Raw genomic sequence first — 56,823 nt, forward strand, 5'->3', positions numbered from 1 at the left:
CGAGCCCCACTCCCCTGGCCCACTTGCGGGCCGCCTTGCGCGCCGACAGCGTGGTGAGCATCCGCACGTCCGTGTCGTTGATCAACCCGGTCTGCTGGTACGCCGGCAGGTAGTACCCCATCCTGGCGACGAGCTGGCGGCGCTCGACGACGGTCACCACGATGATCAGGATCAGCGCCGCCATGATGACCAGGTACGCCGCACCCAGCCACTCCAGCGAGCCGGTGGTCGCGGCGCCGTTCCAGAGCCCGTGCAGGAAGACCGCGGCCACGTAGCCGAGCGGCACGGCGGCGTACCTGGCGACGTTGCCGCGGGTGAGCGCGTAGGCCACGCCCAGCCCGAACATGGAGGTGTAGATCGGGTGGCCCAGCGGGTCGATCAGGCCACGCAGGACGAAGAGCTGCACCGCCGCCCCGGCGCCGTCCTCGCCGAACGCCAGCAGGTAGTAGCCGACGTTCTCCACGGCGGCGAAGCCCAGGCCGGCCATGGACGCGTACACGATGCCGTCGGTCAGCCCGTCGATCTCGGCGCGCCGGCGCAGGAGCAGCAGCAGCGCGGAGCCCTTGAGCGCCTCCTCCACGACCGGCGCGATCACGACGGTGCCGATGTTCTCCACGGCGGTGGAGGTGTAGCCGGCCCTGGCGAAGAACTCCTGGCCGACGAGCGTCAGCGCGATGCCCGCCACGATCGCCACGCCCGCGCCCCACGCGAAGGCGAACGCGAGGTTCAGCTTCGGCTCGGGCTCCAGCCGGTCGAGCGAGAGCACCGCCGCCAGCAGCACCGGCAGCGGCGCCACGGCCAGCAACGCCGACAGGCCGAACCCGATGGGACCACCTGACAGCAGCATGACGACCAGCACGATCAGCGCGAGGACGCCCGAGACGACCAGCCCGATGAGCAGGGCCTTGCTGGGGCGCTGGGCGAGCGGGGGAGCAGTCATGGTGATGCCTCTCTTCCCGTTGGGTTCGCCCACTATGCGCGCCGCGCATCTACAGGCGCTTAACGGTCACTTGATTCGCGGTAGTACGGATCCGCCACGACGGGCTCACCGTCCGTGTACGAATACACCTCCCGGCCCGAGATGAACACCCTCAGGGCCCGGCTCATGACGTCCAGCGGGTCTCCCGACCAGATGACGACGTCGCCGTCGAGGCCAGGGCGCAGCGCACCGACCCGGTCGTCGAGGCCCATGATGCGGGCCGGGTTGACGGTGATCGAGCGCAGCGCGGCGGCCGGGTCGAGCCCTTCCTTGACCGCCAGAGTGGCCTGGTGCACCAGGAAGTGGATGGGCACCACCGGGTGGTCGGTGGTGATCGCCAGCTCGACGCCCGCGCGGTCGAGGATGCCGGGGTTGCGCAGCGAGCGGTGGCGCAGCTCGACCTTCGAGCGGCTGGTGAACAGCGGGCCGATGATGACCGGCACGTTCCGCTCGGCCAGGGTGTCGGCCAGCAGGTGGCCCTCGGTGCCGTGGTTGATCACCAGGCGGTAGCCGAACTCGCCGGCCAGCCGCAGCGCGGTGGCGATGTCATCGGCCCGGTGGGTGTGCTGGCACCAGGGCAGCTCGCCGTCCAGCACCCGCACCAGGATCTCCAGCGTGCCGTCACGGTCGAACGGCTTGCCCTCCTGCTCGGCGGCGGCCCGGCGCGCCTTGTAGTCCTGGGCCTTCATGAAGGCGTCCCTGATCACCGCGGCCACGCCCTGCCTCGTGCTGGGCAGCTTCTTCTGATCGCCGTAGACGCGCTTGGGGTTCTCGCCGAGCGCGCTCTTCACGCTCACCGGCTCCTTGAGCAGCATCTCGTCCACCGACCGGCCCCAGCACTTGATCGCGACGGTCTGGCCGCCGATCGGGTTGCCGGAGCCCGGCTTGATCACCGCCGTCGTGACACCGCCGGACAGCGCGTCACCGAAGGCCAGGTCGGCCGGGTTGATGGCGTCCAGCGCGCGCAGGCGGGCGCCGTTCGGGTCGGTCATCTCGTTGGTGTCCTGCCCGGCCCAGCCCTCCGCCTCCTCGTGCACGCCCAGGTGGCCGTGGGCCTCCACGAAGCCCGGCAGCACCCACGCGCCGGCGGCGTCCACGACCCGGGTGCCCTCCGGCACGGCCACGTCCCGCCCGACCGCGGCGATCTTCCCGTCCTGGATGAGCACGGTTCCGCCGTCGATGGGGTCGCCGTCGACGGGCACGACATATCCGCTGGTAATCGCAAGATTCATGGCTTGTAACCTATCGCGGGTGGGTAGTGGGGCCGGATGATCTCAGATCTCTACCGCCGTTGGTTGCTGGAGCTCTGGAACGGCGACTTCGCGCTGGCGTACGAGCTGGTCACCCCCGACTTCGCCGGGCACTGGCCGGGCATGGAGGTGTCGGGGCCCGAGGGGCTGGCCGAGGCCCTGCGGCAGGGGCACGCACCCTTCGACGACGTGAAGATCACGCTCGACGTGGGGCCGATCGTGGACGGGGACCTGGTGTCGGCCCGGTGGACGTTCGCGGGCGCGTACCGGGGCGGGCTGCCCGGCGCGACGGCCGCTCCTGGCACCAGGATCGCGTTCAGCGGGCACGACATCCTGCGGGTCCGGGAGGGGAGGTTCGCCGAGTACTGGGTGATCTCGGACGTCCAGACGCTCAACCGCCAGCTCGGTATAGGGTGATATTTCCCGATTTAGAGGCTGGTGCATGGCGGAGAACTACGGCGCGGAGCCGGCCCCTCAGTCGCTCAGCGACGAGGAGCTGTCCGGCCTGCTGGCCGAGCAGCGCTTCGGCGCGCTCGCCACGGTCAAGGACAACGGCCGCCCCCACCTGTCCACCGTCCGATACGCCTGGGACGCGCGCCATCGCGTGGCCCGCATCTCCACCATCGCCGGCCGGCTCAAGGTCCGCCAGCTCCAGAAGGATCCCCGGTGCTCGCTGTACGTGGCGGGCGACGACTTCCGCGCCTTCGCCATCGCCGAGGGCGAGGCCGAGCTGTCGCCCGTCAGCCTGGAGGCTGGGGATGAGGTGGGACTGGAACTGCTCGCCATGCAACCGCCGTTCGCGGGGGCGGAGGAGGAGCTGGCGTTCTTGCGGCAGGTGGTGGAGGACCGGCGCCTGGTGATCCGGCTCCGCGTCTCCCGCCTATCCGGAACGTCCCTACCCGTCACCTGACAACCACCCCCGCACGGCGCACCGCCCGCCGCCCGCACGCCTGCTCCGCCCACCCGGCGGCTCCCGTGGCGCCTGGCTCCGCCCCGGCCCGCCATCGACCGCACCTTCCTCCGGCCGGCCTGCCGCCATCGACCGCACGCCTGCTCCGGCGGCCTGACCGACACCGCCCCTCGCCCCCCGCGCCGCCGCCGGTCGGGCCCTCCCCGGCGCCCGGCTTCGGGCCTCAGGTGCGTGCCGCTGCTGTCGGGGCCGCGCGCCGTCGTCCGCGCGCAGGCCCTTGTCAGGTGGGCGGCGCGGGCTTACGATCCGGCTAATTATTAGGAAACTTTCTTTAATGAAAGGTCTCCGACGTGCGCCGATTAGCCACCCCCCTGATCGCCGTCCTCGTGATCACCGCCCTGTGCGGCCTCCCCGCCCAGGCAGCCAGCCGCCTCGTCGCCACGTTCTCGCTGTCCGGCACCACCGGCACGTTCGTGGTGAGCAACCCGGGCACGACCGCCGTGACCGGCTGGTCGATCGTGTTCGAGCTCCCCGCCGGCGTCACCGCGTCCAGCCCGCAGCACGCCACCATCAGGCAGAGCGGCACGAAAGTGACCCTCACCCCGGCCTACTACATCGCCACCCTGCAGCCGGGCAGGACCACCGACCCGTACAGCCCCAAGGTCACGCTCAGCTCCCCCGCCCAGCCGGTGAGCTGCCTCATCGACGGGGCCAACTGCGACGGCAGCGGCGGCGACCCGCCCGCCAAGCCCCCGGTCACCGCCACGTACGAGGTGAGCGGCAGCGCGGCGAAGTTCGTGGTGGCCAACAACGGCACGACCGCGCTCAGCGGTTGGACGATCGTGTTCGACCTGCCGGCCGGGGTCACCGCGAGCAATGCCCAGCACGCCTCGCTCAGCCAGAGCGGCCGTACGGTGACGCTGACCCCCGCGCACTACAACACGACCGTGAACGCGGGCGCGACCACCGAGCCGTACAGCCCGTCCTTCACGGTCAGCACCGCGGGCGCCGAGCCGACGAGCTGCCGGATCAACGACGTGAACTGCGACGGCAGCCCCGACGCGCCGCCGGGCGCGCCCGGGAACCTGCGCTCGCCCGCCAGGACGACGAGGACGGTCACGCTGGCCTGGGACGCCGCCACCCCGGGCAGCCTGCCGATCACCGGGTACGAGGTCTACCAGGGCTCCTCGCTCGCCGCCTCCGTCACCGGCACCACGGCGATCGTCTCGGGCCTGTCGCCCTCGACCGCGTACACGTTCACGGTGAAGGCCAGGGATCGCAAGGGCACGCTGTCACCGGCGTCCGCGCCGCTGGCGGTCACCACCCGCGATCCGGCCGATGACACGCAGCCGCCGACCGCGCCCGGTGACGTGCGCAGCACGGCACGGACGTCGTCCAGCATCACGCTGACCTGGTCGGCTTCCTCCGACAATTCCGGCATCGCCAGCTATGACGTCTCCATCGGCTCTTGGGTGGCGATGACCGTCTCCGGCACCACGGCCGTCGTCTCGGGGCTCGCGCCCTCGACCGAGTACGCGTTCACCGTGCGGGCCCGCGACCTGTACGACAACCTCTCGCCGGCCAGTGCCGTGGTGAAGGCGTCCACGGCCGACATCGTCGAGACCGGCTACGCCCGCGTCGGATATTTCGTGCAATGGGGCATCTACGGCCGCCAGTACTTCGTCCGCGACCTCGACACCACCGGCGCGGCGGCCAAGCTGACCCACATCAACTACGCGTTCGCCAACATCGACCCGCAGAACCTCACCTGCCTGCAAGGCGTCACGAAGGGCACCACCACCGACCCTCAGGACCCGAACCAGGGCGACGGCGCGGGTGACGCGGAGGCCGACTACGGCCGGCCGTTCAGCGCCGCGCAGTCGGTGGACGGCGTGGCCGACACCGGCTGGGAGAAGCTGCGCGGCAACTTCAACCAGCTCAGGAAGCTCAAGGCCAAGCACCCGCACCTCAAGGTGCTGATCTCGCTCGGCGGCTGGACGTACTCCAAGTACTTCTCGGACGTGGCGGCCACGGACGCCTCCCGCAAGAAGTTCGTGGCGTCGTGCATCGACCTCTACATCAAGGGCGACCTGCCCGCCTACAACGGCGCGGGCGGCCCCGGCACGGCGGCGGGCATCTTCGACGGCATCGACCTCGACTGGGAGTGGCCGGGCGCCGAGGGGCACGCGGGCAACCACGTCAGCCCGGCCGACAAGGCGAACAACACGCTGCTGATCGCCGAGTTCCGCCGCCAGCTCGACGCGCTGACGGCGACGACAGGCAAGCGGTACCAGCTCACGGCGTTCACGCCGGCCGATCCGGCCAAGATCGCCGCCGGCTGGGACCTCCCCGAAGTCAAGAAATATCTCGATATCTTTAATGTCCAGGGGTACGACTTCCACGGCGCCGGCAGCGACAACTCCTGGGAGCCCAACCGCACCGGCCACCAGGGCAACCTCCACCTCGACACCGACAGCCCGTACACCCCGGACTTCAGCGTCGAACGCGCCGTGGACGTCTACCTCCAGGCCGGCGTCCACCCCCGCAAGATCACGATCGGCCTGGCGTACTACGGCCGCGGCTGGCAGCGGGTCGCCGACGGCGGCAGGTACGGCGAATGGCAGGCCGCCGGCGGGGCCGCCCCCGGCCAGTTCCAGGAGGAGGCCGGCACCCGCGGCTACACGAACCTGCTGGCCATGGTGCCCGGCTGCACGGTCAGGCACGACGAGCAGGCAGTGGCCACCTACTGCTTCACCGGGGACGGCGGGCAGTGGTGGACGTTCGACGACGCCTGGTCGATCGGCAAGAAGACGGCCTGGCTGCGCAGCAAGGGGCTGCTCGGGGCGATGATCTGGGAGATGTCCGGCGATTCGGGCACGCTGACCAGCGCCCTCGACGCGGGCCTGCGCTGACCCTCGGACGCGCCGGGGCGGACCTCTTCCGCACGCGACCCTCCGCCCCGGCCACTTCCCCACGCAACCCCGCCCCAGCCACCTCCTCACGGACCCATGGGATCCAGGCGACCCACGCGACCCAGCGCCCTCGCACCGGCCGCCTCCGCACGCAACTCACACCCACCCGCCCGGTCCCGTTCCGGCGCGTCCGCGTGTCGAATGCTCATCCGCGCGGCACCCCAGGGTTACGCTGCTCTCAACTCCCAGTCATGCGATCTTGTCACCGTCGAGTCGCAGTGCCTCCCCACTTCGAGGAGACCCATGTTCAGGCGACTCGCCGTCCTCATCGCGACCTCCCTCACCTTCCTCCCCCTGGCCACCGCCACCCCCGCCGACGCCGCGACCGTCATCAACGTCGCGCACCGGGGCGCCTCCGCCTACGCCCCCGAGAACACGATCGCCGCCTTCGACCTGGCCGCCGAGCAGGGCGCCGACCTGTTCGAGCTCGACGTCCAGGAGACCAAGGACCACGAGCTGGTCCTGATGCACGACACCACCCTGTCCCGCACCACGAACGCCGAGCAGGTCTTCCCCGGCATGTCCCCCTGGAACGTCGGCGACCTCACGCTCGACCAGATCCGCGAGCTGGACGCCGGCTCGTGGGTGTCGGACAAGTACGAGGGCGAGCGCGTCCCCACTCTCGGCGAGGTGCTGCGCGAGATGAGCGGCTCGGGCATGGGCCTGCTGCTGGAGGTCAAGTCGCCGGAGCTGTACGCGGGCATCGAGTCCCGCATCGCCGCCGAGCTGCGCCGCCACCCGTCGTGGCTGGCGCCCGGCAGGCTCGTGGTGCAGTCGTTCGACTGGGAGTCGATGCGCAGGTTCGACCGGTTGCTGCCCGAGGTGCCGATCGGCCTGCTCGGCATGCCCTCGACGGGGGAGCTGCCGGGGCTGGCGAGGTTCGCCGACCAGATCAACCCGCCGTACACGACGCTCACGGCCTCGTACGTCCGCCGCGTCCACGCCCTCGGCATGAAGCTCCTCACGTGGACCGTGGACAGCTCGTCCAGCATGCGCCGCATGATCGGCTACAGGGTGGACGGCATCATCACCAACCGCCCCGACGTGCTGAGCGGCCTGCTCAGCTCCTGACCTCCCGGACGGCCGCCCCGCTCCGGTCCGCTAGGACGAGGGAGCAACCGGAGCCGGGACGGCCGTGGCCCGGTCCCACGCCGCCCGCACCCCCAGCCAGAAGATCAGGGCATACCCGGCGAACAACCCCAGCATCGCCGCCATCAACGCCATCTCCGGCAATCCGGTGGCGTCCATCAGGTAGTCGATCACCGCGACGTAGTCCCGCTCCGCCCAGTGCCACACGGCGTACACGATGAGCTGCAGCAACGGGCTGATCACGAAGGCGGTGCCGGCCAGCGTGGCCAGCACGCGCGGCGGCCCGCCGCGCCGCGCCGCCAGCAGCCCGATCGCCACCCACGCCACCACCTGCGTGGCGACCACCCCGGACACGGCGACCAGCACGTTCCCCCACGGGTCGGGAGCGTCGCGGTGGTAGTCGATGCAGCAGTCCAGCCCGACGATCATGTCCTGGTTGCCGATCAGCCGCGCGACGGCCACCATGGCCAGCCTGTGCACCCCGTACAGCAACGCCCCGAACACCACGGCGAGCACCGCGATCCGCCTCATACCCGGCAGCATGACCGACGGGCCCGCGCCCGATCCATCCCGCTGTCCGCTACTGGACACCCTTGCGCAGGTGCCGGGCGGTCTGCTCGTCGGCCGGGAAGTACGCCTCCACCGCGATCTCCTCCAGCGTGACGTCGAACGCCGCGCCGAACGTCGTGATCGTGCTGAAGAAGCACAACTCCCGCCCCCGGTGCTCGATCCGGATCGGCAGGGCGATGTCGGTGGGCGCGTCCGCCACGGGGCCGGCCTCCCCGCCGTACTGGCGTACCTCCTCCAGCAGCGCGCTCAGCTCCGGATCGCCGGTACGCGCCACCTGCCGGGCCAGCCGCGGCACCAGGAAGCCGCGCACCTGCGCCAGGTTCCGCAGCCGCGGCGCGAACCCGCCCGGATGCAACCCCAGCCGCATCATGTTCACCGGCGGCTCCAGCAACGCCGCGTCCACCCCGTCCAGGAACACCTCGGCCGCCGCGTTCGCGAGCAGCAGGTTCCACCGGCTGTCCACCGCCAGCGCGGGGAACGGCTCGTGGCCCCGCAGCACCTGCTCCACCGCCTCGCGCGCCGCCGCCAGATCCGGATCGGCCAGCGGCCGTTCCCGGTAGACGGGGGCGTGCCCGGCGGCGACGAGCAGCCGGTTGCGCTCGCGCAGCGGCACCCCGAGGTGCTCGGCCAGGTGGATCACCATCGACCGGCTGGGGATCGTCCGGCCCGTCTCCACGAAGCTGACGTGCCGGGCGGACACGTCCGCCTGTATGGCCAGGTCGAGCTGGCTGAGCTTGCGCCGGTGCCGCCACTCGCGCAGCAGCTCCCCGACCGGACGGTCCTGTCGCATGGGCTCGGTTGTAGCCGATCGCGGGCGCCCGCCGCCATTACATGTCATGTAATCGACGACACGGGACGCCACCTGCGACGGTTCCCTTCATGAACGACAACAAGGACATCGTGCTGCACGGCTTCAAGGAGTTCGCCGCCGGCAACCTCGGCATCCTCCGCACGCTCCTGCACGAGGACTTCGTCGAGCACGGCCCCGGCAACCCGTCCGGGCGGGACGCGTGGATCGAGTACACCGCCGCCTCGCCCGTGGCCGGCGCCCGCCTCGACCTCAAGCGGATCATCGCCGAAGGCGACCTCGTCATGGTCCATTACCACATGATCCCGGCGGGCGACGAGCGCGGCATGGCCGTCGTGGACATCTGGCGGCTGGTGGACGGCCGGATCGCCGAGCACTGGGACGTCGTCCAGCCGGTGCCGGAGCCAGGCTTGATCCCGAACGGCATGCTCTAGCCCGCTTCGCGGGACGGCAGGACGGCGACCAGAAGCGTCACCCCCACGGCGATGCCCAGGACGTGCTCGGCGACCACGACCCCCGCGTACTCGGCGCTGACGAACCCACCCGGCCGCAACAGCACCATGGGCAGCTTCCAGCAACTCCACGCGAACAACGACCCCGACGCCGCGAAGCCGATCACCACGGGAACCCACCGCCGCAGCCACGGGGGCCGGCGGCGCGTGAGCGTCCAGCCGCTCCAGGCCCCGAGCAACGCCCACAGACCCGAGCTGACGTTGAGCAGCCGCTCATGACCATGCAGGAAAGCCCGATCCAACCCCAACGTCCCACCCATCCCCCAGTACACCCAGAGCGCCCCCAGCCCAACGGCCACCACCGCGCCCATCGTGATCACCGAGGACGGACGGGCTGGGCCATCCCCTGCGAAGGCCCGCGGCCACCTCTCCCACAGATAGATCGGCACCGCCACGGCCAGCCCCACCCCCATCCCGCCGAACCCGACACCGATGAGAGCCTCCTCCGCCCGCACGACCTCCTCGCCCTCCAGCAGACTGCTGACCAGGACGTAAGGCAGCATCGGCACCAGAAACCCCGCCCCGACCCAGCAGACCAGGACCACCGGCACGCCCGGCAACCGCCGCCCCCACGGCTGGGCGAGCGCCAGCCCGAGCGCGATCCCCGCCGCCGCCATCACGACGGTGACGGCGTTCAACACCACCCAGCCGGCGCTCCCGAACCCCTCCGGCGGATGCCCGAGCAGCCCCGCGACGACCCACCCGACCTTGACGACCAGATAGAGCGCCATGCTTCCCGCCGCCCCGTAACCCGCACCCCTGCGCACCCGGCTCCACCACACGGCATCCCCCGACCTCCACCGATCACGACAGCGTCGAGCATCGCGAAGCCGAACGACGGCGGGACTCCCCCGCCGGCGTGACGCCGCTCCCCCGCGCGAGGGAGAGGAGTCACACCGAGAGAGGCCCGGAGACAGAAGAGGGGGCCCGGAACGATGTCCGGACCCCCTTCTCAAGCAGACCCTACGGGCCTACCTGCCGTTTCCCTCGTCTCAGCTGCAGCCGCTGGTCGAGCCGCAGCCCTCGCACACGTAGCAGCTACCCGCAGGACGCATCTTGGTGCCGCAGGTCATGCACAGCGGCGCGTCGGCGGTGAAGCGCTGGTGGCTCTCCAGCGTCAGCTCCTGGGCCGGCTGCGCGGACTCCTCCTTCGGCTGGGCCGCGGCGGCCTCGATCGGCGCCGACTGGGCCAGCGCCTCCCGGTCGACCGTCTCCTGGAGGGCCGCCGGGTCCTCGCCGCGCTGCTGCGCCGCGCGCTCGGCCGCCGAGAAGATGCCCAGCGCCGCCCGCTCCTCATAGGGCAGGTGGTCGAGGGCCAGGCGGCGGAAGATGTAGTCCATCACCGAGGTGGCCATGCGGATGTCGGGGTCGTCCGTCATACCGGCCGGCTCGAAGCGCATGTTGACGAACTTGCTCATGTACGTCTCCAGCGGCACGCCGTACTGGAGCCCGATGGAGATCGCCACCGAGAAGGCGTCCATGACGCCCGCCAGCGTCGAGCCCTGCTTGGACATCTTGAGGAAGACCTCGCCGAGCCCGTCGTCGGGGTAGGACGAGGCGGTCATGTAGCCCTTGGCGCCGCCCACCGTGAAGCGGGTGGTCGTGCTCGGCCGCTGGTTCGGCATGCGCCGCCGGGTCGGCCGGTTGACCTCGATGACCTTGACCTCGGGCTCCTTCGGCTGCTCCTGCTGCTTCTTGGAGCCGTCGCCGGCCGACAGCGGCTGGCCGACCTTGCAGTTGTCGCGGTAGACGGCCAGGGCCTTGAGGCCGAGCTTCCAGCCCTCCATGTAGACCTGCTCGATGTCGTCGATCGTGGCCGACTCGGGCAGGTTGACCGTCTTGGAGATGGCGCCGGACAGGAACGGCTGCGTGGCCGCCATCATCCGGACGTGGCCCATGGGCGCGATCGCCCGCTCGCCCATCGCGCAGTCGAACACCTCGTAGTGCTCGGGGCGCAGGCCGGGGGCGTCGACGACGTGGCTGTGCTCGCCGATGTACTCGACGATGGCCTCGATCTGCTCCTGCTGGTAGCCGAGCTGCTTGAGCGCCCGCGGGATCGTCTGGTTGACGATCTGCATGGAGCCGCCGCCCACGAGCTTCTTGAACTTGACCAGCGCCAGGTCCGGCTCGATGCCGGTCGTGTCGCAGTCCATCATGAGGCCGATCGTGCCGGTGGGCGCGAGGAGGCTGGCCTGGGCGTTGCGGTAGCCGTTCTTCTCGCCCAGCTTGAGGCACTCCGCCCACTGGCGCGACGCCTCGGAGTGGATCTTCGCGTCCATCGTGCCGATGGTGCGCAGGTCGTCGTTGGCCGCGGCGTGCTTGCGCATGACGCGCTTGTGCGGCTCGGCGTTCCTGGCATAGCCGTCGTACGGGCCGACGACCCCGGCCAGCTCGGCGCTGCGCCGGTAGGACACACCGGTCATCAGGGACGTGATCGCGGCCGCCACCGCGCGCCCGCCGTCGGAGTCGTAGGCGTGGCCCGTCGCCATGAGCAGCGCGCCGAGGTTGGCGTAGCCGATGCCGAGCTGCCGGTAGGCGCGCGTCGTCTCGCCGATCTTCTCCGTCGGGAAGTCGGCGAACGTGATCGAGATGTCCATCGCGGTGATGATCAGCTCGGTCAGCTTGACGAAGTCGGCGACGTTGAAGGAGTTGTCGTCCTTCAGGAACTTCAGCAGGTTGATGCTGGCCAGGTTGCAGGAGGAGTTGTCGAGGTGGACGTACTCGCTGCACGGGTTGCTGGCCGTGATGCGGCCCGTCTCGGGCGTGGTGTGCCAGTCGTTGATCGTGTCGTCGTACTGCACGCCGGGGTCGGCGCACTCCCACGCCGCCTTCGCCATCTTGCGGAACAGGTCTCTCGCATCGACCTTCTCGATGACCTCGCCGGTCAGGCGGGCCCGCAGGCCGAAGTCCGCGCCCTTCTCCACCGCGCGCATGAACTCGTCGGAGACGCGCACGGAGTTGTTGGCGTTCTGGTACTGGACGGAGACGATGTCCTTGCCGCCGAGGTCCATGTCGAAGCCGGCGTCACGCAGCGCGCGGACCTTGTCCTCCTCGCGCGCCTTCGTCTCGATGAACTCCTCGATGTCGGGGTGGTCGACGTCGAGCACGACCATCTTGGCCGCCCGGCGCGTCGCGCCGCCCGACTTGATGGTGCCGGCGCTCGCGTCGGCGCCCCGCATGAAGCTGACGGGACCGCTGGCGGTGCCGCCGCTCGACAGCAGCTCCTTGGACGAACGGATCCTCGACAGGTTGACCCCCGACCCGGAGCCGCCCTTGAAGATCACACCCTCTTCCTTGTACCAGTCGAGGATCGACTCCATCGTGTCGTCCACGGACAGGATGAAACACGCGCTCACCTGCTGCGGCGACTGCGTGCCCACGTTGAACCACACCGGCGAGTTGAACGCGAACACCTGGTGCGCCAGGGCGTGCTTCAGCTCGTGGTCGAAGATCTCGGCGTCCTCTTCGCTGGCGAAGTAGCCGTGCTCGAGCCCCGTCCGGGTGTAGACGCCGACGACCCGGTCGATCAACTGCTTCAGGCTCCACTCGCGCTGCGGGGTGCCCACGGCGCCGCGGAAGTACTTGGTCGTCACGATGTTGGCCGCGTTCACCGACCAGAAGTCGGGGAACTCGACGCCCCGCTGTTCAAAGTTGATGGATCCGTCGCGCCAGTTGGTCATGACGACATCGCGGCGCTCCCACTGGATCTCGTCATACGGGTGCACGCCGGGCTTGGTGAAGATCCGCTTCATCTTCAGCCCCTTACGCGGACGCTTACCCCCGCGCGCCACTGAACCGCTCGCCGTCTCCGTCATGACTCCCCCTTCTCCGCCTTCAACTGTCTGATCTCGGCCTCGAAGTCCGCCAGGCTCTCGAAACCGCGATATACCGATGCGAACCGCAGGTACGCCACCTCGTCCAGCTCCCGCAGCGGGCCCAGGATGGCCAGGCCCACCTCGTTGGAGGGGATCTCGGCCGCGCCCTTCGCCCTGATGGCCTCCTCCACCCGCTGCCCGAGCTGCGCCAGCGAGTCCTCGCTGACCGGCCTGCCCTGGCACGCCCGCCGCACGCCCGCGACGACCTTGTCCCGCGAGAACGGCTCCGTCACTCCGCTGCGCTTGCTCACCATCAGCAGGACGGTCTCCTGCGTGGTGAACCTGCGCCCGCACTCGGGACAGGTGCGGCGGCGCCTGATGGCCGCGCCGTCATCCGTGGAGCGACTGTCGATGACCCTGGTGTCAGGGTGGCGACAGAACGGACAGTGCACGCTTTCGCCTCCAAGAACCTGCGGCCACCACACGCGCCCTCACCCGCCATGACGGGACGCTCGCGCACGCTCCATGGCGGGCCATGGAGCGGTCACGGAAACACAAGGTGTGGTGAACTACATCGGTGTAACTACTAGATGTTGTGGTCCAACCGTAGAAGCGCGCGACCATGAACGCAAGTTGAGCGCACCCATCCGGCCGAAGTCGCTGATCAGCACACCATCATCATCCGCCCCGGGCGTGTCGGCCCCCGTTTTGCGATCTTCCCGCAGGTCGGAGCGTCACATCGGTTGCTTTCGACCTCGGTCGTGAACAAGCCTCACAAAGGTACCCGAGGACACAACTTCCATTCCCACCCCTTCCATCCCGCTCCCCCGGAGCCCGGCTGCGGCGCCCCTCTTGACACCGCCTCCCACGACCCAGCGCCGACCTGGCCCTGCCGTGCGCCGCCGGGGAGCGGATAGCGGCACCCCACCGCGCGCCTCTGGCGAGAGGCTGTGTGACGGCCCTCCTGGCACAGGCCTCCAGCACCCGCGTACACGAGGAGGAGGAGGAGGAGGGCGTGGCGCTCAGGAGCCCAGCCCGCCGTCGCGCACCTCTCGGCCCCAGGCTCTCGGCCCACCCGGGCTGGGCGCGCACGCCACATGCGACGCCATGCCACCGCCCTGGACGGCGGCGGGCGGTGTCGCGCTTCCGTCCGCGGCCGTCGCGCGGCGCCGCGGTGCAGTCGGCGCACAATGCGTGCTCGACGACGACAGTGACGTCATGGCACGTTCCAGCACGGGCGGGGCCGGATCCGTGCAGGCACGTTCCCAGCACCCTGCTGCTGCGGGTGTGACACGGCGGCAGTCTCCCGCACTCACGACGCGAGCGGCCGCATCCACGGCCCCATCACCACGCGAGCCCCACAACCACGGCCCCATCACCACGCGAGCCCCACAACCACGGCCCCATCACCACGGGAGCGCCGCATCCACCGCCCCATCACCCGCTCATGACGCCGTCAAGACCACCGAGAGGGGAGGCACGCCGGCGCAGAGATGGGCCGGCGGTCAGCGTAAGGCGGCGGTGTCCCTAGGGACGTAGATGCGGGCGCCCGGCCGGATGAGCGAGTCGGACAGCCGATTCAGCCGCTTGATCTCCTCCACCAGAGCCCCCGGATCATCCCCCTCGGAGAGCGCGTCGGCGATCTCCCACAATGTGTCTCCCTTGTGCACCTCAACCCAGGGCAGCCCGGCATGACCGGCCACCACGACGCGCACTTCGGCGTGCCCGGCGGCCCGCGTACCGAGCCAGAACCCGCCCAGCGACAGCAACGCCACCGCCATCACCAGCACGACCCGCCCCCGCCGGGTCAGCCGCACCGGAGCGGTCTCCCTCCCCGAACCCCGCCGACGCCTCGACCCCCCGACACCCCCAGCAGCATCCGGCCGCCTCTCGCCATCCGGAGGCCGGAAGGCCCGCCGCCCGAACAATCCCCCTCGCCCGAACGCCCTCCGCCGCCCCGAGCCGCCCCGCCGCTCCAGGCCGCCCCGTCGCTCGAAGCGACCTCGCTGCCCCAAGCCATCTCGCCGCCCGAGAAAACGCCGCCACCGAGACGCCGTGCCCCGCCAGCCCGCGCCGCCGGCCTGGAGAGCCAGGACAGCGCCCTCAGGAGCAGCCGAGCTACGGCGGCCCTGCCGAGCAGGATCAACGACGCCCGTACGGCCGCCACCAGCACCCCGCGAGGCGGAGGCAGGCCCTCCGGGCACGAAACGCCCCTCCCGAGCAGACCTGCGGCCCTGCCGAACGGGATCCACGACGCCCGTACGGCCGCCACCGCCGTCCCGCGAGGCGGAGGCAGGCCCCCTCGGCACCGAACGGCCCTCCCGAGCGGAGGCAGCACCCTTCCGCACGGAACCCCCGCCTCGCCGTACCGAAGCATCGCCTCTCCCCATGAAGCCGCCAGCCTCCCGAGCAGAGGCAGTCTCCTTGCCCGCGAAGCCACCGCCTTCCTGCCCGGAAGACGTGCCCTTGCGGAGGAATGTGCCACCCTGCGCAGAGGCGGCACCGCGCTTGCGCAGCGACCCGCCGACCCGCCGAGCGGAGGCGCCGCCCTGACGCGGGGACCCGCCGTCCTCGCCGGAGGAGGTGCCGCCGTCGGGAGCGGGAGCACCGCGCCTGCCGGCCGAAGCGCCACGCTGACGGGCGGAGGCACCGCCCCTGCGCACGAAGCCACCGCCCTCCGAAGCGGAGGTAGCACCCATGCGCCCAGAACCGCGCCCCTCCGAAGCGATGACGGCCCCCATACGCGCGGCACCGCCGCTCCTCCGAGCGGAAGCCGGCTCCCCTCGCCCCCCAGCCTTGACATCCGACCCTCCGGCAGCCGGCTCCTTGGCGCCTGACCTCCGGCCCCTTACGGTGTCATCGCCGTCACCCCGCACCCGCCGCCCCTTGCCCCTTCCTGGAGGCGGCGGGACGGTGGGGTCCGGCTCGTCGCCTGCGCGCGGTGACGGGACGAGTCGCAAATGGGATCTTCCCCCACCACTCGAACGGGGCCCCAACCTCTTGCTGGAATTCCCCGGGACAGTGGCCCCCACCCGCGTATTGTCAGCCCGTCGATCCTTACTCTGCGTGGCATCGGCGATCAGTGTGAGCCGATTGACGTCTTCGCTGGTCGTGTCCGTATTTGTGGGCGTTCGCATGGATGACCTCCTGCCGTGTGGCCTGAGGAAAAGGCCAAATAAGATCAGCAAATCGAACACGGTGTCGATCGAACTCCCGTACGATGTTGTACACCACGCTGGCGACAATTTCGAGGAAGACTCGAACAATTGTTTGAAGATGATCTTCAACAGCGATACGGTCGCTGTGTGCGACATCAGGACCACGGACCGGGAGGTTCGCCGGTGAGGCGGGCCGCCAGGCGAGGAGGAAGAGCATGACCGAGCGGGATGACGCAAACGGGGTCAGCGACCTCGCGGTGCGCCGGCGAGACTCCCTGGGGTTGACCCCCAGGCAGCGCAAGATCCTCGAAGTGATCCGCGACTCGGTACAACAGCGCGGATACCCACCGTCCATGCGCGAGATCGGCGAGGCGGTACAGCTGACCAGCACGTCCAGCGTGTCGCACCAGCTGACGGCCCTACAGCGCAAGGGTTACCTGCGCCGTGACCCGCACCGTCCGCGCGCGCTCGAGGTCCGCCTTCCGGGTGAGCCCGTGCTCTGGGTCGACCCCGACGCCACCGACGAGGAGCCCACGGTCAACCGTCCGACGGCCGCCTACGTCCCGCTCGTGGGCCGCATCGCCGCCGGTGGCCCGATCCTCGCCGAGGAGAGCGTCGAAGACGTCTTCGCCCTGCCCAAGCAGCTCGTCGGTGAGGGCACGCTGTTCCTCCTGCAAGTCGCCGGTGACTCGATGATCGAGGCCGCCATCGCCGACGGCGACTGGGTGGTCGTACGTCAGCAGCCCGTGGCGGAGAGTGGCGACATCGTGGCCGCCATGATCGAGGGTGAAGCCACGGTCAAGACCTTCAAGCGCAAGGACGGCCACGTCTGGCTTGTCCCCCACAACCCCAACTACGAACCCATCCCTGGTGACGAGGCCAGCGTCCTGGGCAAGGTCGTAGCGGTCCTGCGCCGCCTCTAGCCGAGCCGGGCTCCGGGGCACAGGGTCCCCGTGCCCTCTCACGCTCGCACTCAGGCGGAGCCGCGACCCTGGCGAGGCACCTCAAGACAGGAGAGGCCAAGCCAGGTCACGGCTCACATCAGCGTGCCACCGGGCGAGAGCACGCTGAGCGCGAGTGCCCGCTGCCGGCGAACGGCCGCTCGGGTGAAGGCACGGCCCGGTCAAGGACAGGCTCCGGGAAAGAAGGCGCCGTAGGGCGGGGAGGCGCTGCGGGTGCGAGCGCGCTCCGAATGAGGAAGCGTTCGGAGCGAAGGTTCTGGGTGAGGGCGCACGGCGGAGGCGAGAGTGCGGCCTGGATGGTGACGCGACCGGCCCGCAGGCGTGGTGGGCGTGAGGGCACAGCGCAGGGCTGGGGGTGGACCACGCCTTGCGCGGGCTGGGCGGTAAGGCACTGACAGGCGGAGTCGTGGACATGCCCGGGCGGGCGTGGGAAAAGCCTGATCGTCGCATGAGGGATGTCGCCGTGGCAGGTCCTGGAGAGGTTGGATCGTTCCTGCTCTTGGCGTTGTTGGATCGTTCTGTGCCGTCTCGTACGGGCAGTCGGCTGGGGTGGATTCGTGGTGCACCCTCCGACCGGCGTGTGGGTTTGTGACGGGTGGCCGGATGTGACAGATCCGCGTCATGGCGGTCATGGGTGAATGTTGGCGACAATAGGTGCATGCCCGCTTCACACCGTGTCATAGTCGCCGTGTTCCCCGACGTTGATCTTCTTGATGTCACCGGGCCTGCGGAGGTGTTCGCGGTCGCGAATCGGGAGATGGACGGTCGCGTGCCGTACGAGGTGCTCCTGGCGGGGCCTGATGGCGGGCAGGTTCGCACCAGTGCCGGGGTTCGGCTGGCTGCTGACCTGACCTTCGACGAGGTCGGTGATCGGGTCGATACGTTGGTGGTGCCTGGGGCGGTGGATGCCGCCGGAGTGCCGGTGATCGATCCCCGGTTGGTGGGGTGGATCGCTGAGACCTCGAAGCATGCGCGGCGGGTTGCCTCCGTGTGTGTGGGGGCTCATCTGCTGGCCGCCGCTGGGCTCCTGGCGGGGCGGACGGCCACCACGCACTGGGCGACGGCTGAGCGGTTGGCTGCCGATCATCCCGATGTCACCGTCGATCCTGATCCGATCTACATACGGTCGGGGAAAGTGTGGACGGGGGCGGGGATCAGCTCCTGCATGGATCTCGCGCTCGCCCTCGTCGCCGAGGACCATGGTGAGCGGCTCGCTCTGGCGGTCGCGCGGCAACTGGTGATGTACCTCAAGCGGCAGGGTGGGCAGAGCCAGTTCAGCGTGCCGCTGTGGCAGGCGCCCACCGAGCGGCGCGACATCGACGAGTTGCGGGTGTGGATCACCGCCAACCTCACCGCCCACCTGTCCGCGGCGGCGCTGGCCGAGCGGGTGTGCCTGAGCGAGCGGCACTTCGCCCGGGTCTTTCGCAAAGAGACCGGGGCCACTCCGGCCGCGTACGTCGAAGCAGCTCGGGTCGAGGCGGCGCGGCGGTTGCTGGAAGGCACCGATGAGCCGCTTGATCGGGTTGCCGCCGCGTGCGGGCTGGGGTCGGCGGAGACCCTGCACCGCGCCTTTCGGCGACGGCTCGGCACCACTCCTGCCACCTATCGGCGACGTTTCCGCACCGCCGCCTGACCTGCCGCCTTCCCCGCCATCGCCCGACCCGCCATCATCCGCGCCGCCGCCTGACCCACCGCCTTCCGCGCCATCGCCTGACGTCACTTGTGGTGGCGGGCTGGAAGTGACGCCCCGTTCTGCCGTCCAACGCGCCATCGCCTCCGGGGTGGACCACATCTCGCCAAGCGGCGCGATCCCTCGGCCGCTCAGCCCTGCTCGCCCAGGTGGGCGGCACACGACGAGATCGTCGGCCGTCCACTCGGAGGGACCCTGTGGGGTTCGTGCGGTGGGGAGCCAAGCGTCTCTGCGGGGACGGCGGTCGGGTGGCGGTGGCGGTGCGGTGGCGTGGTCGCGCGGACGCCGGACAGGCGGCGGCCTGGCCGCGCGAACGCCGGACGGGCGGCGGCCTGGCCATGCGAATTGCCGATGGGCGGTGGCGTGGTCCGTCGCCACCCGGGTGGCAGAGCAGGCGGCGGCGCTTCCGGACCGCCACCGGATGGCGGGCCAGGTGGCGGCGCTTCCGATCCGCTTGTGATGGATCTCCGTTTCAAAGCTCCGGCCCGCACGGGCCGGTAGTTCTCAAAATCCAAGGAGGACAAGATGAGTGTTTCGACGACCCTGCGCGACGTGATCGGTCTCGACCGCGAGCTGCCGCGCCTCTCCACCGCCACCCTGGTCCTGATCGACTTCCAGAACACCTACTGCAAGGGCGTCATGGCCCTTCCCGGCGCCGATCAGGCTCTGGACGCGGCCGCCCGGCTCCTGGAGCGGGCCCGTGCCGCCGGGACGCCGGTGGTGCACGTCATCAATGACGGCGGCGAGGGGACCCCGTACGACATTCGCGCTGAGATCGGGCAGATCGAGCCGCGGGTCGCGGCCCGGGAGGGTGAGGCGGTGGTGGTGAAGGGGTTCCCGAACTCCTTCCATGAGACCGACCTGCTGGAGACGCTGCGCAAGCTGGATGCCGGGCCTGATCTGGTGCTGGCGGGGTTCATGACCCACATGTGCGTGCAGTTCACCGCTCAGGGGGCGTTCAACCTGGGTTACCGGCCCACCGTCGTGGCCGAGGCGTGTGCGACGAGGCCGCTGGCGGCGCCTGGTGGGGAGCCGATCTCGGCGGAGCAGCTGCACGCCGCTGCCCTGACCACGATCGGTGACCTGTTCGGGCTGGTCGCCGCCCGGGTGGACGATCTCCCCGCATAAGATCGCCGCCCGCATAAGACCCCGCCCGCAAGACCCCCGCCCGCGCGGACAGATCTCCCCGCACGCAAACGCGTCAGCGGGTGCGGTACAGCTCGTGTGCCGCCGTGATCGCCTCGTCGGCGAAGCCGAGGACGTCTCTCCTGCGTTCGAACGGCGAGCCGTACAGGGAGCGGCGGGGTGTGCCGAAGTGGTCGCCGAGGCCGGCGATGACGCCGGCCGTCGACGGCACGGCGGTGTCCTCCTCGCGCAGCCGCAGTGCCTCGTCGATGACGCGGTGCCAGCGCTCGGGGAACGTTTGCCTGGCGTGCCGGCCGGCGCCGGACTTGGAGGTGATCTCGCCGGTGGCCAGCGTGTAGTGGAGGCGGGCGACGCCGGTGACGACCCAGACGGTGCCGTACGGGCCGAGGCAGGTCAGCCCCCAGGGGGTGAGAGGGCGGGAGGCGCGGATGACGAGGCGGCGCCAGTAGAGGTCGAGGTTGCGGTCGGTCCAGGCGGCGAGGGCTTCGGGATCGTTCCAGATCTTGAGGTCTTCGGTTTTGGGTCCGCGGCAGGTCAGGCCGTGGCGGGCGAGGGTGTGCCAGGTGACGGGATTGACGGTGCCGCGCCGGTTGAGGCGGCCGGCGTGGGCTTGCGGGCGCTCGCCCAGGGCGGTGGGGTCGTGGCCGAGGTCGTCCCAGGTGAGGTAGACGCCGTCGAAGGGGTGGGCGCCGAGTTTGGTGTGGATGCGCTCCAGCACGCCCGCGGGCGGGAGGGCGGAGGTGACGGCGACGAAGTCGACGTCGCTGGTGCCCGGCCGGTAGTCGCCGAGCGCGGCGGAGCCTTCCAGGTAGAGCCCCTCGACGAGCCCGGGTGCCTCCGCGTCGGCCAAGCTGAGGTAGGTCTCGACGATCGCGGCGATCTTCGGGTGGGGCGTCATGGCCGCCCAGCTTGCCATACTCCGCGCCACCGCCTCATCACATTACAGAATCCTAGAATGGCCGAGTGAATGACGCATATACCCCTTTAACCCTTAAATCCACGCATGATGGGCTCAAGTGGGCGGCGGTCGAGCCGGGGGTGATCCCGGCCTGGGTGGCCGACATGGACCTGCCCACCGCCCCCGCCGTCGCCGACGTCCTGCGCCGCCGCGCCGACGGCGACCTGGGTTACCCCGTCTGGCTGCTCGACCGCAACGCCGGCCCGCTGGCCGAGGCGTTCGCCGAGCGGATGGCGGGCCGGTTCGGCTGGGAGGCCGATCCGGGGCTGGTGCGTCCGTTCAACGACCTCAACCAGGCGCTCCAGGTGCTCCTCCACCTCTGGACGAAGCCGGGCGACGGCGTGGCCGTGCACGTCCCGGCGTATCACCCGTTCCTGGACACGCTGGACGTCATGGAGCGCCCGCTGCGCCCCATCCGGATGGAGCCGGACGGCGACACGTGGCGTTTCGAGGTGCCCGACCTGTCGGGCTGCCGGGTGCTCCTGCTGGTCAACCCGCACAACCCGACCGGCCGCGCGTTCACCGAGCGGGAGCTGACCGAGCTGGCCGAGCACGCCGAGCGGCACGACCTGCTGGTCATCGCCGACGAGATCCACGCCGACCTCGTGTACGAGCCGCACCGGCACATCCCGTTCGCCACGATCGCGCCCGAGCGCACGGTCACGCTGACGTCGGCGACGAAGGCGTTCAACCTGGGCGGCATCCGCTGCTCGGTCGCCCATTTCGGGCACGAGGGCGCGCGCAAGGCCCTGGAGGCGCAGCCGCCGTTCGTGTACGGCTCGCCCAGCGTGTTCGGCGTCGAGGCGACGGTGGCGGCCTGGCGGCACGGTGACGCCTGGCTGGCGGAGACCGTGGCGCTGCTCGACCGCAACCGCCGCACGATCGCCGACCGCCTGCCCGCCGCGTTCGGCTACCGCGTGCCGGAGGCGACGTACCTGGCCTGGCTGAACGTGGGCAGGCCGGGCATGGCGGAGGTGTTCGAGCGCGAGGCGAGAGTGCGGCTGAACGACGGCGCGGCCTTCGGCCCCGGTGGTGAGAGCTGCGTGCGGCTCAACTTCGCCACCACCGAGGCCATCCTGGCGGAGATCCTCGACCGGCTACTGCGCCAGCGGTGGTAGGTCGGGCGGGGCGGCGGCGGGCCGCTCGTCCAAGGCGGCCAGGGCGAGCTCGATGGCCTTGTCGAGCTGCGGATCCCGGCCCACCACCCGATCCTGCGGCGTGATGACGACCTCGACGTCGGGGTCGACGCCGTGGTTCTCCACGCCCCAGCCCGGCCCGTCGAGCCAGAAGGAGTAGCGCGGCTGGGTGACGCGGGTGCCGTCGACGAGCGAGTACCGCGAGTCGATCCCGATGACCCCGCCCCACGTGCGCGTGCCGACCAGCGGCCCGATGCCCCGCGCCTTGATGCCCGCGCTGACGATGTCGCCGTCGGAGCCGGCGAACTCGTCGGCGACCGTCACCACCGGCCCGCGCGGCGAGTCGTCGGGGTAGCGCATCGGCTGGTACCAGCGGGCCCGCGCCCATCCGGTCACCTTGCGCGACAGCTTTTCGAGGATCAGCTCCGACAGGTGGCCGCCGCTGTTCTCGCGCACGTCCACGACCAGCCCGTCATGGTCCATCTCGGTACGCAGGTCGCGGTGGAACTGCGCCCACCCTGAGGCCACCATGTCGGGCACGTGCAGGTAGCCCAGCCGGCCGCCGGACGCCTGCCTGACGTAGGCGCGGCGGTCGTCCACCCAGTCGTGGTAGCGCAGCTGCGTCTCGTCGGCGACCGGGATGACGACGACGCGGCGCACGTCGCCGCCGGAGGAGTGGCGGACGGTCAGCTCGATGGGCTGGTTCGCGGTGCCGGCCAGCAGCGGCAGCGGCCCGCGTACCGGATCGACGGGGCGGCCGCCGACGGCGAGGATGGCGTCGCCCTCGCGGACGGCGACGCCGGGCGCGAGCAGCGGCGAGCGGGCGGCGTGGTCGGAGGACTCGCCGGGCAGGATGCGCCCGACCCGCCACACCCCGTCGTCGTCGCGCACCAGGTCGGCGCCGAGCAGGCCCTGGCGGCGCCGGGGGTCGGTGCCGGAGCCGTTGGCCACGGCGTAGGCGTGGGAGGTGCCAAGCTCGCCCTGCGTCTCCCAGAGCAGGTCGATCAGCTCGGAGTGGGCGCCGATGCGGGAGATCAGCGGCTCGTAGCGGTCGAGCACGCCCTGCCAGTCGACGCCGTTCATGTCCTCGCGCCAGAAGTGGTCGCGCATGAGGCGGCCGGCCTCGCGGAAGCCCTGCCGCCACTCGGCGACCGGGTCGATGTGCACGGTGATCCGGTCGAGGTCGACGGTGACGATCTCGTCGCCCTCGCTCGCGGCGCGGGTCTGCAGGCCGTTCTTGCCGTTGGTGACGAGCCGGGAGCCGTCGCCGCTGACCTCGAACGCGCGGATCTCCTTGCCCAGCTCGGCCTTGGCGCGCTTCTTGAGGTCGTAGCGTTCGAGCACGGTCTCGGAGCTCTGCTCGCTGCCGTCGCCGAGCACCCCGCTGAGCGGGTGGCGCAGCCAGAGCAGCGCGTCCTTGGCGGTGCGGAGGTTGCCGTAGCTGGCGGCGGGCACCGGCACGGGCACCACGCGGGCGGCGAGCCCGTCGGGGTCCACCTCCGTGCGGGGCGGCATGTCGTCCTTCTTGTCGTCCTTGGACGGCTTGTCGTCCTCGCCGTTGAAGCCGCGCCCCTGCAGCGAGGGGTCGAACGGGGACGGCGTGTCGGCCTTCAGCGGCACGATGTACGGCTTGCAGCCCTGGGGGAACGACAGGTCGAAGACGTGCGCGTCGTACACGGGGTCGAAGGTGCGCACCGACAGGAACGCCAGGTGCTTGCCGTCCTTGGTGAAGGCGGGGTCGTAGTCGACGAAGCGCGGCGGCGTGACCTCGATGACGGACGTGCCGTCGACGCGGCCCATCTTGATCTGGGTCAGCCGCCGGTGGTGCGGGTGCTCCCAGGCCAGCCAGGTGGAGTCGGGCGAGAAGGCCAGCCCGCTCACGTCGCCCTGGTCGGTGTGCTCCAGCTCGCGCACGTTCTCGCTGTCGAGGTCGATGACGAGGAGCCGGCCGTCGTGCGTGGCGACGGCGACGTGCTTGCCGTCGGGCGCGGCGACCAGCTCCAGCACCCGGCCGAGCCGGCCTGCGGCGAGGGTCCTGACCTCGCCGCCGGGGGTGCCGATCTCCAGGCCGTCCTCCCCGCTGGCGTCGGAGACCCACACGGCCTTGCCGTCGGCGTCGAGGACCTGCGGCAGGCGGACGCGCACGCCCGGCTCGGCGCGCAGCACGCCGGCGGGCCCGTCGCGGTGGGTCACCCAGTGCGCGGTGCCTCGGATCTCGACGGCGCTGGCCCGCCCGGTGGCGTCGGGCGAGAACCCGCCGGCGCGCAGCGGTGCCGGGCGTCTGGCGCGCCCGGGTCGCGGCCCGCCCAGCCGCACGTCCAGCCGGTACGGCTCGGCGTCCAGGCTCTCCATCAGCCACAGGTCACCGGCGTGGCTGTAGATCACCCGCTGCCCGTCGCTGGTGGCGTGGCGGGCGTAGAACTCGTCGTGGGAGCTGTGCTTGCGCAGGTCGGAGCCGTCGGGCAGGGCGGAGTAGACGTTGCCGACCCCGTCGGTGTCGGACAGGAACACGAGCCGGTCGCCCACCCAGCTCACCGCCCAGTGCTGCGCGGGGTCGTCGGCGAACAGCCTGGTGAACTCGCCGCTGCCGTCGGCGTCCACCCAGATCTTGGCGGCGGTGCCGCCGCGGTACCGCTTCCAGTGGGAGGGCTCGGTCCAGATGACCGACACGGTGGCGACCCTGCCGTTGCTGACGGCGGCGTCGCCGACCCAGCCGTACGGCAGCCGGGTGGACGGCCCGCCGTCGAGGGGGACGGCGTGTGCCCAGCGCCGGTTGTCGGAGCTCTGCCCGGCGGCGGTGACGGCGAGGACCTCGCCGTCGCCGAGCCACCCGCGCACGGAGGTGGCCCGGTCGCCCCAGTGCGTCAGCCGCTCGCCTTCGGGGCCGTCGAGCTCGGCCGTGAACGCCTCAGGGGCGCCCTCCTTCGTGCTGGTCCACGCGATGCGGCCGCCGTCGGGCGAGAACCGCGGGTTGGACACGGGCACCCGGTCGGCGGTGAACCGCCAGGCTCTGCCGCCGGTCACGGGAGCGAGCCAGACATCGTCGTCGGCGACGAAGGTGACCAGGTCACCGTGCAGGTGCGGGTATCTCAGGTATGCGCCATATGCCACCCCTGAACACTAAACCGCGTCACCAAGAGCGGCCCAAGAATTCCTCTCCCAGTGGACGGCCCGCATGCGTGGGGGCAGGGGGGTGGGGTCCGTCCCGTAGCCCTGTGAGGAAGCATGAAGATCTTCGCCCGCCCGCACCAGCTCCCGCCCCGCGTGAGCGCCGCGGCCATCATCCTGAACTCCGGCCTGGAGCTGATCCACGCCGACGAGCAGCGGGCCGCGGCCACGCACGGCATGGCGGCGGGCGCGTACCCGTTCCTGCGCCGCATGGATCCGGCGCTGTTCACGCGGCTGCTGGCGCGCAGCCAGGTGGCGCTGGGCGCGGCCCTGCTGGCGCCGTTCGTGCCGTCGCTGGTGGCGGGGGCGGCGCTGACGGGGTTCGCGGCGGGGCTGATCGGGCTGTACCTGCGTACGCCGGGCATGCGGGAGGAGGGCAGCCTGCGGCCGACCCCGCAGGGCCTCGGCGTGGCCAAGGACGTCTGGCTGCTGGGCATCGGGCTGGGCCTGGTGGCCGAGGAGCTGCGAGACCGACAGTTGCCCGGCCGCCAACATTGATCTCCGGTCTGTGACCGCTATTGTGGACAAAGTCGGGTAGCCGGGGCGCATGGTACAAATCGGCTACACCTTGATGTCCGAACAGACCCCGGCCCGCGAGCTGGTCGACTACGCCGCCGCGGCCGAACGGCTCGGCTTCGACTACGCCGTCATCTCCGACCACTACTTCCCGTGGGTGGAGGAAATGGGGCACTCCCCCTACTGCTGGTCGGTGCTCGGCGCCGCGGCCCAGGTCACCGAGCGGCTGCCGCTCATGACGTACGTGACCTGCCCCATCATGCGCTACCACCCGGCGGTCGTGGCACAGAAGGCGGCCACCATGGGCGTGCTCAGCCAGGGCAGGTTCACCCTCGGCCTGGGCGCGGGCGAGAACCTGAACGAGCACGTCATCGGCGAGGGCTGGCCCCCGGTGGACACCAGGCACCGGATGTTCGCCGAGGCCGTCCAGATCATCAGGAAGCTCTTCACCGGCGAGTACGTCACCCACCAGGGCGAGTTCTTCGACGTGGACTCGGCCAAGCTGTACGACCTGCCGGAGCAGCCGGTGCCCATCGGCATCGCCGCCTCCGGGGGCCAGTCGGCCGAGCTGGCCGCCGAGTACGGCGACGTGCTGGTCATCAACGAGCCCATGCCCGAGGTGGTGCAGCAGTTCAACGCCGCGGGCGGCGCGGGCAAGCCGGTCTACGGCCAGCTCGCCCTCTCCTACGACACCGACGCCGAGGCCGCCAAGCAGCGCGCGCACGAGCTGTGGCGCTGGTCGAGCGTCGGCGGCTGGAAGGTCATGGCCGAGCTGCCCGGGCCGGTGAACTTCGCCGCCGCGGCCGGCACCGTCCGCCCCGAGGACGTCGCGCAGAGCGTGCCGTGCGGCAACGACGTGGACGCCGTCGTGCAGGGCGTCAAGAAGTACGTCGACGCCGGGTACACGCACGTCGCGCTCGTCCAGATCGGGCACGACCAGCAGCAGCCCTTCTTCGACTGGGCGGAGAAGGAGCTGCTGCCGGCCCTGCGCGGCCTGTGACTACGGGACGATGTTGACCAGCTTCGGCGCCCGGACGATCACCTTGCGGGGCATGCCCTGCACATAAGGGGCGATCTTCTCCGAGGCCAGCGCCAGCGCGCGCAGCTCGTCCTCGCTGATGTCGGGCGAGACCTCCAGGCGGTCGCGCACCTTGCCCGCCACCTGCACCACGCACGTGACCGACTCCTGCACCAGCAGCGCGGGGTCGGCCACCGGCCAGCCGGCGAACGCGACGGATCCGGTGCGGCCCAGCCGCTCCCAGCCCTCCTCGGCGGTGTACGGGGCGACCAGCGACAGCAGCACGGCCAGCGTCTCGGCGGCCTCGCGCACCGCCGGGTCGGCGGGGCCGGGGCCGGAGTCGATGGCCTTGCGCGTGGCGGAGGTCAGCTCCATCATGCGGGCCACCGCGACGTTGAAGCGCTGCGACTCGATCAGCTTGGTGGCCTCGTCGATCGTGTGGTGCGTCACCTTGCGCAGCTCGGTGTCGCCGCCGTCGAACGCGACGCCGGGCTCGCTGGTCACCTCGGACATCACGCGCAGCGCGCGGGCCAGGAACTTCTGCGAGGCGGCCGGCGAGACGTCGGCCCAGTCGATGTCGTCCTCGGGCGGCCCGGCGAACACCATGGTCAGGCGGACGGCGTCGACCCCGAAGTCGTCGATCTGCTGACCCAGGTCGACGCCGTTGCCCAGCGACTTCGACATGGCCTTGCCGCCGTTGATGACCTGGCCCTGGTTCAGCATGCGCAGGAACGGCTCGGTGAAGTCGACCATGCCCATGTCGTGCAGGACCTTGGTGAAGAAGCGCGAGTACAGCAGGTGCAGCACCGCGTGCTCGATGCCGCCGACGTACTGGTCGATCGGGCCCCACTTGCGCACCTGCTCGGGGTCGAACGGGCCGTCGTTGTAGCCCGGCGAGCAGTAGCGCAGGAAGTACCACGACGAGTCGACGAAGGTGTCCATCGTGTCGGTGTCGCGCTGGGCGGGGCCGGCGCACTTGGGGCACTCGACGTTGACCCACTCGGTGGCGCTGGCCAGCGGCGACACGCCCTTGGGGGCCAGCGCCTCGCCGCGCAGGTCGGGCAGCGTGACGGGCAGCTGCTCGTCGGGGACGGGCACCTCGCCGCAGTCGGGGCAGTGGATGATCGGGATCGGCGTGCCCCAGTAACGCTGGCGGGACAGCAGCCAGTCGCGCAGCCGGAAGTTGACCGCGCCGGAGCCCCGGCCCTGCGTCTCCAGAATCTCGATGATCTTGGCGATGGCCTCGGTCTTGGTCAGGCCGTCGAGCGGGCCGGAGTTGACCAGCGTGCCCTCGCCGGGCGTGGCCTCGCCGGTCTCGCCCGGGTCGGCCAGGCCGGTGTGCACGACGACCTTCACCGGCAGATCGAACTTGCGGGCGAAGTCGAGGTCGCGCTGGTCGTGCGCGGGCACCGCCATGATGGCGCCGTGGCCGTAGTCGGACAGCACGTAGTCGGCCGCCCAGACCGGGATGCGCTCGCCGTTGACCGGGTTGATCGCGTAGCGGCCCAGGAAGACGCCGGTCTTCTCCTTGTCGGTGGCCAGCCGCTCGATGTCGCTCAGCTTCGCGACCTCGGCGCGGTACGCCTCGAACGCCGGGCGCTGCTCGTCGGTGACGATCTCGTCGGCCAGCGCGGCGTCGGCGGCGACGACGAAGAACGTGGCACCGTACAGGGTGTCGGGGCGCGTGGTGTAGACGTGGACCGGCTCGTCGCGGCCCTCGATCTCGAACAGCACGTCGGCGCCCTCGGAGCGGCCGATCCAGTTGCGCTGCATGGTCAGCAGCCGCTCGGGCCAGCCGGTCAGCTGCTCCATGTCGTCCAGCAGGCGCTGCGCGTAGTCAGTGATCTTGAAGTACCACTGCGTCAGCTCCCGCCGGATGACGTCGGCGCCGCAGCGCTCGCACTTGCCCGCCACGACCTGCTCGTTGGCCAGCACCGTCTGGTCGTTGGGGCACCAGTTGACCAGGCCGCCCTTGCGGTAGGCCAGGCCGCGCTCGAAGAAGCGGATGAACAGCCACTGGTTCCAGCGGAAGTAGTCGGGGTCGCTGGTGTGCAGGCGGCGCGACCAGTCGAAGGAGATGCCGTAGCGCCGGAACGAGTTGGCCTGCGTCTCGATGTTGGCGTAGGTCCACTCGGCCGGGTGCGCGTTGCGCTTGATCGCGGCGTTCTCCGCGGGCAGGCCGAAGGAGTCCCAGCCGATCGGGTGCAGGACGTTGTAACCCTTCTGCATCCAGTAACGCGCGACGACGTCGCCCAGAGCGAACACCTCGCCGTGGCCCATGTGCAGGTCGCCGGAAGGGTAGGGGAACATGTCGAGCATGTAGCGGCGCTCGCGCGGGTCTGCCGGGTCCTCGCTCGCCCGGTAGGTCTCTTGCTCCTCCCATCGCTGCTGCCACTTGGCCTGCAGCGCCTGCGGATCGTACTCACTCACGGCTACTGTCCTTCTGGCTTGATTCGGACCCATAAGAAAACCCCTCGTGCACACAACGAGGGGTGGAGCCGCGACGGCGAAGATCTTCTAGGGCCGTCGCGGCCCGCTAAGAAGCAGGGTCGCGGAACGCATGTGTCAAGCCTAGCGCACCTCTTCGGCTGAATGCAGGCTATGGATCGAGGTCCGCAGGCACAATGGACTCTTCAGGTCTGGCGAGACCTGATGGTGATGTATCCGTTGTGACCTCATTCGTCCCACAAGAATAGCCTTGTCGCCGTGGTATACCCAGCTGAGCCTGACCGACCGGAGGGTGACCTGCCGATGCAGGATCCGCCCACCGATCCCCATGGCTTCGCTCGTTTCGCTGCGGAACCACCTGCATCTCCTGGAAAATCCCATGAGATCATGCGTGAGACGTCGAATCCGGATATAACGGGACATCCGGACACAACCTCGGGAGGGCCGGCAGCAATGGCAACGGAGAATTCCGGACCTCATCTGCCCTCCTCCTGGCCGGAGCCGCCCCGCCGCGACACCTCGCCCGCCTGGGCCGACTCCCCCGCCGACGTCCCCACCTCCTGGCCCGAGGCCCCGGGCCGGCCCGACCCGTCGTGGCCGGAGCCCCCGCGCAAGGACCCGTCCTGGCCCGAGCCGCCCCGCAAGGATTCCTCGTGGCCGGACGGCGCCTCCTCCCCTGACGTGCGCACGTCCTGGGCCGAGAACGCCTCCTCGCCGGACGTGCGGAACCCGTGGCCGGAAAACGCTTCCTCGCCGAACGTACGGACCTCCTGGCCGGAGAACGCCTCGTCACCGGACCTGCGGACGTCTTGGTCCGACAACGCCTCCTCGCCCGACGTGCGGGCGTCCTGGCCCGACAACGCCTCCTCGCCCGACGTGCGCGCCTCCTGGCAGGACGCGCCCCCGCCGCCGCAGAGCACCGCCGGGCCCGGGGCGTGGCCCGAGGTGTCCTCGAAGGGCACGCCGCCCCCTGCGCCGCAGCCCGCCGACCCGGTGCCCGCCTGGGCGCAGCCGCCCACGCCGTCGCCCGGCGCCTGGTCCAACCTGTCCAGCCCCGCCCCGTGGCCGCCGGCCGACCGGGCGGCGCCGCCGCCGGCTGAGCGCGCGGCGCCGCCGCAGCCTCCCGCCGACGCGGCGGCCGAGCGCACCGCGATCTACAGCAGCCCGCCCGTCCCGCCGCCGCCCGCGCCGCACCCGGCCGACGAGCGCACGGTCACCTACGCCCAGCACACCGAGAACCTCCTGAACGATCGCGCGGTCCCCTCCAGCCCCATGGATACAGCTCAGCCCCCCATCGAGACGCCCCCCAGCGCCCCTCCTGGCATGCCTCCCGGCGAGGACCAGCCCGGCCGGCCCGGCTCCAACCTGAGCCGCGACCCCTCCGACCCGGAGAACCGCTTCGTCACGGCCGGCCAGATCAGCGGCTCCCGCACCCCGCCGCCGGAGCGCCAGCAGGAGCTGTGGAACACCGTCTTCGGCGACAACTACCAGTCGATGGGCGACCAGGACGCCCTGGAGGACGAGGACTCGGGCAGGCCCATCTGGATCTACGCGCTCGGCGGCTCGGTCGGCATCGCGCTGGTCGCCGCGCTGCTGTGGGCGTTCCTGTGGGGGCCGCTGGCGGGCGAGGACCCGCCGTCGAACGCGAGCCTGGCCGCCGAGCAGTCCGCTACGGCGCCCCCCAAGTCGACCCCCACGAAGTCCTCCACCTCGATCGGCCCGCTGCCCCGCTACACCGGCAAGGCGTCGCCGGTCGTCGGCCGGGTCCCGGACGCCGGGGCCGGGATCAGCGTCCCGCGCCTGGGCGGCACCTGGCAGCTCGACCAGCGGGCCACGGTCAAGGGCACGTACGGGTTCAACACCCGCCAGTATGTGCAGGTGGCCCCCGAGCGGTACGCCACGATCATGTCGGGCCCGCTGTCGCAGCGGCTGGCCTCGTACTACAAGCCGGACGACCTGGAGCCGGTGATCAGGCAGGTCGTGCTGAGCGCGCGGCGCAGCTTCTTCCCCGACGACAACAAGGTCAAGAAGATCGCCCAGCAGCCGATCAAGGTGGGCGACCGGACGGGGCGGCTGATCGCGTACTCGCTGACGTCGGGCACCGAGAAGGCCACGATCGCGACGATGGCCATCAACACCGGCGGCGAGCTGCCGGCCATCGTCTACATCTCGATCCCGTCGGAGAGCAAGCAGCTGCTGCCCGACATCCGTACGGTGATGAACCAGATCCGCCTGGCCGGCCAGTAGTGCCCTAGAAGGTGCACTCCATGTGCTTGATCCCGTTGATGAAGCTGGAGTGCAGCCGGTCGGGCTTGCCCGCCTCGATGCCCGGGACGCGCCGCAGCAGCTCGCGGAACATCACCGTGATCTCCCGCCGGGCCAGGTGGGCGCCGAGGCAGAAGTGCGGGCCGGGGCCGCCGTAGCCGACGTGCGGGTTGGGGTGGCGGGTGATGTCGAAGCGCAGCGGGTCGTCGAACACGGACGCGTCGCGGTTGGCGGCCCAGTAGAACAGCACGACCTTCTGCCCCTTGCGGTAGAGGTGGCCGTTCATCTCGAAGTCCCTGGTGGTCTTGCGGCGCATGAAGTTCACCGGGGAGGCCAGCCGGACGATCTCCTCGACGGCGCCGGGCGCGCGGCCGTCGATGTCCTCCAGCCAGAGGGCGCGCTGGTCGGGGTTCTTGGTGAGCAGGCGCATGCCGTACGAGATGGCGTTGCGCGTGGTCTCGTTGCCCGCCACGACCAGCAGGATGAAGAACGAGCCGAGCTCCTGCATGGTGAGCCGCTCGCCGTCGATGTTGGCGTTCACCAGTGACGAGGTGAGGTCGCCGGTGGGGTGGTCGGCGCGGTGGGCGGCGAGGTCCTGGACGAGTTGCTGCAGCTCCATGCCGGCGTTGAGCAGCCGCTCGGCGAGCTGGTCGAGGTCGCCGCCGGTGTACTCGGGGTCGAAGCCGCCCAGGATGATGTTGGAGCGGTCGAAGACGAACTGGTAGTCGCGCTCGGGGATGCCCATCATGTCGCAGATGATCTTCAGGGGCAGGCGGGCGGCCACCTCGGTCACGAAGTCGCAGCCGGGTCCCTTGGCGAGCAGGTCGTCCACGATGCCGACGGCGGCCGCCTCGACGTCCGACTCGAACTGCTTGATCATCTTGGGCGTGAACGCGCGGGAGACGATGCGGCGCAGCCGGGCGTGCCGCGGGTCGTCCATGTTGATCATCGACCCGAAGTACTCGGCGAACTCGGCCGGCATGTCGGGGATGTTCGTCGCGCCGCCGTCGCCCGAGCAGAACACCTCCGGATTGCGGCTGGCCTCCAGGATGTCGGCGTGCCTGACCAGCGCGTAGTAGCCCGGCCCCTTGGGCATGTACGCCATCTCCGCTTCCTCGAAGAAAGCCGGGGTGTCGAGCGAGCGCAGCCGCTCGAACGCCTCCTCGCGCTCGCTCATGGGCCTGGCCCAGAAGTCGCGGTCCGACAGGTCGAAGTCCAGGACGCTCATGAGGCCATCATTCGAAAAGCGGGCACTTACGTCAATGGGTTGGACGTACACCGTACGTACGTGGCGTGGAAAAACCTGTGGCTCCTGCGGCGCGGCCGGCCGTAGGGTGCGTCGCGTGTACTGCTTCTTCCGACGTTAGCGATCCGCCGGCGGGTCGCGGACGACCCCACCGCCGGCGATGCGGGACGGCTGAGCGAGCGCCGTCCCGGGTCGCGACGTGGGAGAAGCACAGGTGCATACTTTTGCCGTGGCCAGGGCCGTGCGTGGCATCGAGCCCCTGGTGGCCATGGAGATCCGGCGATCACTTACGGGCGTGGTGCACGGGGTGCGCCACCGCGAGGTGTGGTTCGAGGCCCGGCCGGGGGCCGACCTGCTCGGGCTGCGCACGGCCGACGACGTGCTGCTGGCCGCCGCCGTCGTCGACGGGATCGGGCCCGGCCGCGCCGCGCTGCGCCGGCTGACCCGGGCGGCGCGCGAGGTGGACCCGGCGCTGATGGGCGACCCCGGGAGCGGGGTGGAGGTGTCGGCGTCGTTCGTGGGGCGGCGCAACTACACCCGGTTCGAGATCGAGGACGCGGTGGGGGCCGAGCTGGCCCGGCCGGCGCGGGTGCCGTACCACTCCCGCCGCGACGGCCGCCGGCCGCCGCCCGGCGCGCGGTCGTGGCGGGTCACGATCGACGGCGATCAGGCGGTCATCGCGGTACGGGTGGCGGCGCGGCCGTTGCATCGGCGGGCGTACAAGACGGCCTCGATCCATGGCACGCTGCACCCGCCCGTGGCCGCCGCCATGGCCCACCTCGCCCGGCTCGCCGGGGCCGCGACGGTGCTGGATCCGTGCTGCGGCGCGGGCACCACCCTCATCGAGGCGAGCGCCACCCTCCCGGACGCCACGAGGGCACGGTTGGTCGGGTTCGACCGTGATGCGGCCGCGATCGCCGCCGCCCGCGCCAACACCCGGGCGGCGGGCGCGGCGCTGGCGTGGGCGGTGGCCGACGGCGGGCGGATGCCGGTGGAGGACGGGTGCGCGGACCGAGTGCTGGTGAACCCGCCCTGGGGACGCCAGGTCCCGCCCGCGGGCCTGCTCGCCCACGGCCTGGCCCCGCTGTGGCGGGAGGTGCGGCGGGTGCTGGCGCCGGACGGGCTGGCCGTGGCGCTGGTGCACGACGGGGTGCCGCGCGGGTTCGCGGTGGAGGAGGTGGTCGAGGTGAGCCTGTCGGGCCGGCACCCCCTGATCGCCGTGCTCAAGCCCCGCTGATCACCACGCTCTGACCGATGCGATCCGATCCGGTCAGGAGGCCGGGCCGAGCCAGTCGAGGATGAGCCGGTTGACCTCGCGGGGCCGTTCGAGGTGGAGGAAGTGCCCGGCCCCGGCCACCTGCTCGGCCCGCGACCCCGCGGGCAGGTGCTCCAGCGCGCCCTTGGCGAGGTCGGCGCTCAGGCACCCGTCCTGTGCCCCGTGCAGGTAGAGGACGGGCCCGCTGACGGGCTGTTCGACGGCCGGGTAGCGGCCGGAGGGCGGGGTGGTGCCGAGCATGGCGCGGTAGTAGCCGATGGCGGCGGCGAGGTTGGCGGGGTCGCCGAGGCTGCGCCGGACGAACTCCAGGTCCTCGCGGGCGTCGTAGCCGGGCGACCAGTCGCGCCAGAGGTTGTCGATGAAGCCGGGCGTGGCGGCGGCGGTCTCGGCGAGCGCGGTCTGGAAGAGGAAGATGTAGAAGGAGCGCTTGAGCTGCTCGTAGTCGAAGAAGCTGCCGGCCGGCGAGCCGGGCGGCGGCACGGCGAGGGTGACGGCGCGGCGGAAGCGCCCGGCGGTGGCGTAGGCGGGGAAGGCGCCCCAGTCGTGCCCGATGACGACGGCGTCGTCCCCGCCGCCCAGCTCCTCGTGCAGCGCGCGCACGTCGGCGACCAGCGCGGCGTCCTCGTAGGCGCCGTCGGCGGGGATCTCGGTGGGCGCGTAGCCGCGCAGGAAGGGGGCGACCGCGCGGTAGCCGCGCTCGGCCAGCGCGGGCATCAGGTGCCGCCAGGTGTGCGCGGTGTCGGGGAAGCCGTGCAGGCAGAGCGCCAGCGGCCCCTCCCCCAACGATAGATACGCGAACTCCACCCCATTGGCGTGGATAGTCCTGATCTCCATGACTGCGAAACCTAGCACGCCGGATCTTCCGTCACCGGGCATCTCAGAACGCCCACCGCAGATGCTTGACCCCGTTGATGAAGTTCGACAGCAGGAAGGAGGGCTCGCCGACCGCCCTGGCGTCCGGCAGCCGGGTGAACAGCTCCCGGAACATCACGGTCATCTCCCTGCGCGCCAGGTGCGCGCCCAGGCAGTAGTGCGGGCCGGGGCCGCCGAAGCCGACGTGCGGGTTGGGGTCGCGGGTGATGTCGAACGTGTCGGGGTCACGGAAGACGGACTCGTCGCGGTTGGCGGAGTTGTAGAAGAGCAGCACCTTGTCACCCTTCTTGTACGCCGTGCCGTTCATCTCGTGGTCCCGGGTGAGCGTGCGGCGGAACTGGATGACCGGCGTGGCGTAGCGGACGATCTCGTCGCAGGCCCCGGCCACGCGCCCGTCGAAGTCGGCCAGCAGCAGCTCGCGCTGCCCGGGGTGGTCGGTGAGGAGCTTGAGCCCGTACGCGATCGCGTTGCGCGTGGTCTCGCTGCCCGCCACCACCAGCAGGATGAAGAACGAGCCGAGCTGCTGCGAGGTGAGCCGCTCCTCCCCGTTGACGAGCAGGCTGACCAGGTCGCCGGTGGGCCGCCGGCGCCGCTCGTCGCCGAGGCGGGCGGCCAGCCGGTTGAGCGAGTGGCCGGCGTGCAGCAGCCTGGCCAGGCCGCGGGCGACGTTGACGCGGCTGTAGCCGGGTGAGATGCCGGTGTACTCGGGGTCGGCGTTGCCGAGGATGACGTTCGTCCGCCGCAGCACCATGTCATGAAATTTCGCGGGGATGCCCATCATGTCGCAGATGACCCGTACGGGAAGCCTGGCGGCCACCTGGGCGACGAAGTCGCCGGGCCCCTCCTCGATCGCCCGGTCCACGATCTCGGCGGCGGCCCGCGCCAGGTCCTCCTCCATCTTCGCCAGGATGCGCGGCGTGAACGCCCGCGACACGATGCGGCGCAGCCGCGCGTGCGCGGGATCGTCCATGTTGATCATGGAGCCGAAGTACACGCTGAGCCAGCGCGGCATGTCGGGGATGCTGTTGGCGCACGGCTCGCTGCTGAAGACGGCCGCGTTCCTGCTGGCCTCGGTGACGTCGGCGTGGCGCACCAGCGCGTAGTAGCCGGGGCCGCCGCCGATGAACGACACGGGCTGCTCCGGCACGAACACGGGGCGGCCGAGCTCGCGCAGCTTACGGAAGGCGGCCATGCGCTCGGCCTGCGACCGCTCCCAGAACGGGATCTGCGACAGGTCGAGATCCGCGGGCAGAGTCATACCCACGACCCTACGCAAGTGACCACTTACGTCAAGCCTTGCTCGCCCTGATCAGGTCGGCCCCCTTCTCGCCGATCATGATGGCGGGCGCGTGGGTGTGGCCGCGGTTGAGCGTCGGCATGATCGAGACGTCCACGACCCTGAGCCCCTGGATGCCGCGCACGCGCAGCTCCGGGTCCACCACCGAGGTCTCGTCGGTGCCCATGCGGCAGCTCCCGACCGGGTGGTAGAGGGTCTCGCCGCGCTCGCGTACCCACTGGGCCAGCTCCTCGTCGCTCTCCGGCCCCCAGTAGGGCGCCATGGGCCCGCCCGCGTACGGCTTCATCGCGGTGGTGGCGAACACGTGCTTGGCCGCCTTCAGCCCTTCGACCAGGCGCTTGACGTCGGCCTCGGCCGTCAGGTAGCCGGGGTCGATCACGACGTCCCGGCCGCTCAGCCCGATGCGGCCGCGGCTCTCCGGCTGCAGCAGCACGACGCCGACGGTGAGCCCGTGGCCGGTCGGCGGGGTGAAGCCGTGGTCGACGAACGGCACCGGCGCGAAGATCAGCTCGATGTCGGGCGCGGGCTCCTCGGGCGAGGTCCTGATGAACGCGACGGCCTCCCCGACGTTCGTGGTGAGCATGCCGGAGCGCAGGACGATGTAGCGCAGCAGGTTGACCAGCGACTCGGCCTTGGTGAGCGTCACCGGCTGCTTGCACTCGACGAACACGCCGCTCGACAGGTGGTCCTGGAGGTTCTTGCCGACCTCGGGCAGCTCGTGCACGATCGGCACCCCCGCGTCGCGCAGCTCGTCGGGCGCGCCCACGCCGGAGCGCAGCAGCAGGTACGGCGAGCCGATCGCGCCGGCCGCCAGGATGACCTCCAGCCTGGCCCTGAGCGGGGCGCCGCCGCTGTGCTCGATGCCCGTGGCCCGCTTGCCGTCGAACGTCACCCGGTCGACCGTGGTGTTGGTGATCACGTGCAGGTTGGGCCTGGACAGGGCGGGCCGCAGGTACGCGTCGGCGGCGCTCCACCTCCGGCCGCGGTTCTGGGTGACGGGGGTGGGACAGAAGCCCTCGTTGGAGCGGCCGTTCAGCTCGGCCAGGCGGGTGTGGCCCAGCTCCTCGCACGCCTTCAGGAAGGCGGCGGTGGTGACGTTGGGGCTGCGCAGCTCGGAGATGTAGAGCGGCCCGTCGGTGCCGTAGACGCCGCCCTGGTTGCTGCCGACGCGGCGCTCGGCCCTGGTGAAGTACGGCAGCACGTCGTCGTAGGCCCAGCCGGGGATGCCCCACTGGTCGTAGTCCTGCTGGCAACCGCGCACCCACATCTGGGCGTTGAGCGAGGAGGAGCCGCCCAGCACCCGGCCGCGCGGCCAGTAGAGCTCGCGGCCGGACATCTCGCTCTGCTTGGCCGTCAGGAACGCCCAGTCGTACTCGGTCTTGAACAGCTTGGCGAAGCCGGCCGGCATGCGGATCTCGAGCTTGTCGTCCTTCCCGCCCGCCTCGACCAGCGCCACCGACACGCCGGGGTCTTCGGTCAGCCTGGCGGCCAGCACGCAGCCGGCCGAGCCCGCCCCGACGATCACATAGTCGTACTCCATGACACCCCTCCATGGGGTAAGTAACTTCCTACTTGCTTACTTCACGCGGGCCGGGCGCGTCCATATGCACTTGTGACCTGAGTTACCTACCAGTCGGTATGCAGGTCCTGCGAAGATGGCGCCGAAGCCGTTCTAGAGGGAGGAAGGCGTCATGCTCAACCTGTCGATCGTCCTGGAGGACAGCGCCAGGAACACCCCGGATGGCACCGCGATCGTCTTCGGCGACATGCGGCTGCCGTTCTCCATGATCGACACCGTAGCGAACCAGGTGGCGAACCTGTTGGTGACACGCGGCATCGGCAAGGGCGACAAAGTGGCGCTGGCCTGCCCGAACCTGCCCTACTTCCCGTTCGTCTACTACGGCATCCTCAAGGCCGGGGCGACGGTGGTGCCGCTCAACGTCCTCCTCCAGACCCGCGAGATCACCTACCATCTCGACGACAGCGACGCCAAGGCCCTGTTCTGCTTCGAGGGCACGCCGGAGCTGCCGCTGGGCGAGCGCGGCCGGGCCGGGTTCGAGGCGGCCGAGCGCTGCGAGCACTTCTTCGTGCTGCCCGCCACGCCGCTGGCGACCGAGTCGGAGTACGGCGAGTCGTTCTGGGCGGCGCTCGGCGGGATGCCGGGCGAGTTCGAGACCGTGCAGACCGCGCCCGACGACACCGCCGTGATCCTCTACACCTCCGGCACCACCGGCCAGCCCAAGGGCGCCGAGCTCACCCACCAGAACATGCTGATGAACGCCATCATCAGCGACCGCATGTTCCCCCGCACCGAGGGCGGCGACACCTATCTGGCGGCGCTGCCGCTGTTCCACTCCTTCGGTCAGACCACGGTCATGAACACCGGCTTCCTGCGCGGCTCCACCGTCGTGCTGATGACCCGCTTCGAGCCGGGCGAGGCGCTCGCGCTCATGGCCAAGGAAGGTGTGACGTACTTCGCGGGCGTGCCCACCATGTACTGGGCCATGCTCACGAAGATCCACAGCGAGGGTGCCGAGGTGCCGCGCTCGCTGCGCGTCGCGGTCGCCGGCGGCGCGTCCTCGCCGGTGGAGGTGCTCAAGGACTTCGAGCAGACGTTCGGCATCGGCATCCTGGAGGGGTACGGCCTGTCGGAGACCTCCCCGGTGGCCTGCTTCAACCAGATCGGCCGGCCCGCCAAGCCCGGCACGATCGGCACCCCGATCTGGGGCGTGGAGATGAAGCTGGTCGACAGCGACTGGAAGACGATCGAGGGCGAGGGCCCCGGCGAGATCGCCATCCGCGGCCACAACGTCATGAAGGGCTACTACGGCCGCCCCGAGGCGACGGCCGAGGTGATGCGGGACGGCTGGTTCCGTACGGGCGACATCGCCACGCGCGACGTCGACGGCTACTACTCCATCATCGACCGGGCCAAGGACATGGTCATCAGGGGCGGGTTCAACGTGTACCCGCGCGAGGTCGAAGAGGTGCTGATGACCCACGAGGCGGTGTCGCTGGCCGCGGTGGTGGGCGTGCCGCACGACTCGCACGGCGAGGAGGTCAAGGCATACGTGATCCGCACCCCCGGGGCCGCGATCACCGAGGACGAGCTGATCGCCTGGGCCAAGGAGAACCTGGCGGCCTACAAGTACCCGCGGATCATCGAGTTCCGTGACGCACTGCCGATGACGGCCACGGGCAAGATCCTCAAGCGCGAGCTGCGCTGACCCTCCCGGCTCCAGGGGCGCGGGCTTCGGCCCGCGCCCTTTCACTTTCGCGGCGCGCTGCCGGGCACGAACCTGAACGACACGGCCTCCATGAGCGGCTTGCGCTGGGTGTTGTGGAAGGCGGCGATGCGCCAGCGGCCGTCGCCCTCGCGCACCAGCGTGTAGGTCTGGACCTTGCCGTACGTGCGCGGCCGCCTCTTGGCCACCTCTCCCCTGCCGGTGACCACGGCCACGCCGGGCCCGAGGAAGCGGATCCCGGTGATCTCGTTGAACATCCTGGTGTCCTTGAGCACGCTGTCGAACAGCGCCTGGTGCGCGGCGGCGAGGTCGTCGCGCCCGTGGTAGACGGTGCCGACGAACGTGGTGTAGCTGGCGTCCTCGGTGAAGCAGGCGCCGTAAGCGTGGCCGTCGCCGCGGTTCCAGGCGTCCTCCAGGTCGGCGAAGAGCGTCCGGACGTCCTGCTCGGCAGTGGTGATCATGGTGGCTTCCTCTGGTAGTTTACTCAGCACAGTGTCTGTGCGGAAGTGATATCTGCTCGCTTGCAGATATTAGATTAAGGAAGAGGAGTGACCGTGTCAACGGATCTGAGCGGGCTCTTCCGTCGCTACCTGAGCGCGACGGTCCTCAACAGCCTGGCCACCGCCGAGGCGGCCGGGCTCAACGCCACCGACTACTACGCGCACAACCTGCTCGACCTCATGGGCCCGCTCACCTCGGGCGAGCTGGCCGCGCAGACCGGGCTGACCACCGGCGCCACCACCCGGCTCATCGACCGCCTGGAGAAGGCCGGCTTCGTGCGGCGCCGGCCCGACCCGGCCGACCGGCGCAAGGTGATGGTGGAGTCGGTGTCCGAGCCGGAGGGGCTCGACGAGGTGCTCAAGGGCACCAGGGCGCGGCTGCGTACCGTCTTCGAGGGGTTCTCGGAGGCGGAGCTGGCCGTCCTGTGCGGCTACTTCGAGCGCGCCACGGCGGCCTACCGCGAGGCCACCGACGAGCTCATCACCGCGCGGAACGCCTGAATGCTCGCCCTCTTCGACCTCGACAACACGCTCATCGACCGGCTGGCCGCGTTCGAGCGGTGGGCCGCCGCGTTCGCCGCCGAGCGCGGGCTGGGCGCCGGCGCGGCGGCGTGGCTGGTGGCGGCCGACGCGGACGGTTCGGTGCCCATGGAGGCGTTCTTCGCCCGCGTACGGGAGCGGTTCGGGCTGCCCGAGCCCGCCGCCGAGCTGTGGCGCGCCTACCGTGCCCGGCTACCGCACCTGGTGCGCTGCCGCCCTGAGGTGCTGTCCGGGCTCGACCGGCTGCGCGCGGCCGGCTGGACGGTCGGCATCGTGACGAACGGGGCGGCCGACAACCAGACCGGCAAGATCCATCAGAGCGGGCTGGCCACGCGGGTGGACGGGTGGGCGATCTCGGCGGCGGAGGGCATCAGGAAACCGGACGCCCGCCTGTTCGCCCTCGCCGCCGCCCGCTGCGGCCGGTCGCTGGACGGCGGCGGGTGGATGGTCGGGGACGACGCCGTCAACGACGTCGCGGGCGGGCACGGCGCCGGCCTGCGCACGGTCTGGATCGACCGCCGCGAGGAGCTGGCGCGGCGCGGCCTGGAGCCTCCGCCGCCCCCGGCATCACCCCCTGACCGGGTGGTGGACGACGTCCTCGCCGTCATCGGGCTGCTTCTCGACCTGGCGTGATCGCGTTCCCGGACTTATCGGGCTGCGGCGGCCCCGGGCGGGCGATACCTTGCCCCGTATGCGCGATCGACCGGACGACCTCGACGAAGAGCTGCTGCGCCCCGCCCTGACCGCGTGGGGCATCGAGGCGGCCACCCTGAACCATGCGCCGGTCGGTTTCGGCGACCACCACTGGATCGCGACCGGCGCGGGCGGGCGGCGCTGGTTCGTGACGGTGGCCGACGCGCGGCTGCGGTCGTACGACGAGCTCGGGCGCGCCATGGAGACGGCGGCGGCGCTGCGCGAGGAGGCCGGCCTCGGGTTCGTCGTCGCCCCGCTGCGCGCCTTCGACGGTGCCACGCTGCGCCGCCTCGACGGTGACCGCTACGCCATGAGCGTGTTCCCGTACGAGGAGGGCACGGCCGGCGAGTTCGGCGACGAGCTGCCGGACGCCGACCGGGGCCGGCTCATCGACCTGCTGGCCGAGCTGCACACCACCCCGCCGCCGAGGACGACCCCGGCCCGGCCGGTGGAGCTGCCCGGCCGGGCGGCCCTGGAGCAGGCGCTGGCCGACACCACCCTGCCGTGGCTCGGCGGCCCCTACTCCGAGCCCGCCCAGGACCTCCTCGCCAGCCACGCCGGCACGGTGCGGCGCCGGCTGGCGGAGCTGGACCGGCTGGCGGCCCGGCCGGGCGAGCCGGTGCTCACGCACGGGGAGCCGCACGCGGGCAACGTCCTGCGGGACGGCGCGCGCCTGCTGCTGATCGACTGGGACACGGTGGGCACGGCCGCCCCGGAGCGGGACCTGTGGCTGGCGGCCAGGGACGAGGAGGACCTGGCGCGCTACACGAAGGCGACGGGCCGCGCGGTGGACCGCGACCTGCTGGCGCTGTACCGGCTGCGGTGGGCGCTGAACGACGTGGCGGAGTTCGTGGCGTGGTTCCGCGCGCCGCACGGCCGCACGGCGGACGCCGAGCAGTCGTGGGACGCGCTCACGGGCACGCTCCAGGAGCTGGCGGCCTAGCGAAACTTTCATCTTTCTCAGCCCTCTCACCCGGCCTGACGGAGGCCCGGGAGCACCCTTCCGCGCCTGCGTATTGCGGTGCCGAAATTTTCTGTGGACACTCGCAATATTTCGGCCGCAGAGCGAGAGGACATCGATGAAGCTGAAAGCTCGCCTAGCAAGCGCGATCATCGCCGCCGCCGCGCTCGTCACGGCCGGCCTCATCACCGCGCCCCCGGCCGCCTCCGCCCAGCTCACCGAGGTGACCGGTTTCGGCACGAACCCCAGCAACCTGCGCATGCACCTGTACGTGCCCGACGGCGTCGGCGCCCGGCCCGCCCTGCTCGTGGCGGTGCACTACTGCACCGGCTCCGGCCCGGCCTTCTACTCGGGCACCGAGTTCGCCTCGCTGGCCGACCGGTACAAGTTCATCGTCGTCTACCCGTCGGCGACCAGGAGCGGGTCCTGCTTCGACGTCTCCTCGCCGCAGGCGCTCACCCACAACGGCGGCAGCGACCCCGTCGGCATCGTCTCCATGGTCAGGTACGTGCAGCAGCGCTACAACGCCGACCCCGACCGCACGTACGTCACCGGCGCCTCCTCCGGCGGCATGATGACGAACGTGCTGATCGGCGCCTACCCGGACGTGTTCAAGGCGGGCGCGGCGTTCATGGGCGTGCCGTTCGGCTGCTTCGCCACCACCGACGGGTCGAGCTGGAACAGCACCTGCGCCAACGGCCAGCTCATCAAGACCGCCCAGCAGTGGGGCGACCAGGTGCGCGCCGCCTACCCCGGCTACAGCGGCCCGCGCCCGCGCATGCAGATCTGGCACGGCACCGAGGACACCACGCTGCGCTACCCGAACTTCCAGGAGCAGATCAAGCAGTGGACGAACGTCCACGGCCTGAGCCAGACGCCCAGCCTCACCGACCAGCCCCGCTCCGGCTGGACCAGGACCCGGTACGGCGGCACGGGCACGAAGGAGCGGGTGGAGGCGATCAGCCTCCAGGGCGTGGGCCACAGCCTGCCGCAGGGCGGGATGGCGGCCATGGTGATCGACTTCTTCGGCCTCGCGGAGGGCGGCACCGAGCCGACCGTCACCCCCACGGTCACGCCGCCGGCGGGCGACTGCAAGGTCACGTACACCACGAACGCGTGGAACACCGGTTTCACGGCCGCGGTCACGATCGCCAACACCAGCACGACCGCGATCTCGTCCTGGAGCCTGGCCTTCACGCTCCCGGCCGGCCAGAGCGTCACCTCCGCCTGGAACGCCGCGATCTCGCCCAGCAGCGGCCAGGTGACGGCGCGGAACGTCTCCTACAACGGCTCCATCGCCCCGGGGGCGTCGGCCTCGTTCGGCTTCCAGGCCACGCACACCGGCGACACCGGCAAGCCGGCCGCCTTCACCCTGAACGGCACGGCCTGCACCTCCTGAAGAAGGCTCCCCGGCCGGTCGGCCCATCGGTAATTGCGGGGCCGCGAGCCGATCGGCCGGGGGCTCCTCGAAAACGGTTCACCTTTCCCGCTTGCCTCGATGCCGACTGTAGTCATACGGTCACTTTAAGCAGTCGAGAAGGCGAGGAGAGGCGAGTGGGCAGGCACGCGAAGCCCTGCACCCCCAGGGAGCAGGAGCCGCAGGACGATTCCGGCAAGGACGAGCATCGCCCCAGCAAGGGCCGGCACGCCAAGGAACATCCGCGCCGCACGCCTGGCGAGCCCGCGGAGTCCCGGCCGGCCGGTTAGGAACGGAGCTTGCACCCCGGGGCAAGCTCCGTCCCGCTCTTCCGGATCAGGGCCAGTCGCGAGCCGGGCGCAGCGGCACCCCGGAGCGGCCGTCGGAGTCGAGCTTGACCCCGAGCACCTGGTGCAGCTGCACCTTGTTGCGCTCGAAGCCCACGATGCAGCCGGCCATGTAGAGGGCCCACACGCGGGCCGTGCCCATGCCGACCTCCTGCACCGCGTCCTCCCAGTTCGCGTCGAGGTTGTCGCACCAGTGACGCAGGGTCTTCGCGTAGTGCTCGCGCAGGTTCTCCTCGTGGCGGATCTCGAAGCCGAGGTCCTCCATCTGCCGGATCAGCCAGCCCACCGACTCCAGCTCGCCGTCGGGGAAGACGTAGCGGTTGATGAAGCCGCCCTTGTTGAACGTCTTCTCCTTGCCCGTCGGCCGGGTGATGCAGTGGTTGAGCAGCCGGCCGCCCGGCCGCAGCTTGCCGTACAGGAACGCGAAGTACGACGGCACGTTCGCCTTGCCGATGTGCTCGGTCAGGCCGATGCTGCTCACCGCGTCGAAGCCCGACTCGGTGACGTCGCGGTAGTCCATGAAGCGGACTTCGGCCAGATCCTGGAGCCCGGCGTCGGCGATCGCCTTCTGCGCGTACTCGGCCTGCTGGCGGCTGAGCGTGACGCCCAGGGCCTTGACGCCGTAGTGCTTGGCGGCGTGCATGACCATGCCGCCCCAGCCGCAGCCGACGTCGAGCAGGCGCATGCCGGGCTTGAGGTCGAGCTTGCGCGCCACCAGGTCGAACTTGGTGTACTGGGCCTCTTCCAGCGTGGAGTCCTCGCTGGGGAAGCAGGCACACGTGTAGGCCATCGACGGGCCCAGCACCCACTCGTAGAAGCGGTTGGACACGTCGTAGTGGTGGTGGATGGCCTCCGCGTCACGCTGCTTGGCGTGGCGGGAGCCCAGCTTGGCCAGCGCGCTCTGCCGCATCTCCTGCGGAGGCGGCGGCACGCGCATGAGCAGCGGCTTGAGGCCCAGCGCCCGCACCGCTTCGAGCTTCTCGGACGTGGTCAGGTCGTTGGTGGTGATGTTCCACATCCGGTCCAGCAGCGTGTACATGTCGCCCTGGACGTCGATGTGCCCGGAGATGTAGGCCCGGGCCAGCCCCAGCTCGCCCGGAGCCTGGGCCAGGTAGGCCACGGCGATCGGGGACTTGACCTCGATGGCCAGGTCGGCGCCGTCGGGCCCGGCCTTGCTGCCGTCGTACGCGGTGAACCGGATGTTCGTGTCCGTGCCGACGATCTTTTCAAAGATGGATGCGAGAGCCATCTGCTTGCTCACCTTCCCCGTACACACTTTTCGTACAGGTCCAGCAGGCGCCCATTCGGGTCGTATTCCCGCTTGACCGGCCAGTAGGCATCGCCGTTGTACAGCTGCCAGAACTGCTCACGGGCGTAGAACGAGGTCGAGTAGAGCGACTTGTGCCCATCGAGGTCGTGCACCGCACGCTCGATGAGCCGGTTGTAGTAACCGTCGAACTGCCCCCGTGGCAGCGGCACCATGCCCCAGAACCCGAAGTTGACGTAAAGCTTCCCCGGCTCCAGCGGATAGATCGGCCAGCGGGAGCTCGCTCGCAGCGGGCACATCCACACCGGCGTCATTCCCACCTTCTCGTGGAAGAACTCCAGGAACTCCGCCCCGCGCTCGACGGGCGTCTCGACGTCCTGGATGACCGACTCGCTCACCGGCAGGCCGCGCCAGCGGTCGACGCGGGCGGTCACGCCGTGCTTGCGGTCGAGCGCCACGAGACGCCGGTAGACGTCGGAGCGCATCCAGCGGCGCGGCATCAGCGAGCGGACGACCGGCTGCTGCACGCCGAACGCGCGCGAGCACCAGAACCAGTCGGTGTCCCAGCGCCACAGGTAGTCGCGGACCGTCAGCCAGTCGCGGCTGCGCTGCCTGATCGACTGGTAGTAGATCCGCATGCCCGTGTAGTCGGAGATGTAGGGCGCCCGGTCGGCGAAGCGGCCCAGCGTGAGGTACATCTCGCCGGGCTCGAAGAACACGCCGTCCACGAAGTCGACGGGGTCGCCGTCGTAGACCATGCTGTCGCAGATCTCCTGCATGGCCAGCATGCACTTGGCCGCGTCGGTGAACTTGACGTGCGTGAGGTGCACGTACGGCTGGACCTTGCGCAGCTTGATCCTGATGCGCAGGGCGTAGCCGAGCGTGCCGTAGGAGTTGGGGAAGGCACGGAACAGCTCACGGTGCTCGTTGTCGTCGCGGGCGACGACGACGCGCCCGTCGCCGGTGAGGATCTCCAGCTCCTCGACCGACTCGTGCGGCAGGCCGTCCCTGAAACTCGTGGACTCGATGCCGAGCCCGGTCACGGCGCCGCCCAGCGTGATCGTCTTGAGCTGCGGCACCACGTACGGCATGAGCCCGTACGGCAGCGTGGCATCGACCAGGTGCTCGTACGTGGTCATGCCCTGGACCTCGGCGGTCATGGTGTCGGGATCGACGCTGATGACCTCGTCGAGGTCTCTGGCCGAGAGCTTGGCGGTCTTGCCTCCGTCGCGGAACCTGAACAGGTTGGACGTCGACTTGGCCAGCCTGGGCGCGGCGTCACCCGGAATCTCGGCGTACGACTGCCGGATCTGCTCTACTGCCCGCCGGTGTGTCGACATCGTCGTCGTCACGGAAGCACCCCCTTGAGCTGGTAGAGATCGTCCGTGAAACCGTATCTCCCGCGGGCGGCGTCGAACAGACCGGGGTCGTTAAAGACACGAAAACTGTTCATCGTGCCAGGTGAATCCCCTACGCGATAGGCGATTGCGTAAACTTCCTGGAGATCTTGGGCGATACGCCGTTCACGACGCCCTTCACCGCACGGCCGTCCATGGCGGCCATGAGGTTGTCGAGGACGGCGGTGACCAGGCGCCCGGTCGACTCCGGCGTGACGCCCGCGACGTGCGGGGAGAGCAGGACGTTCGGCAGGTCGCGCAGCGGGTCGCCGGCCGGGAGCGGCTCGACGTCGAAGACGTCCAGCGCGGCGCCGCCCAGGTGCCCGGAGCGCAGGGCTTCGGCCAGCGCGTCCTGGTCCACCACGCCGCCCCTGGCCGCGTTGACGAGCAGGGCGCCCTGCTTCATGCGGCGGGGGTCGACGAGGCCGCGGGTCTCGTCCGACAGCGCGATCACGACGACCACGACGTCGCTGCCGGACACGAGCGCGTCGAGGTCCTGGTAGCCGGGGTCGGGGCGGGGCGTGCGGGTCCAGTACGTGACCTCGCAGCCGAGCGCGCGGAACAGGTCCGCGCACATGGCGCCGATCGGGCCGTAGCCGATCACGCCGGTGCGCCGGCCGCGCAGCTCGTGCGGCAGCAGGCCCTGCTGGGGCCAGTCGCCCGCGCGCACGGCGGCGTCGGCCGCGATCAGCTTGCGTGACAGCGCCAGCGTGGCGGCCAGGCACCACTCGGAGACGGCGCCGGCGCTGACGCCCGGCGTGTTGGCCAGCGGCACCCCCGCCGCCGCGAGGGCGGCGAGGTCATGGCCGTCCACGCCCACGGACGGCTGCTGCACGAACGCCAGGCGGGGCGCCGCGGCGACCGCCTCGGCGTCCATGACGAGCGTGCCCGTCCAGTCGCCGAGCACGATCTCCGCGTCCGGCAGCGCCGCCAGCAGCGCCTTCCTGTCGCGGGAGGCCGGCACGCGCAGCGTCACCCGGTCGCCGAGCGGGCCGAGCAGGCGGCGCATGGCGTGCTCGGGCAGCGGCGGGAGGGCGAGCAGGTTCCAGGGGCTCATCCCCCCACAGTAAAGCTGTTGATCACCTGGCGCATCAGGGCGCGGTTGCGCAGCCACTGCTCCTCGGTGACGGTCCACGACAGCACGTACGCGGTGTCGCCGATCGCCAGCGCCCGGCGGATCTCGTGGTAGCGGGTGCCGGGGCGGACCCAGCGGGCGTCGTTCGCCTCGCCGGCCGTCCAGGTGAACTCCCACTGCACGGCCTTGGCGCCGTGGTGGGTGAGCGTCCTGCGGCCCCGCGTGACCACGCTCTGCGCGTTCTGCCGGAGCGTCTCCTGCCCGTCACGGATGATCTGGTTCGGGTCGAGGCTGGCGTAGACGGCCTCGACGCCGAAGTGGGCGTTGCCGTCGCGGCGGGTCCACTCGGTGGAGGCCTCGTTGATCGCGCCCCGCCAGCCCATGGGCCGCATGACGGACCAGCCGCCGCGCGACTTGTACGCCCGCACGGCGGGGGCGGCCCTGGTCACGCTCGGCGTCGGCGTGGCGGAGCGGGTCGCGCTCGGCGACGGCGCCGCGCTGGGCGTGATCGCCTGGGTCGCGGCGGCCGGCTGCGTGGTGGCGCGCGGCGCGCCCTCGGCCGGCGTGGCGGTCCTGAAGTACGCGACCGCGCCGCCCGTGAGCACCAGCACCACCGTCGCGGCCGCCGCGAGCAGGGCCCGGCCGGGGCCCTGTCCCTTCGGCTTCTCCGGGACGTCGAGGTCGCCGGCCGGGGGCTTGGCGGCGATGATGGCCGCGAGCAGCCGGTCGGCCTCCTCCGCGTCCACGCGGTCCTGGGGCTCCTTCTGGAGCAGGCCCTTCAGGACCGGGTGCATGATCGGCGGGATCCTGCGGTAGTCCGGCTCCTCGGTGAGCAGCGCGTTGAGCGTGGCCATGGGGTCGCCGCGCTCGAACGGCGAGCGGCCCACCATGCACGCGTACAGCGTGGCGCCCAGCGACCACAGGTCGGAGGCCGGTCCGGCGTTCTCCGCACGCACCCGTTCCGGCGCCAGGAAGCTCGGCGAGCCGGTCACCATGCCGGTCCTGGTCAGCGAGGAGTCGCCCTCGACGGTGGCGATGCCGAAGTCCATGAGCACCGCCCGGCCGTCCTCGGACAGCAGGATGTTGCTCGGCTTGACGTCACGGTGCAGGATGCCGGCCGCGTGCGCGGTCCGCAGCGCGGACAGCACCTGCCTGCCCAGCTCGGCCGCCTCCCGCACCGGCAGCGCGCCCGAGGTGAGCACGACCTGCTCGACCGTCGGATGGCTGACCAGCTCCATCACGATCCACGGCCGGCCGTCCTCCTCGATGACGTCGTACACGGCGACGACCGAGGGATGGTTGAGCTTGGCGGCGGTGCGTGCCTCGCGGGCGGTCCTCAGGAGCTGGCGCTCCCGGTCGCCGGACGACAGCGTGTCCGGCAGGAGGACCTCTTTGATGGCCACCTGCCGGTTGAGCAAAGTGTCGCGGCCTTCCCAGACCACGCCCATTCCCCCGCGGCCCAACTCGCGCAGTAACTGGTAGCGCCCTGAGATGAGCCGGTTGCTATCCGAAACCATTTCCTACCCCTGTTGACCACCCGACAGTGGGCAAGTTTCCCATACCTCCCAGTTGTTCGCCGGAAGGTCGGAAAGGCCGCTTGCACCAGTTCACCGAATGTTGTTCTACTGGGGCAGGGTCCACAGCAAGGAGAGGCCGATGCCTGAGGTTCGCCGAGGTCCGCTGTCCGGGGTGCGCGTGCTGGAGCTCGCCGGGCTCGCCCCTGGGCCGTTCGCGGGGATGATGCTAGCCGATCACGGTGCGGAAGTCCTGCGTATCGACAGGGTGAAGGCGGTTTCCGATCGCCCGCGCGCCGATGTCATGGACCGCGGCAAGCGCACGATCGGGCTGGATCTGAAGGCGCCCGAGGGAGTGGCCGCGTTCAAGGAGCTGGTCCGGCACGCCGACGTCGTGATCGAGGTGTTCCGCCCGGGAGTGGCCGAACGGCTCGGCATCGGCCCCGACGACCTGCACGCGATCAACGAGCGGCTGATCTACGGCCGGATGACCGGATGGGGGCAGGACGGGCCGCTCGCCCCGACGGCCGGGCACGACATCGACTACATCGCCGTCTCCGGCGTGCTGTCGATGCTGGGCCGCGAGGGGGAGAAGCCGACCCCGCCGATCAACATCCTCGGCGACTTCGCCGGCGGCGGGCTCATGCTCGCGTACGGGGTGCTGCTGGCCCTGTACGAGCGCGAGCGCACCGGCCTCGGCCGGGTGATCGACGCGGCCATGGTGGACGGCGCCGCGATCCTGTTCTCGATGTTCTACCAGGCGGTCCAGAGCGGCCACTGGGGCCCGCACGGCACGAACCTGCTGGACACCGGCGCCCCGCAGTACGACACGTACGAGACGGCCGACGGCGAGTACGTGGCCGTGGGCTCCCTGGAACCGCAGTTCTGGGCGGCCATGACCGGCCTCATGGGCCTGACCGACCTGCCCGACAGGAACGACCGCGCCCAGTGGCCCGCGCTCAAGGCCCGCCTGGCCGAGGAGTTCAGGAAGCGCACGCGCGCCGAGTGGGAGGCGATCTTCGACGGCTCCGACGCCTGCGTCTCACCCGTCCTGTCGATGGCCGAGGCGCCGGAGCACCCGCACAACGCCGCCCGCGGCTCGTTCGTCCAGGTCGGCGGCGTCACCCACCCCGCGCCCGCGCCGCGCCTGCTCGGCGTGCCGGCGCAGGACCTGTCCCCCGCCACCCGCCTGGACGACCTGTCCGGCTGGGGCCTGCCCCAGGAGGAGGCGGACAAGCTACGCGCCCAAGGGGTACTCGCATGATCGACTTACTCGACGGCGACCTCTACGCCGGCGACCCCTCCCCCGTCTACGCCTGGCTGCGCGAGCACGCCCCCGTCTACCGCGACGAGCCCAACGGCCTGTGGGGCGTCTCCCGCCACGCCGACATCTCCGCCATCGAGCGCGACCCCCGCCTGTGGACCAGCACCGTCGGCTACCGCCCGCAGCTGCCCTCCGAGCCGTCCATGATCGGCCTGGACGACCCGGAGCACGCCGAGCGCCGCCGCCTCGTCTACCGCCGCTTCACGCCCCGCCACGTGCACGACCGCTATGCGGACCGCGTCCGCGAGGTCGTCGTCGAGCTGATCACCGGCGCACTCGAACGGGGCACGGTGGACGCGGTGAGCGAGCTGGCCGCGCCTCTGCCCGCCCGCATGATCGGCTGGCTGCTCGGCTTCCCCGACGAGGACTGGCCCCGCCTCAAGCACTGGTCCGAGACCACGATCGTGGCCGGCGGCGGGCTGCGTTACGTCACGCACGAGGCCGCCGTGGCCGCCGGCGAGTACGGCCAGGCCGTGCTGGAGCTGGCCGCGCGGCGGCGCGCCGACCCGCGCGACGACCTGCTGTCCCTGTGGTGCGCCACCCCCGGCTACGACGACGAGTGCCTGGCCAACGACGCGCTGCTGCTGCTCGACGGCGGCGCCGAGACCACCAGGACGGTCATCGCCACCGCCATCGACGCGCTGATCCGCCACCCCGACCAGTGGCGGCTGCTGCGCGCCGACCCCGGCCTGATGGAGGGGGCGGTGGAGGAGTTCATCCGCTGGACCACGCCGATCCTGAACATGTGCCGGGCCGCCACCCGCGACACCGTCCTGCACGGGCAGGAGATCCGCGCGGGCCAGCAGGTGCTGCTCATGTACGGGTCGGCGAACCGGGACCCCGAGGTGTTCACCGACCCCGACGTCTTCGACGTGACCAGGAAGCCGGGCGGGCACATCGCGTTCGGCCTGGGCACCCACTTCTGCCTGGGCGCGGCGCTGGCCCGGCTGGAGCTGCGGATCTTCTTCGAGGAGTGGCTGGCCCGGGTGGGCTCGGCCGCGTGGGCCGACTCCGAGGGACCGCGCATCCTGCCCAACGCCTTCGTCAGGGGCGTGACGTCGTTTCCCGTGGTGCTGCGTAGTCCTTGAGCCTGATCGCGTCGTGCAGGCGCATGTTGCGGCCGGCCAGCTTGACCGCCGCCCTGGTGAGACCGACGGGCACGTGGTTGATCAGCCGCACCAGGCGCGCCATCGCCCACAGCTCGAACCGGCTGCCCGGCACGATCTTGCGTGCCGCGTTCACCGCGAACGCCCGGCTGCGGCGCACGTACTCGCCCAGCTCCGCCTCATACGCCGGGAAGGCCCGCGTGTGGTCGCCGCCGTGCGCCGCCAGCTCTCCCGCCAGCACGTACGCCCCCACCACCGCCAGGCTCGTGCTGCCCCCGACGGCCGGGCCCGGGCAGTAGCCGGCGTCGCCCACGAGCGAGACCCGGCCGCGTGACCACGTGTCGAGGCGGAGCTGGGTGATCGAGTCGAAGTAGAAGGCGGGCGTGCGCTCCACCTCGTCCAGCAGCCTCGGGATCTCCCAGCCCAGGTCGCCGAAGTGCGCGCGCAGCAGCTCCTTCTGCCGGGCGACGTCGCGGTGGTGGTAGTCGAGCGGCTGCTCCGTCCTGAACAGGAACATCGCCCGCGCGTCGGCCATGTGCGCGGCCGCGTACATGCCGCCCATCCGGCCGGCGCCCGCCACGCCCACCATGCGGCCGTCGAGCCCCAGGTGGTTGGGGACGGAGGCGACCGCCAGGTACCCGCCGATCCACGTGGTGTAGCGGGACTCGGGGCCGAAGACCAGGCGGCGCACGTTGGAGTGCAGGCCGTCGGCGCCGATCACCAGGTCGAACCGGGCGGGCGCGCCGCGCTCGAAGGTGACCTCGCCGTCGCCTGCGATCGAGGTGATGGAGTCGCCGAAGACGTAGGCGGCGTCGTGGCGGGTGGCGTCGTAGAGGATCTCGCTGAGGTCGTCGCGCATGATCTCGACGTGCCGGTCGGAGACGGCGCCGAAGATGCGCCGCAGCTCCAGCTCGGCGAGGGGCGCGCCGGCCTCGTCGTACACGGTGAGCCACTCCGTGCCGGTCTTCTTGGCCAGCACGTCGTCCAGCACGCCCATCCGCTCGGCGATGTCCATGGCGGGGCGGAACAGGTCGACCGCGTGGCCGCCCGTCTTGCGCAGCGCCGGGGCCCGCTCGACGACGGTCACGTCGAAGCCGTACCTGGTCAGCCAGTACGCCAGCACCGGCCCCGCGATGCTCGCGCCCGAGATGAGAACCCGCATGACCCCTCCTTACCTATCGTTAAGTAAGTACGCTAGCACGCCGTCTGACTTAACGGTAGGTAAGGGATATCCTCGGATCATGCCCAGTGACACCAAGACCCGCATCCAGGCGGTGGCCCGCGAGCTGTTCGTGCAGCAGGGCGTCCAGAACACCAGCCTGCGCCAGATCTCCGAGCGGCTGGGCATCACCAAACCCGCGCTCTACTACCACTTCTCCTCACGCGACGACCTCGTGCGCAGCATCGTGCAGCCGCTGGTGGAGGACATCGAGCGGTTCCTGCGCGACCGGGGCCAGGCAGGCGAGCCGCGCGAGCTGCTCGCCGACTACTTCGAGCTGATCTGGCGGCACCGCGAGGTGATCGTGATGATGGTGCGCGACCTGTCCACGCTCGGCTTCCTCGACCTCGGCACGCGCATGTTCGAATGGCGGCGGGAGCTGGTCGCCAGGCTGCTCGGGCCCGAGCTCGGGCTGGAGCAGCAGATCCGCGCCACGGTGGCGCTGGGCGGCATGTCCGACTGCGCGGTGGAATTCGCGCACCTGCCGCTGGAGGAGGTCAAGCCGACGGCCGTCGAGACGGCGGCCGTCGCGCTCGGACTCTAGCTCACACCGCGATGTAGCCGGTTCAAATCGCGAGGTAGAGATCCACCCCGTCGGGGTGGTGCACCTCGAGATCCGTCGTGAAGGCACGCGGTGGCGTGCCGCCCGACTCGGTGTGCTTCCACACCGACTGCCACGCCTCGACCAGAGCCTGCGGCAACGGGCCGCGTACCTCCAGCTTCAGCGACTGACCGCCCGGCACCCGCACCGCCACCATGCCCTCCGGCAGCCGCGGCACCGTGCGCACGGCCGTGCCGACGATCTGCGTGTAGGCGCCGTGGTGGTCGCTCTCGTAGTCGGTGAGCACCGCGTAAAGGTTCTCGTCGACGCGGCCGGGCACATGCGCGAAGGCCCCGGGCGCACCGGCCCGCTGCCACAAAACCGGCAGTTTCGCCCGCGCCGGATCCATTTCATCGACGTTCGTGGTACGTACGGCGAAACCGACCACCAGCAGTTCGGCCCGTTCGGTGACGTTCACAGACCCTCCCTCCCCCAAAAGTGTCCCGGCCGATCATAAGGCCCCGCGAAACGGGGAAAAGCCTTGTTGAGCCACCAGCGCATAAGATGGATGAACGTGAGATTTCTCAACGACCTCGAGCCACATTACGACCTGACCTATAGCGACGTGTTCATGGTCCCGGCGCGTTCCGCGGTCGGCTCCCGGCTCGCAGTCGATCTATCGACGAACGACGGCACCGGCACCACCATTCCCATCGTCGTGGCCAACATGACGGCCGTCGCCGGCCGGCGCATGGCCGAGACCGTCGCGCGGCGGGGCGGCATCGTCGTCATCCCCCAGGACATTCCGCTCGACGTCGTGGCGAACGTCGTCGACTGGGTCAAGAAGCGCGACCTCGTCCACGACACGCCCCTCACCCTGACCCCGCACGACACCGTCGGCGAGGCCCTGCAGCTCCTGCCCAAGCGTGCCCACGGCGCCGTCATCGTCGTCGACTGGGAGAACCGCCCCGTCGGCGTCGTCACCGAGGCCGACTGCCGCGGCGTCGACATGTTCACCCAGCTCGACCACGTCATGTCGCGCGAACTGCTCACGCTGCCCGCCGGGCTCGACCCGCGCGCCGCCTTCGACCGGCTGCACGAAGGCCGCCACCGGCTCGCGCCCATCGTCGACGACGAAGGCCGGCTGGTCGGCATCCTCACCCGCACCGGCGCCCTGCGCGCCACCCTCTACCAGCCCGCCGTCGACGCCCAGGGCCGGCTGCGCATCGCCGCCGCCGTCGGCGTGAACGGCGACGTCGCCGCCAAGGCCAAGGAGCTGCTCGAAGCCGGCATCGACTGCCTCGTCGTCGACACCGCGCACGGCCACCAGGAGAAGATGATCACCGCCCTGCGCGCCGTCACCGCCCTCGACCCCGGCGTGCCCGTCGCCGCCGGCAACGTCGTCACCGCCGGCGGCGTCCGCGACCTCGTCGACGCCGGCGCCGACATCCTCAAGGTCGGCGTCGGGCCCGGCGCCATGTGCACCACCCGCATGATGACCGGCGTCGGCCGGCCCCAGTTCTCCGCGGTCCTGGAGTGCTCCGCCGAAGCCCGCCGCCTCGGGCGGCACGTGTGGGCCGACGGCGGCGTGCGCCACCCGCGCGACGTGGCCCTCGCCCTGGCCGCCGGGGCCTCCAACGTGATGATCGGGTCGTGGTTCGCGGGCACGTACGAATCGCCCGGCGACACTCACATCGACGCCGACGGGCGCGCCTACAAGGAGAACTACGGCATGGCCTCCGCGCGGGCCGTGCGGCTGCGCACCGCCGAGGACTCCGCGTTCGACCGGGCCAGGAAGGCGCTGTTCGAGGAGGGCATCTCCACCTCCCGCATGTACCTCGACCCCAAGCGGCCCAGCGTCGAGGACCAGATCGACGCGATCGTGGCCGGGCTGCGGTCCTCGTGCACGTACGCGGGGGCGTCGAACCTGGAGGAGTTCCACGCCCAGGCGGTCGTGGGGATCCAGAGCTCGTCCGGGTACGCGGAAGGCATGCCGCTGCACCAGAGCTGGTGATTCGTCGTCAGATTCGTCGTCAGTCGCACTAGGTTCGCCGCCAGCCGCCGGCCGCGTTGATGCCGCCGTCCACGTGCAGCGTCGTGCCGGTCACGAACCTGGCGGCGTCTCCGGCCAGGAACACGGCCGCCGCGGCGGCGTCGCCCGGCTCGCCCAGGTGGCCGAGCGGCGGCACGCGTACCGGCTCGTAGGGCAGCTCATGGGGCAGCGGGCGGGCCAGCATGCGCTCGCGCACGCCCGCCTCGCCCTCGGTGCGGATCGCGTCGGGGGCGATGGCGTTCACCCGGATGCCCTGGGGAGCCAGCTCCAGCGCCAGCGTCCTCGTGAGGCTCTCCAGGGCCGCCTTCATCGCCGCGTACACGGCGAACCCGGGCGCGGCCTGGTGGGCCTCGCTCGACGTCACGTTGATGATCGACCCGCCCGCCCCCATCATCGGCAGCAGGCGCCGGATCATGCCGGTGACCTGCGTGAAATTCTCCTCGATGAGGGTCTGCTCGCCGCGCGCCGAGGTGTCGGCGAACCCGGCGTGGAAGGTGCCGCCCGCGTTGTTGACCAGCACGTCCACGCGGCCCCAGCGCTCGCGTACGGCCTGGGCGAACACCTCCGCCGCCAGGTGGTCGCGCACGTCGAGCGTCATCGCCAGCCCGCTGTCGGGCTTGTCGCGATCGGGCGAGTCGCGGTCTGGTTTGTCGCGGTCTGGTTTGTCGCGGTCGCAGACCGCGACGTGAGCCCCCAGCGCGGCGAACGCCTCCGCGATCGCCAGGCCGATGCCCCTGGCCGCCCCGGTGACGACGGCCACGCGGCCGGTGAGCAGGAACGCGTCAGGAGAAAGGGCGGCCATGAACACCGACGATATCCCGACCGCATAGAGTCGTCGGGTCCATTCTCTTCGAGAACCACCGTCAACAGGAGCACTTTCGTGGCACTCCAGAAGCCCGAGATCGATTTTCCGGGCGGCACCCCGCCCCAGGACCTCGAGATCGAGGACCTGACCGTCGGCGACGGCCCCGAGGCCAAGCCCGGCCAGACCGTCCGCGTCCACTACGTGGGCGTGTCCTTCTCGACCGGGGAGGAGTTCGACGCGTCGTGGAACCGCGGCGAGGCGTTCGAGTTCCCGCTGGGCGCCGGGCGCGTCATCGGCGGCTGGGACCAGGGCGTGGCCGGCATGAAGGTCGGCGGCCGGCGCAAGCTGGTCATCCCGCCGCACCTCGGCTACGGCACCCGTGGCGCCCCTCCGCGCATCAAGCCGAACGAGACGCTCATCTTCGTCGTCGACCTGCTCGGCGTGAGCTGAGCCTCCGTGCCCAGGCGCCGGCGCCCTCCGTGGCACCGGCGCCTACGCCTTTCATGACCCGCGCCCGCGTGATCCTTGCCCGCGACACTCCCGTTCGCGACACTTGCCGCTGACGGCAATACCAAGTGGGGAAATGTCCCCGTCGTGAGGCACCATAGGCGTGTGCTTCTGATCGACGTGGTACGCGTGTCCGAGGCGGTGACGCGCACGTCCGCGCGGCTCGGCAAGGTGGGCCACCTGGCGGAGCTGCTGGGCCGGGTCGGGCCGGACGAGGCGGAGATCGCGATCTCCTACCTCTCCGGCGAGC

At 70.9% G+C, this 56,823-nt stretch carries 48 protein-coding genes (2 of these 48 only partly in view); 25 read left to right on the forward strand and 23 right to left on the reverse strand.

Going from position 1 to position 56,823, the window contains the following annotated elements:
- Window positions 1–940, reverse strand: the 5' portion of a protein-coding gene (locus tag HCN51_RS38395) for a PrsW family intramembrane metalloprotease (RefSeq protein WP_168016823.1). 146 nt of this gene lie to the left of the window's left edge; 940 of the gene's 1,086 nt are visible here — the first part of the coding sequence; the start codon lies at window positions 938–940; its stop codon lies off the left edge, out of view.
- A gap of 59 nt (window positions 941–999) precedes the next feature.
- Window positions 1,000–2,211: an amidohydrolase gene (locus HCN51_RS38400; protein WP_168016825.1), complete on the reverse strand. Its 1,212-nt coding sequence runs from the start codon at window positions 2,209–2,211 to the stop codon at window positions 1,000–1,002.
- 36 nt (window positions 2,212–2,247) lie between these two features.
- Between HCN51_RS38400 and HCN51_RS38405 the strand changes: the two genes are divergently transcribed.
- The 4 genes from HCN51_RS38405 to HCN51_RS38420 all read left to right on the forward strand — a co-directional run bounded on the left by HCN51_RS38405 (window position 2,248) and on the right by HCN51_RS38420 (window position 7,182).
- Window positions 2,248–2,646: an ester cyclase gene (locus HCN51_RS38405; RefSeq protein ID WP_168016827.1), complete on the forward strand. Its 399-nt coding sequence runs from the start codon at window positions 2,248–2,250 to the stop codon at window positions 2,644–2,646.
- Between the two features lie 25 nt (window positions 2,647–2,671).
- Complete coding sequence (locus HCN51_RS38410; protein ID WP_168016829.1) at window positions 2,672–3,139, forward strand: pyridoxamine 5'-phosphate oxidase family protein; 468 nt, start codon at window positions 2,672–2,674, stop codon at window positions 3,137–3,139.
- Between the two features lie 350 nt (window positions 3,140–3,489).
- A complete protein-coding gene (locus tag HCN51_RS38415) occupies window positions 3,490–6,051 on the forward strand; it encodes a glycosyl hydrolase family 18 protein (RefSeq protein ID WP_168016831.1) in 2,562 nt (853 codons plus the stop codon).
- 303 nt (window positions 6,052–6,354) lie between these two features.
- Window positions 6,355–7,182 carry a glycerophosphodiester phosphodiesterase gene (locus tag HCN51_RS38420; RefSeq protein ID WP_168016833.1) on the forward strand — a complete coding sequence of 276 codons (828 nt, stop codon included), beginning with the start codon at window positions 6,355–6,357 and terminating at the stop codon, window positions 7,180–7,182.
- A gap of 30 nt (window positions 7,183–7,212) precedes the next feature.
- On the opposite strand, the gene HCN51_RS38425 is transcribed toward HCN51_RS38420, so the two are convergent.
- Both HCN51_RS38425 and HCN51_RS38430 read right to left on the reverse strand, forming a co-directional pair.
- Window positions 7,213–7,731: a hypothetical protein gene (locus HCN51_RS38425; protein ID WP_168016835.1), complete on the reverse strand. Its 519-nt coding sequence runs from the start codon at window positions 7,729–7,731 to the stop codon at window positions 7,213–7,215.
- 49 nt (window positions 7,732–7,780) lie between these two features.
- Entirely contained in the window at window positions 7,781–8,560 is a 780-nt protein-coding gene (locus HCN51_RS38430) for a helix-turn-helix domain-containing protein (RefSeq protein WP_168016837.1), read from the reverse strand.
- Between the two features lie 89 nt (window positions 8,561–8,649).
- On the opposite strand from HCN51_RS38430, the gene HCN51_RS38435 reads away from it, so the two are divergent.
- Entirely contained in the window at window positions 8,650–9,012 is a 363-nt protein-coding gene (locus tag HCN51_RS38435) for a nuclear transport factor 2 family protein (RefSeq protein ID WP_168016839.1), read from the forward strand.
- Here HCN51_RS38435 and HCN51_RS38440 read toward each other — a convergent pair.
- The 4 genes from HCN51_RS38440 to HCN51_RS38455 all read right to left on the reverse strand — a co-directional run bounded on the left by HCN51_RS38440 (window position 9,009) and on the right by HCN51_RS38455 (window position 14,722).
- On the reverse strand, window positions 9,009–9,821 hold the full coding sequence (locus HCN51_RS38440; protein WP_168016841.1) for a hypothetical protein: 813 nt from the start codon (window positions 9,819–9,821) through the stop codon (window positions 9,009–9,011). The two genes, HCN51_RS38435 and HCN51_RS38440, sit on opposite strands and share 4 nt — an antisense overlap.
- Window positions 9,822–10,082: 261 nt before the next feature.
- Window positions 10,083–12,905: a vitamin B12-dependent ribonucleotide reductase gene (locus tag HCN51_RS38445; protein ID WP_080046269.1), complete on the reverse strand. Its 2,823-nt coding sequence runs from the start codon at window positions 12,903–12,905 to the stop codon at window positions 10,083–10,085.
- Window positions 12,902–13,357, reverse strand: coding sequence for a transcriptional regulator NrdR (nrdR, locus tag HCN51_RS38450; protein WP_168016843.1), 456 nt, complete (start codon window positions 13,355–13,357; stop codon window positions 12,902–12,904). The genes HCN51_RS38445 and nrdR overlap by 4 nt, the downstream gene beginning before the upstream one ends.
- Window positions 13,358–14,410: 1,053 nt before the next feature.
- Window positions 14,411–14,722, reverse strand: coding sequence for a LysM peptidoglycan-binding domain-containing protein (locus HCN51_RS38455; RefSeq protein WP_168016845.1), 312 nt, complete (start codon window positions 14,720–14,722; stop codon window positions 14,411–14,413).
- Between the two features lie 1,556 nt (window positions 14,723–16,278).
- Here HCN51_RS38455 and lexA point away from each other — a divergent pair.
- The 3 genes from lexA to HCN51_RS38470 all read left to right on the forward strand — a co-directional run bounded on the left by lexA (window position 16,279) and on the right by HCN51_RS38470 (window position 19,843).
- Window positions 16,279–16,986, forward strand: coding sequence for a transcriptional repressor LexA (lexA, locus tag HCN51_RS38460; protein WP_080046266.1), 708 nt, complete (start codon window positions 16,279–16,281; stop codon window positions 16,984–16,986).
- Between the two features lie 697 nt (window positions 16,987–17,683).
- Complete coding sequence (locus HCN51_RS38465; RefSeq protein WP_168016847.1) at window positions 17,684–18,658, forward strand: GlxA family transcriptional regulator; 975 nt, start codon at window positions 17,684–17,686, stop codon at window positions 18,656–18,658.
- A gap of 582 nt (window positions 18,659–19,240) precedes the next feature.
- Window positions 19,241–19,843, forward strand: coding sequence for a cysteine hydrolase family protein (locus HCN51_RS38470; protein ID WP_168016849.1), 603 nt, complete (start codon window positions 19,241–19,243; stop codon window positions 19,841–19,843).
- 73 nt (window positions 19,844–19,916) lie between these two features.
- Here the strand turns inward: HCN51_RS38470 and HCN51_RS38475 are convergent, their stop codons facing one another.
- Window positions 19,917–20,759 (reverse strand): nucleotidyltransferase domain-containing protein, encoded by an 843-nt coding sequence (locus HCN51_RS38475; RefSeq protein WP_168016851.1) that lies wholly within the window; start codon window positions 20,757–20,759, stop codon window positions 19,917–19,919.
- A 65-nt stretch (window positions 20,760–20,824) separates the two neighbouring features.
- Here HCN51_RS38475 and HCN51_RS38480 point away from each other — a divergent pair, with 65 nt between their 5' ends.
- Window positions 20,825–21,937 carry a MalY/PatB family protein gene (locus tag HCN51_RS38480; RefSeq protein ID WP_346433942.1) on the forward strand — a complete coding sequence of 371 codons (1,113 nt, stop codon included), beginning with the start codon at window positions 20,825–20,827 and terminating at the stop codon, window positions 21,935–21,937.
- Here HCN51_RS38480 and HCN51_RS38485 read toward each other — a convergent pair.
- Window positions 21,917–25,066 carry a PDZ domain-containing protein gene (locus HCN51_RS38485; RefSeq protein ID WP_168016853.1) on the reverse strand — a complete coding sequence of 1,050 codons (3,150 nt, stop codon included), beginning with the start codon at window positions 25,064–25,066 and terminating at the stop codon, window positions 21,917–21,919. The two genes, HCN51_RS38480 and HCN51_RS38485, sit on opposite strands and share 21 nt — an antisense overlap.
- A 114-nt stretch (window positions 25,067–25,180) precedes the next feature.
- Between HCN51_RS38485 and HCN51_RS38490 the strand changes: the two genes are divergently transcribed.
- Together HCN51_RS38490 and HCN51_RS38495 are read left to right on the forward strand one after the other, a co-directional pair.
- Window positions 25,181–25,621 (forward strand): hypothetical protein, encoded by a 441-nt coding sequence (locus HCN51_RS38490; protein WP_168016855.1) that lies wholly within the window; start codon window positions 25,181–25,183, stop codon window positions 25,619–25,621.
- 49 nt (window positions 25,622–25,670) lie between these two features.
- Window positions 25,671–26,639, forward strand: coding sequence for a TIGR03557 family F420-dependent LLM class oxidoreductase (locus HCN51_RS38495; protein WP_080046261.1), 969 nt, complete (start codon window positions 25,671–25,673; stop codon window positions 26,637–26,639).
- On the opposite strand, the gene leuS is transcribed toward HCN51_RS38495, so the two are convergent.
- Window positions 26,640–29,120, reverse strand: a complete 2,481-nt coding sequence (gene leuS / locus HCN51_RS38500) for a leucine--tRNA ligase (protein ID WP_168016857.1) — start codon at window positions 29,118–29,120, stop codon at window positions 26,640–26,642.
- Between the two features lie 438 nt (window positions 29,121–29,558).
- Between leuS and HCN51_RS38505 the strand changes: the two genes are divergently transcribed.
- Window positions 29,559–31,352 carry a hypothetical protein gene (locus HCN51_RS38505; RefSeq protein ID WP_168016859.1) on the forward strand — a complete coding sequence of 598 codons (1,794 nt, stop codon included), beginning with the start codon at window positions 29,559–29,561 and terminating at the stop codon, window positions 31,350–31,352.
- A gap of 4 nt (window positions 31,353–31,356) precedes the next feature.
- Here HCN51_RS38505 and HCN51_RS38510 read toward each other — a convergent pair whose 3' ends face one another.
- Complete coding sequence (locus tag HCN51_RS38510) at window positions 31,357–32,598, reverse strand: cytochrome P450 (protein ID WP_168016861.1); 1,242 nt, start codon at window positions 32,596–32,598, stop codon at window positions 31,357–31,359.
- Between the two features lie 247 nt (window positions 32,599–32,845).
- Between HCN51_RS38510 and HCN51_RS61705 the strand changes: the two genes are divergently transcribed.
- Window positions 32,846–33,853: a methyltransferase domain-containing protein gene (locus tag HCN51_RS61705; RefSeq protein WP_346433943.1), complete on the forward strand. Its 1,008-nt coding sequence runs from the start codon at window positions 32,846–32,848 to the stop codon at window positions 33,851–33,853.
- A gap of 33 nt (window positions 33,854–33,886) precedes the next feature.
- On the opposite strand, the gene HCN51_RS38520 is transcribed toward HCN51_RS61705, so the two are convergent.
- Genes HCN51_RS38520 through HCN51_RS38530 form a run of 3 tightly spaced genes read right to left on the reverse strand, consistent with a single transcriptional unit; the run spans window position 33,887 to window position 37,602 of the window.
- Window positions 33,887–34,726 carry an alpha/beta fold hydrolase gene (locus tag HCN51_RS38520; protein ID WP_168016863.1) on the reverse strand — a complete coding sequence of 280 codons (840 nt, stop codon included), beginning with the start codon at window positions 34,724–34,726 and terminating at the stop codon, window positions 33,887–33,889.
- Between the two features lie 43 nt (window positions 34,727–34,769).
- Entirely contained in the window at window positions 34,770–36,023 is a 1,254-nt protein-coding gene (locus HCN51_RS38525; RefSeq protein ID WP_168016865.1) for a cytochrome P450, read from the reverse strand.
- 31 nt (window positions 36,024–36,054) lie between these two features.
- Window positions 36,055–37,602 (reverse strand): GMC family oxidoreductase, encoded by a 1,548-nt coding sequence (locus tag HCN51_RS38530; RefSeq protein WP_168016867.1) that lies wholly within the window; start codon window positions 37,600–37,602, stop codon window positions 36,055–36,057.
- Window positions 37,603–37,753: 151 nt separating this feature from the next.
- Between HCN51_RS38530 and HCN51_RS38535 the strand changes: the two genes are divergently transcribed.
- Window positions 37,754–39,289, forward strand: coding sequence for a long-chain-fatty-acid--CoA ligase (locus tag HCN51_RS38535; RefSeq protein WP_168016869.1), 1,536 nt, complete (start codon window positions 37,754–37,756; stop codon window positions 39,287–39,289).
- Between the two features lie 41 nt (window positions 39,290–39,330).
- Here the strand turns inward: HCN51_RS38535 and HCN51_RS38540 are convergent, their stop codons facing one another.
- Window positions 39,331–39,768, reverse strand: coding sequence for an SgcJ/EcaC family oxidoreductase (locus tag HCN51_RS38540; protein ID WP_168016880.1), 438 nt, complete (start codon window positions 39,766–39,768; stop codon window positions 39,331–39,333).
- A 93-nt stretch (window positions 39,769–39,861) separates the two neighbouring features.
- On the opposite strand from HCN51_RS38540, the gene HCN51_RS38545 reads away from it, so the two are divergent.
- From HCN51_RS38545 to HCN51_RS38565, 5 genes are all read left to right on the forward strand, one after another.
- Window positions 39,862–40,308 carry a MarR family winged helix-turn-helix transcriptional regulator gene (locus tag HCN51_RS38545; RefSeq protein ID WP_080047633.1) on the forward strand — a complete coding sequence of 149 codons (447 nt, stop codon included), beginning with the start codon at window positions 39,862–39,864 and terminating at the stop codon, window positions 40,306–40,308.
- On the forward strand, window positions 40,309–40,980 hold the full coding sequence (locus tag HCN51_RS38550; protein WP_168016881.1) for an HAD family hydrolase: 672 nt from the start codon (window positions 40,309–40,311) through the stop codon (window positions 40,978–40,980).
- 58 nt (window positions 40,981–41,038) lie between these two features.
- Complete coding sequence (locus tag HCN51_RS38555) at window positions 41,039–41,983, forward strand: phosphotransferase (protein WP_206068372.1); 945 nt, start codon at window positions 41,039–41,041, stop codon at window positions 41,981–41,983.
- Window positions 41,984–42,119: 136 nt separating this feature from the next.
- Entirely contained in the window at window positions 42,120–43,400 is a 1,281-nt protein-coding gene (locus HCN51_RS38560; RefSeq protein WP_168016883.1) for an extracellular catalytic domain type 1 short-chain-length polyhydroxyalkanoate depolymerase, read from the forward strand.
- A 155-nt stretch (window positions 43,401–43,555) separates the two neighbouring features.
- On the forward strand, window positions 43,556–43,708 hold the full coding sequence (locus tag HCN51_RS38565) for a hypothetical protein (RefSeq protein WP_155129385.1): 153 nt from the start codon (window positions 43,556–43,558) through the stop codon (window positions 43,706–43,708).
- Window positions 43,709–43,754: 46 nt separating this feature from the next.
- Here HCN51_RS38565 and HCN51_RS38570 read toward each other — a convergent pair whose 3' ends face one another.
- From HCN51_RS38570 to HCN51_RS38585, 4 genes are all read right to left on the reverse strand, one after another.
- Window positions 43,755–45,014, reverse strand: a complete 1,260-nt coding sequence (locus HCN51_RS38570; protein WP_080047632.1) for a class I SAM-dependent methyltransferase — start codon at window positions 45,012–45,014, stop codon at window positions 43,755–43,757.
- An 8-nt stretch (window positions 45,015–45,022) separates the two neighbouring features.
- Window positions 45,023–46,372 carry an FAD-binding oxidoreductase gene (locus HCN51_RS38575; protein ID WP_080046248.1) on the reverse strand — a complete coding sequence of 450 codons (1,350 nt, stop codon included), beginning with the start codon at window positions 46,370–46,372 and terminating at the stop codon, window positions 45,023–45,025.
- A 130-nt stretch (window positions 46,373–46,502) separates the two neighbouring features.
- Entirely contained in the window at window positions 46,503–47,486 is a 984-nt protein-coding gene (locus HCN51_RS38580) for an NAD(P)-dependent oxidoreductase (RefSeq protein WP_168016885.1), read from the reverse strand.
- The gene (locus HCN51_RS38585; RefSeq protein WP_277350197.1) at window positions 47,483–49,021 is read right to left on the reverse strand and encodes a serine/threonine-protein kinase; all 1,539 of its coding nucleotides are present in this window, start codon (window positions 49,019–49,021) and stop codon (window positions 47,483–47,485) included. The genes HCN51_RS38580 and HCN51_RS38585 overlap by 4 nt, the downstream gene beginning before the upstream one ends.
- 139 nt (window positions 49,022–49,160) lie before the next feature.
- On the opposite strand from HCN51_RS38585, the gene HCN51_RS38590 reads away from it, so the two are divergent.
- Window positions 49,161–50,282, forward strand: a complete 1,122-nt coding sequence (locus tag HCN51_RS38590; RefSeq protein WP_168016898.1) for a CaiB/BaiF CoA transferase family protein — start codon at window positions 49,161–49,163, stop codon at window positions 50,280–50,282.
- A complete protein-coding gene (locus tag HCN51_RS38595; protein ID WP_168016900.1) occupies window positions 50,279–51,430 on the forward strand; it encodes a cytochrome P450 in 1,152 nt (383 codons plus the stop codon). Before HCN51_RS38590 ends, HCN51_RS38595 begins: the two co-directional genes overlap by 4 nt.
- Here HCN51_RS38595 and HCN51_RS38600 read toward each other — a convergent pair.
- Window positions 51,387–52,610, reverse strand: a complete 1,224-nt coding sequence (locus HCN51_RS38600; protein WP_168016902.1) for an FAD-dependent monooxygenase — start codon at window positions 52,608–52,610, stop codon at window positions 51,387–51,389. The genes HCN51_RS38595 and HCN51_RS38600 overlap by 44 nt on opposite strands.
- Window positions 52,611–52,689: 79 nt before the next feature.
- Here HCN51_RS38600 and HCN51_RS38605 point away from each other — a divergent pair, with 79 nt between their 5' ends.
- A complete protein-coding gene (locus HCN51_RS38605) occupies window positions 52,690–53,211 on the forward strand; it encodes a TetR/AcrR family transcriptional regulator (RefSeq protein ID WP_168016904.1) in 522 nt (173 codons plus the stop codon).
- A 22-nt stretch (window positions 53,212–53,233) separates the two neighbouring features.
- Here the strand turns inward: HCN51_RS38605 and HCN51_RS38610 are convergent, their stop codons facing one another.
- Window positions 53,234–53,686, reverse strand: coding sequence for an effector binding domain-containing protein (locus HCN51_RS38610; protein ID WP_168016906.1), 453 nt, complete (start codon window positions 53,684–53,686; stop codon window positions 53,234–53,236).
- A 96-nt stretch (window positions 53,687–53,782) separates the two neighbouring features.
- On the opposite strand from HCN51_RS38610, the gene HCN51_RS38615 reads away from it, so the two are divergent.
- Entirely contained in the window at window positions 53,783–55,222 is a 1,440-nt protein-coding gene (locus tag HCN51_RS38615) for a GuaB1 family IMP dehydrogenase-related protein (RefSeq protein WP_168016908.1), read from the forward strand.
- A gap of 28 nt (window positions 55,223–55,250) precedes the next feature.
- Here the strand turns inward: HCN51_RS38615 and HCN51_RS38620 are convergent, their stop codons facing one another.
- The gene (locus HCN51_RS38620) at window positions 55,251–56,063 is read right to left on the reverse strand and encodes an SDR family NAD(P)-dependent oxidoreductase (RefSeq protein WP_168016910.1); all 813 of its coding nucleotides are present in this window, start codon (window positions 56,061–56,063) and stop codon (window positions 55,251–55,253) included.
- Window positions 56,064–56,141: 78 nt separating this feature from the next.
- Here HCN51_RS38620 and HCN51_RS38625 point away from each other — a divergent pair, with 78 nt between their 5' ends.
- Together HCN51_RS38625 and HCN51_RS38630 are read left to right on the forward strand one after the other, a co-directional pair.
- Window positions 56,142–56,516, forward strand: a complete 375-nt coding sequence (locus HCN51_RS38625; RefSeq protein ID WP_168016912.1) for an FKBP-type peptidyl-prolyl cis-trans isomerase — start codon at window positions 56,142–56,144, stop codon at window positions 56,514–56,516.
- A gap of 162 nt (window positions 56,517–56,678) precedes the next feature.
- Window positions 56,679–56,823: the 5' end (the start) of an ATP-dependent DNA ligase gene (locus HCN51_RS38630; RefSeq protein WP_168016914.1), read on the forward strand. Its footprint extends 1,379 nt past the window's final position; only the first 145 of its 1,524 coding nucleotides appear in the window; its start codon is at window positions 56,679–56,681; the stop codon falls past the right edge of the window.

Source organism: Nonomuraea composti (assembly GCF_012034275.1).
GTDB classification, from domain to species: domain Bacteria; phylum Actinomycetota; class Actinomycetes; order Streptosporangiales; family Streptosporangiaceae; genus Nonomuraea; species Nonomuraea composti.

What these genes read in the sequence shown, in the direction of transcription:
- HCN51_RS38445 (WP_080046269.1), bottom strand. Translation starts at nt 12,905, where the DNA reads ATGACGGAGACGGCGAGCGGTTCAGTGGCGCGCGGGGGTAAGCGTCCG.
- HCN51_RS38400 (WP_168016825.1), bottom strand. Translation starts at nt 2,211, where the DNA reads ATGAATCTTGCGATTACCAGCGGATATGTCGTGCCCGTCGACGGCGAC.
- HCN51_RS38490 (WP_168016855.1), top strand. Translation starts at nt 25,181, where the DNA reads ATGAAGATCTTCGCCCGCCCGCACCAGCTCCCGCCCCGCGTGAGCGCC.
- HCN51_RS38585 (WP_277350197.1), bottom strand. Translation starts at nt 49,021, where the DNA reads ATGGTTTCGGATAGCAACCGGCTCATCTCAGGGCGCTACCAGTTACTG.
- HCN51_RS38465 (WP_168016847.1), top strand. Translation starts at nt 17,684, where the DNA reads ATGCCCGCTTCACACCGTGTCATAGTCGCCGTGTTCCCCGACGTTGAT.
- HCN51_RS38410 (WP_168016829.1), top strand. Translation starts at nt 2,672, where the DNA reads ATGGCGGAGAACTACGGCGCGGAGCCGGCCCCTCAGTCGCTCAGCGAC.
- HCN51_RS38620 (WP_168016910.1), bottom strand. Translation starts at nt 56,063, where the DNA reads ATGGCCGCCCTTTCTCCTGACGCGTTCCTGCTCACCGGCCGCGTGGCC.
- HCN51_RS38510 (WP_168016861.1), bottom strand. Translation starts at nt 32,598, where the DNA reads ATGAGCGTCCTGGACTTCGACCTGTCGGACCGCGACTTCTGGGCCAGG.
- HCN51_RS38420 (WP_168016833.1), top strand. Translation starts at nt 6,355, where the DNA reads ATGTTCAGGCGACTCGCCGTCCTCATCGCGACCTCCCTCACCTTCCTC.
- lexA (WP_080046266.1), top strand. Translation starts at nt 16,279, where the DNA reads ATGACCGAGCGGGATGACGCAAACGGGGTCAGCGACCTCGCGGTGCGC.
- HCN51_RS38475 (WP_168016851.1), bottom strand. Translation starts at nt 20,759, where the DNA reads ATGACGCCCCACCCGAAGATCGCCGCGATCGTCGAGACCTACCTCAGC.
- HCN51_RS38580 (WP_168016885.1), bottom strand. Translation starts at nt 47,486, where the DNA reads ATGAGCCCCTGGAACCTGCTCGCCCTCCCGCCGCTGCCCGAGCACGCC.
- HCN51_RS38590 (WP_168016898.1), top strand. Translation starts at nt 49,161, where the DNA reads ATGCCTGAGGTTCGCCGAGGTCCGCTGTCCGGGGTGCGCGTGCTGGAG.
- HCN51_RS38530 (WP_168016867.1), bottom strand. Translation starts at nt 37,602, where the DNA reads ATGGAGTACGACTATGTGATCGTCGGGGCGGGCTCGGCCGGCTGCGTG.
- HCN51_RS38435 (WP_168016839.1), top strand. Translation starts at nt 8,650, where the DNA reads ATGAACGACAACAAGGACATCGTGCTGCACGGCTTCAAGGAGTTCGCC.
- HCN51_RS38430 (WP_168016837.1), bottom strand. Translation starts at nt 8,560, where the DNA reads ATGCGACAGGACCGTCCGGTCGGGGAGCTGCTGCGCGAGTGGCGGCAC.
- HCN51_RS38405 (WP_168016827.1), top strand. Translation starts at nt 2,248, where the DNA reads ATGATCTCAGATCTCTACCGCCGTTGGTTGCTGGAGCTCTGGAACGGC.
- leuS (WP_168016857.1), bottom strand. Translation starts at nt 29,120, where the DNA reads ATGGGTCCGAATCAAGCCAGAAGGACAGTAGCCGTGAGTGAGTACGAT.
- HCN51_RS38540 (WP_168016880.1), bottom strand. Translation starts at nt 39,768, where the DNA reads ATGATCACCACTGCCGAGCAGGACGTCCGGACGCTCTTCGCCGACCTG.
- HCN51_RS38535 (WP_168016869.1), top strand. Translation starts at nt 37,754, where the DNA reads ATGCTCAACCTGTCGATCGTCCTGGAGGACAGCGCCAGGAACACCCCG.
- HCN51_RS38555 (WP_206068372.1), top strand. Translation starts at nt 41,039, where the DNA reads ATGCGCGATCGACCGGACGACCTCGACGAAGAGCTGCTGCGCCCCGCC.
- HCN51_RS38520 (WP_168016863.1), bottom strand. Translation starts at nt 34,726, where the DNA reads ATGGAGATCAGGACTATCCACGCCAATGGGGTGGAGTTCGCGTATCTA.
- HCN51_RS38470 (WP_168016849.1), top strand. Translation starts at nt 19,241, where the DNA reads ATGAGTGTTTCGACGACCCTGCGCGACGTGATCGGTCTCGACCGCGAG.
- HCN51_RS38425 (WP_168016835.1), bottom strand. Translation starts at nt 7,731, where the DNA reads ATGAGGCGGATCGCGGTGCTCGCCGTGGTGTTCGGGGCGTTGCTGTAC.
- HCN51_RS38440 (WP_168016841.1), bottom strand. Translation starts at nt 9,821, where the DNA reads ATGGCGCTCTATCTGGTCGTCAAGGTCGGGTGGGTCGTCGCGGGGCTG.
- HCN51_RS38575 (WP_080046248.1), bottom strand. Translation starts at nt 46,372, where the DNA reads ATGTCGACACACCGGCGGGCAGTAGAGCAGATCCGGCAGTCGTACGCC.
- HCN51_RS38605 (WP_168016904.1), top strand. Translation starts at nt 52,690, where the DNA reads ATGCCCAGTGACACCAAGACCCGCATCCAGGCGGTGGCCCGCGAGCTG.
- HCN51_RS38570 (WP_080047632.1), bottom strand. Translation starts at nt 45,014, where the DNA reads ATGGCTCTCGCATCCATCTTTGAAAAGATCGTCGGCACGGACACGAAC.
- HCN51_RS38525 (WP_168016865.1), bottom strand. Translation starts at nt 36,023, where the DNA reads ATGACTCTGCCCGCGGATCTCGACCTGTCGCAGATCCCGTTCTGGGAG.
- HCN51_RS38595 (WP_168016900.1), top strand. Translation starts at nt 50,279, where the DNA reads ATGATCGACTTACTCGACGGCGACCTCTACGCCGGCGACCCCTCCCCC.
- HCN51_RS38560 (WP_168016883.1), top strand. Translation starts at nt 42,120, where the DNA reads ATGAAGCTGAAAGCTCGCCTAGCAAGCGCGATCATCGCCGCCGCCGCG.
- HCN51_RS38550 (WP_168016881.1), top strand. Translation starts at nt 40,309, where the DNA reads ATGCTCGCCCTCTTCGACCTCGACAACACGCTCATCGACCGGCTGGCC.
- HCN51_RS38495 (WP_080046261.1), top strand. Translation starts at nt 25,671, where the DNA reads ATGGTACAAATCGGCTACACCTTGATGTCCGAACAGACCCCGGCCCGC.
- HCN51_RS38600 (WP_168016902.1), bottom strand. Translation starts at nt 52,610, where the DNA reads ATGCGGGTTCTCATCTCGGGCGCGAGCATCGCGGGGCCGGTGCTGGCG.
- HCN51_RS38505 (WP_168016859.1), top strand. Translation starts at nt 29,559, where the DNA reads ATGGCAACGGAGAATTCCGGACCTCATCTGCCCTCCTCCTGGCCGGAG.